Raw genomic sequence first — 57671 nt, forward strand, 5'->3', positions numbered from 1 at the left:
GGGCTAACAAAAGCGATGAAGTTAACCCTCCAAACCTCAAATATTTGCGTTATGTGGTACTCCTGAATGATGACTTTGCCTTTATTAGCCAAAAAACCGGCTTGCCCGAACAAGTACTGAAGGCTGGGCTGGAGGGACCATTGCAGCCCGGAGTGTCTATCAGAATAAACCCCAACCAAGGCAATATGATTCTCAATTTTGAGAAATGGGCAGCGCAAGCCAAGCATTCCGGGGCGCTCTTGTCACAAATGTCTTTAACCCAAGGGCACTCAAACAATTTTATCCACATCATTTGGATGGAGACCTATAGTTTTTTTGCCAGGGTATACAACAACGACAGCTTTGAGACGGTTACCCACCAGTTCATTACCAATGCCATCCAAGCACATAATAAAGACAAATGGATACCCCCCAGCAACGGCAACAATCCGATAGGTGATAATATAGATGAAAAAGGCTTTGCCGATGTGGTAGTGGCGTGGTTAGATGGAACCGGCTCTAAACACATGTATGTGTATACTTATTCTTCTCAACTCAACCGCGTAGAGTATAAATGTACTTATGAAGACTATGTGCAGGCGAAGTATGACAGGGATGATGAGAAGAAGCGGAAGGAAGAGGAGGCAGTTAAAAAAGATAAAGAAGCTTTGGCGAAAAACTTCAAGAAAAATGGCACAACCACCAATTTGCCTGGCTTTTATCAAGGGCTGGGAGAAACCATTAATAAAATGGTGCCTAATGATGGCAGCAAAGCTAAACTTGAAGTGGAGCTAACTATTCCGCTAGGCATAGTATGGGGCGGGTTTCATGGCATGTTTGAAATTGAAAACGATGGGGGCAACATCAAAGTCCATTGCCGCCTGGGGCTGATGGCAAAGCGAGAGCTTGGCGGCTTTATAGAAGTAGCGCTAAGGGCAGGAGGCTATATAGAGGCGCAAGGCAAAACCGGGCAACACGCCATGGAGTTGTTTTTATTTAACTTTTACCATTGGTTGAGAATGAAGGCGAGTGGTTTAGTACATAGTAGTTTGCTTAATGAACTTATAGAAACAGCTGTATTGGGAGTAGCTTTTAGAAGCTCTCTTAGTCCATCAAAAAAAGCAGGAGCAGCCTTGCATCTGTTTTTGAATGGTGCGTTTAGTAGACTTGATGAACCCAAGAAGGCCGCTAAAGATTTTAAAGGGGCTGAGCGATGGGCAAACATTGTAAAAAGCCAAATAAAAAATGGAGAATACTATACCGAAAGTGGTTTTTACTTTAAGTTCACGGCAGCCCTTGATTTGGCGGCAAAGTGGCAAAAAGCCAGTAAGTTTGGGGCGGAAGTCGAAGTAGACTTGTTGTTTGGGAACCGGATAGACAAAGATTCGATAAAAAATGCAGAAGCCCAAAGAGAAGATGACAACAAACCTTTGGCACCCAGCCCCAGCGACTACTACCCACTGGGCGAAGATATGACCACGCAGGTTTATAAGATCAAAGGGGCACTTACGGTACCTGACCCAAGCGACCCCGCTAAAATTTTGGATGCTCGAGACAAAGGCTCGCTAGAGATAGCATTGAAAATAGTCAACGGAGAACAAGGTTTGAAAGAAGTAGAAGTAGAGATAGTGCCCAGCATAGACAGCAATTGGGCATTGGGCAAACTGAAAGGCATGGACTCGCTAAAAGCCTGGCACAAATGGATGGGGGCAGGTTTCTTGTCTACTGCTTTGGCTGGAGTAGGTTTACTTTCGCGAGACAAAAAGGCGCCAGTTATGGGCGATGCCATCAATGTAATGACTACTGCTTTGAGCCGTATTCCGATTGATAAAATCGCCCCCAGCATAGGCAGCTCTAAGCTGGGTATAAAAAATTATTTTCAGTTGTCTATCAAATATAAATACGTGCCCCCTCAAAAAGGTAAAAAGAAAGGGGAAAAATCTATAGAGTTTATCATGTACGATACCCAAAAATTTTATTTAGATTTGAAAGCAATAAAAATAGAGTTTGAGAAGTCAAACCCATTGTCGCCTAAACTCCCAATAAAATTTTAAATTAATTAAACTGTATGTATAGAGTAAAATACGGCTGGCTGTTAGTATGTGTATTATATACCTTGACCAGTTGCGCCCAAAACAAGCAAGAAACCGTGAAACTATTGAGTATGGAAGCGTTGGAAAAAATGAAGGGCACCGACCCTGAAGAAACCATTGAAAAACCTGAAGAAGTAATAAAGTTGGATTTGACGGGGGGAGTAGGTACCAAACATATCAAGAATTTGTCACAGTTTAAAAACTTGCAGTATTTGTCGTTAGCAAGCAACAGTTTGAATCAGTTTTCGCCAGCCATTACTGAAATGAAGAACCTACAGTGGTTAGATATTTCGGGTAATATGCTCAATCAGTTGCCAGAAGATATAGGCAAGCTTATTACGTTACGTAGACTACACATAGGAGGAAACCCTATAAAAGAACTTCCTGCAACAATAGGTAAATTGACAAATTTGGAGTATTTGCACCTAGCTGATGTAAAGCTTACATCTTACCCTAAAGAATTGAGTCAACTAAAAAAGCTTCAGGAGGTAGTGTTGCAGAACAATAATTTAAAGTCTCTACCTGACTTCTTCGGTGAGCTAGAATCTCTACAAGCTATTTATTTAGATTATAACTCTGAGCTCAACATTGAACAAACTATAAAAGTATTGTCTAAATTAAATCATCTAGAGGAAATAGTCTTGGTCGGTAGCAATGTTAAAAGGTTACCAGAAGCAATGGGTAAGATAAAATCTTTGAAAAACTGTCTTTTGATGCTAAGCTTATGGATATGTCTCAAGCTGCATCAGTTTTAAAACAATTACCAAATCTTACATCTTTATATATCTATAAATTAAAATTTGTCCCACAAGAATAAAACAATTAACGGCACTTAAGAGTGTCACATTTTTATAGAAAGTACTACTAAAGATGAACGTGAAGACTTATTTACCAATTTGAGCAAGGTTTCATTAGAAGAGTTACAAATTCGTGGTGATAACTTTACGACATTGCCAAAGCAGGTTGGCTTATTTAACAATCTTATGAGATTCAATTTGCAAGGAAACGATTTAACAAAACTTCCAGAAGAAATAAAAAAACTGAGGAATTTGAAATTACTTAATTTAAAATTTAACAACTTCTCCGACGAAGAAAAAGCCCGCATCAAAAAACTATTACCCAATACTGAGATTAAGTTTTAAACAAAAAGTTTTAGTATATTGGCAAGCCTTGTTCCTGTGTGGGGCAGGGCTTTTTTGTTGGACAAAAACCTGAATACTATGAAAAAATATATTGGGCTATGCAGTTTCCTGTTTTTGCTGACAATGACCAGCTGCGCCCAAAACAAGCAAAACGCCGTGAAACTATTGAGTATGGAAGCATTAGAAAAAATGGAGGCAGTAGCTCTTGAAAAAGCGTTGGAAAAGCCAGAGGAGGTGATAAAGCTAGATTTAACAGGAAATGGTAAGAAGCATATTCAGACTTTGGGGCAGTTTAAGAACCTACAATATTTATCTCTTGAAGGATCTGAGTTGGGCGAAATACCAAAGGTAGTATTTGACTTGCCCCATTTACAGTGGTTAAATATAGTAGATAATAAGTTAGATAAATTGCCCAAAGGCATAGGTAAATTAGCTCAAATACGTAGGTTAGATGTAGGAAGCAACCCTTTTACTGAGTTACCAGCCGAAATCGGTAAATTAACTACACTTGAGGAGTTAGGTTTGGCAAGTACCCAAATTAAAACTTACCCACAGGAGTTTGCTAATTTAAAAAAATTACATTCAATCAATTTCCTAATGGCTAATGTGAAAGAGTTACCTGAGGTATTGGGTAAGCTATCTTCACTTAAAAACATCTATTTGCACTTTAACCCTGAAATTGATTCTAAACAAGTGTTTGGTGTATTGACCAAACTGCCAAATCTGGAGGTGTTAATTTATGACAACTGTAATGTAACTACTTTGCCACAAGAAGTAACTCAGCTGAAAAGCCTAAAAAAGTTTGAGTTTGGTGATAAGGATATAAATACAAGTCAGGTATTAAAGTTATTAGGAGAGTTACCGAAACTTGAGTACTCAACCATGAGCGTATTAAAAACTTTACCGAAAGACGTTAGACAATTAAAAAAACTAAAAACCTTACAGTTAATGTTAACAAAAAATACTCAAGAAGAACAAGACCAAGTATTTATAAGCTTACAAGGAATGTCCTCACTAAAGTATTTACATGTGTATGGTGATGATTTTAAACCTTTGACCAAAGAAATAGGTAAACTTGCCCAATTGACAACCTTAAAGCTCATTGGTAATAGTTTGAAAACGCTTCCCGAAGAAATTAAAAATCTTACAAAATTACAGTTGTTAGACCTTACACGAAACGATTTCTCCGACCAAGAAAAAGCCCGCATCAAAAAATTATTACCGAATACCGAGATTAAGTTTTAAACAAAAAGTTTTGGTATATTGGCAAGCCTTGTTCCTGTGTGGGGCAGGGCTTTTTTTATGGACGAAAACCTGAATGATATGAAAACATATATTGGGCTATGCAGTTTCCTGTTTTTGCTGACAATGACCAGCTGCGCCCAAAACAAGCAAAACGCCGTGAAACTATTGAGTATGGAAGCGTTAGAGAAAATGGAAACTATAGACCCTGAAGAAGCTATTAAAAAGCCTGAAGATGTGGTTAAATTAAATTTTGCGGATTTAGGGAAACAGTATATTCAGGAGCTAGGTAAATTTACTAACTTACAATATTTAAAGTTAGAAGCTAATAAGTTAGATGAGGTTCCTGTGGAGCTTTTTAAGCTTAAAAATTTACAATACCTCAATATTTCATCTAACCAAATAAGCAAATTATCGGCTGACTTTGGGAAGTTAAAATCTTTACAGGTTTTATATTTAGGTAATAACCCATTAGAAAGCTTACCTAAAGAGTTTGTGAATTTAAGTAATTTGAAGTTTTTAAGCTTGATTAATACCAAGATTAAGTCTTATCCAACGGAGTTAGACAAGCTAAAAAATTTAGAGCAATTAGTGTTACAAAATGCTAATATAACTACATTACCTGAGCAGTTTGGTAAGCTCAGTTCTTTGAAAGAAGTTTACTTAAACTACAATCCTGAAATTGACCTTAAACAAGTGTCAAAGGTTTTATCTAAGTTGCCAAATTTGGATGAAATAGTACTAACCAATAGTAACATAAAGGCTTTGCCATCAGAATTGACAGGCTTAAACCATCTCAAAAAGTTCTCTATTGATGCTAAAGTACTAGATATTCAACAAGCCCTCACAATACTCAAAAAATTACCTAAACTAGAGTTTATATATATATACAAACTTTCAGCTCTTCCAGTAGAAGTAAAAGAGCTAAGACAGCTTAAGAAAGCAATGTTTTGGTTACAAAGACCAACCCAATCAGATTGGGAATCTCTATTTAATAACTTAGCAATGTTAGGATCTTTAGAAGATTTACAGGTTTATGGAGGAGGAGGTAAGGCTATACCTAAACAAATAGAGCAATTTCAGAAATTGAAATCCTTGCGTTTAGCTGGGAATGGTTTAACAACGCTTCCCGAAGAAATAAAAAACCTTACAAACCTTAAGCTTCTAAACTTGGAAATGAATAAGTTCCCCCCCGAAGAAAAAGCCCGCATCAAAAAACTATTACCCAATACTGAGATTAAGTTTTAAACAAAAAGTTTTAGTATATTGGCAAGCCTTGTTCCTGTGTGGGGCAGGGCTTTTTTTATGGACGAAAATCTGAATAATATGAAAAGATATATTGGGCTATGTGGCTTCCTGCTTTTGCTGACAATGACCAGTTGTGCCCAAAACAAGCAAAACGCCGTGAAACTATTGAGTATGGAAGCGTTAGAGAAACTAGAGCGAATACACCCCGAAAAAGCATTGGAGAAGCCAGAGGAGGTAATGAAATTAGAGCTAACAGGAGGATCATTTAATGATGTGATACCAAAGCTTAAGTCATTTAAAAACCTTCAATATCTTTCTTTAGAAAGTTGTAATTTGGGTAAAATACCTGGGGTTGTATTTGATTTGAAACAGTTACAAGTATTGAATGTAGTAGGAAATAAGCTGAGTATTTTGCCTAAGCAAATAGGCTCGCTTGTAAACTTGCAAAAGTTAGAAGTTGCATTTAACCCTTTTACACAACTGCCAGCAGAAATAGGAAAGTTAGAAAAGTTAGAGCATCTGAACTTGTCAGGTGTTCAATTATCGTCTTATCCTTCTGAGTTTACCAAATTAAATAATCTAAAGGAGGTTATTTTACAACAAAGTAACATTACATCTTTACCAGAGCAGTATAAAGGCTTATCATCTTTAAGTTCTATATGGTTAAACCAGAATCCAAATCTTAACCTGTCAGAAACATTTAAGGTGCTGTCTACATTGCCAAAGTTGGCTGAAGTAATACTTACAGATTCTGATATAAAAGTGTTATCAACCGATCTACCTGTATTACCTTCTTTAAAGAAGCTACTGGTAGATGCTAAAAATCTAGATGTAAAGCAATCTATTCCGTTTTTGAAAAAACTAAGTGGATTAAAGCATTTGTATTTAGAGAATGTAAGTAAGGTACCAGAAAACCTTGAGCAACTAACTCAAGTAAAAGAATTAGTTTTACGTTTGAGAATGGAGAATAAAGAGGATATACAGCAATTATTTGCAAATATTGAAGCGATGTCTTCGCTTAATCTATTACAGGTTTATGGTGTGAAATCATTGCCTACAAATATAGGAGAACTAACAAACTTAACTACATTAAATTTAAGGGGAAATTTTTTAAAAACACTTCCAGAAGAAATTAAGAGCCTTAGCAATCTTAAGTTGCTAGATTTACAAATCAATAGCTTCCCTCCCGAAGAAAAAGCCCGCATCAAAAAACTATTACCCAATACCGAGATTAAGTTTTAAACAAAAAGTTTTGGTATATTTACAGTCTCCCAATACATTGGCAGGCTTTTTTGAACATAGCCCGAAAAACAAATTGTTGGTACTCTTTCTATAGTCTTAAAAATTCTCTTAACAGTCAAACTTAAAAAATGATGAATCACTTCAAATCCACAATAACCTTGTTTTTAATTTTAACGGCGTGAGGGTACCCGAAAGCCCAAAACAGTAAAAGAAACGCTTAAAAACCCTAAGGTTGCCAGAAGTGGCACTACTGAGAAGAAGGGAAAGTATAAGTCACTGGAGGAAGCACTCAAAACTCCTGAGGATGTAACTGATCTAGATTTGGATTTGAAACAGCTCACCGCTATGCCTGGAGAAATCGGGGAACTGACAAATTTGAAGCATTTGTCTTTGAGCAAAAATGAACTTAACACCTTGCCTGCGACTATAGGAGAGATGAAAAACCTGGAGTCGTTACTTTTTTGCCTGGTGAAATTGGAAACCTGAACAATTTAGAGAATTTACGTTTGAATAAGAACAAACTTACCACTTTGCCCCCAACTATAGGGCAATTACAAAATTTGGAGGAGTTGCACTTGGATGATAACAAACTCACTACTTTACCTTCGGATATTGGGCAGCTAAAAAAACTAAAGGAGTTGTATGTTTGGAAGAATCAACTCACGATTTTACCTTCATCTATTGGGAATCTGACAAAATTGAAAGGATTGTATTTATCTAGAAATCAATTGAGTTCTTTGCCAGACAACATTGCTGCACTTAAAAGTTTAGAAGTGTTGAATTTGGATAATAACAAATTAACTAACTTGCCTTTGGCTATACTTAAGTTGAAGAGTTTAAAGATGTTGGATTTGCATAGTAACCAGCTCACTAGTGTAACAGGAATGAAATAAATGTAATATTAATTATTATCTTTGGGTTGTAGCAAAATTTAGCAACCATGAACAGAGGCAAAGCATTACCCAAGTTAGAACTTAGCACTCGCCAGCATCAGCTTTTGAGTGCCTATCTCAATAAGCGAACAGTTCCAAAGCATTATGAACAACGCATTCATATTATCCTTCGGGCTTTTGATGGCTGGAGCAATCGTAAAATACACCTTGAATACACCCTGCATGTGATGACTGTGTCTAAGTGGCGTAATCGCTGGTTGGCTCACTACAAAGATTTGTGTGCCTATGAACTAGAGGAAAAGACTACGGGTGCACTTTTGCTTTCGAAGATGCTTTCGTTGCTTTCAGATCAGGCTCGTCCAGGCACCCCCTCACGCATTAGCTTGTCGGAAAAGGAGAGCTTGGTGGCATTGGCTTGCAAAAAGCCCGAAGATTTTGGAATACCTCTGAGTCATTGGAATCGGGAGGAGTTAGCTAAGTTCGCTATGAAAATGGGTATTGTTCAACAAATTTCTCCACGTTATGTGAGTAAGATTTTAAAAAAAGCGGGCGATTCGTCCTCACAAAAATAGCTATTGGTTGTTTCCCAAAATAGATAATTGGGAAAGTTTTAAGGCTCAGGTGGAAATGATTTGCGACCTGATTCTGGAAGCCACTCACCCTCACCAACCACTTTTAAACAAACATCTAATAAGTGTAGATGAGAAGAGCGGAATCCAAGCCTTGGAGCGAATCATTACTTCAAATAATGGAAGCCAACGCTTGGAATATGAGTACAAACGTCATGGAACTACCTGCCTGATGGATGTAGAAAATGGAGAAATCTCTTAATGATACACGTAATGAACAGGATTTCCTATCTTTTATCAAGGTGTTGATAGAAAAATACCCTGTAAATGATGATATAACTATCATTGCCGACAATTTAAATACTCACATGTTTGCTTCTCTTGTAAAATGGGTAGCAAAACAAATAGATTTTCAGGGGGATTTGGGTGAAAAAAGAGGAGGAGGCATTTTAAAGTCTATGGTAAGTAGGAAAGCGTTTTTAGAGGACAAAAGTCATCGGATTAGGTTTGTTTTTACACCAAGGCATTGTTCCTGGTTAAACCCTATTGAAAACTGGTTCTCCAAAATTCAAAGGCAACTCATCAGCCGGACAAGCTTTACATCTAAAAGCATGCTTTGTGAAACAATAGAAAGATATATCAATTGTTACAATCAGCATTGGCTAAAGCCTTTGAAATGGAAGTTCAAAGGCTTTATAAAGGAAAAGGAAATTAATATCATATTAACTTAGTTCCTAGTGCACTAGGAGCTAAATTCCTACTACATTAGCTTCGCAGAGCTCGCCACAGCAGAGCTGCCCCGATGAAATGAATCGGGATTTAGAAATAGGCTCAGTTCTTCGGAGTCTTTAGCCTGCTGACTTTACTTAAAAAAGTTTGCGTAGCTACGGTTCCGATAGCCATCGGAATTCAGAAAGTGAACTCTGCGCGCTTTTTGAAGTGCGTCAGCAAACAAAATACTCTCGAATAAATAGCGTATTTATTAAATCCCCAGCGCACTAGTGGTCAGGTTTTCCTATTTTCAAAAAAAATTTAATATTTTTGTAATAGCTTTGTTTTCAGGCAATTACAATCTTATAGTTCATTCAGGAACTGTTCTTTTCAGGTATTCCATTCAAGCAATTTCAATGTTTATAAATAACAGGTTACCCTCAAGTGATATTGACTTCAAGTTGAAACAGAAAAAACAAACTTTACTCAGGGTAAATTGCTACAGCTTCTATCTCTACCAAAATATCGGGACGAGCCAGTCGGTACACTCCTAAAGTAGTGCGGGCAACCTTCGTAGGGTTTTGCGCATTGTTAAAAAACTTATTATATGCTTTGAACCAAGCGTCAAAATCAGGCTCCTGGCTGTTTTGGGCATCAGGTGCAATGTATACTCTTAAATATACCACATCTTTCATTTCCAAGCCCGCCTCCTGCAATATTTTTTCAATGCGTTGGAGCGTATGAATGCTTTGGGTGTATGTATCTCCCCGGCGCTTGTGTGCATTGGTTTTGGCTGCAGTAGAGTCTAGCAATGGAGCTACTAGTCCACTGGTCAAAAAAGTTTTTTTTCCTTTGGGTATGGCTACTCCCCGTAGTATAGACGATGTCGGATTGTCGTAGCGCTTAATTTGGAGATTTTCTGGCTCTTTAGGTTTTCTTTCTGTGGTTTTATTTTTGGTCTCACCATTAGTTGGGGCACTTTGTTTACTTTGACAAGCTGTTATCAGGCTTAGCCAAACCATACACTGGAGTAATTTTGCTGTCATATTGCTTACAAATTTAGGTGTTGAATAAATTCAGTCATTTTTTTAAGCGTAGCTTTTGGGTATTCTTTATGAAGAGCGTGTCCACAATTGGGCAACCTAACTATTGTTCAATGCCCAAAAGAATAAAAAAAACTCGAAATAGGGCAGACTTAGGTCAACTATCTTGTTGAAAATTTTAAGTAGATTTAGTTTACAGGTTTGTTAAAGTGGGCAAGTGTTTGATGAATTCAAAAAAACGATGGTTTTATAGTAGTACTTGGCATACAGGCAATCAAAAAGGCTACTCTACCCTACTATTTTTTCGCCTCGGTTTGTGTCTCCGCAAATCGCTGGGGGTTTCGATCATCTCGTGAAGACACCATAGCCGTCAGGCTACTATTTTTTTACCCCTGAAACATCTTTTAGTATTCAAATTTTGGCGATTCGATCAGCGCGTGGGGACACTCGCTGAGGCGGTGACAATATTTTTAAGTGATTTTTTTACTATGCTTCTCTTAGCCTGACGGCTATGGTGAAGACACGAGCTGAGGCGATGACGGTACTTTTGAAAAACCTACAGTTTTACTGTGCTGAGCTCAACGAAGTTAAAAGCTGGGTAGAGTACAAAAAGGCAAATGAAGTACTTCTTTTTATTTTTTCTTCTGGTTTGTTGCCAAAAAATGGTATTTTTACACCTGTTTTTCTTTATCTAACCCCCTTATTTTGTAAATGATGATGAGAGTAGGCGATCGTTATGAGTATGACCCTGAACATGATACTTTAGATAAAAAAGGCTTAGGAACAGTTTACCGTGCAGTAGATACCCAAGAAAATAGGGTAGTAGCGCTGAAGTGTATTTCACCTGACTTGTTGCCTGCCCACTACGATCTGGCTGATGAGATAGAACGGGTAAAATACCACTCAGACGAAAACCTGGTGCGGTATTACGATGTGTTCGAGCAAGAGCTGCCTGTAGATGTTTCTGCGATTCCTGACAATGTATTGTCGAACACCAATATTGAGATAACTTCTGATGCTGAGGATGAAAACACGCTTAAAGAAGAAACTTTGCTGTTTCATATCGTAGTAATGGAGTATGTAGAGGGCAAAACCTTGAATAATTTCCCTATTTACAACCTCACAGAAGAATCCCTGCAGCATTTACTGCGCGACATATTGTCAGGCTTGCAATACTTGCACGACCACCGCATTATTCATCGAGATTTGAGGCAAGCCAAAGTGATTATCAAAGAAGAGAATGGAGGACTTACGCCAAAGATTTTATACTTTGGACTAAGTGCACAATTGAGCCAGTATATGTCCAACTATGGTTATTTGCCTCCCGAACGCTTGGGTAAATATGACGAGAGGATTACTGAAATGTCGGATATATGGATGTTTGGGGTGTTGGTGTATGAACTATTGACCAATCAATTGCCTTTTGGCTCTACCCAAAACGGCACTACCAATGATGTAATCATGGCAAATATTCTGAGTGATCAAATGCAAGGCGATTTAAATAATTTGATTCCCCCCTATGATGCCATCGTACAAAAATGCTTAGCAAATGACCCAGAAGAGCGTTATGAGCAAGTAGCCGACTTGATCAAAATGTTTCCCAAAAAGACTGATGAAACAAAATATTCGGCTTTTGAAACCACTAAAGGTTTTGGTGATACAGCGGCCTCGCTTGGGACTACTCAAGAAGAATATGACAAAGAAATATATGGTACCACAAATGTCGACCAGGTAACGATTGGTGATGCTACTTTTAAACCTGCGGATGGTTCAGACGAGCAGCCTGCTTCAGTGATTAAACCAAAGTCAATGTTCGATACTTTAGATGAAGTAACCGATTTTGAGGAAGCAAAAGAAAAACGTACCAATAAGTTTCTCATCGTTGCCTTGATACTTTCGGTGATTTTGTCATTGTTTGTGATTTATTTTTTAACCCAATATGGCAAAAAGAAATTGGATTATCATCCTATGCCTAACCCTGCCAAACAAGTAGTGGCAGAAGCATTGCATCAAGGCATGACTACTCTTTCTTAAGAAAAATTAAACCTGGGGCGCAAAAGTCGTTCAAGAAGGTGATTTAGTGCCCCAGGGTCTAAAGCAAATACTTACTCAAGTAGCAACAACTCAATGCGACGGTTTTCTTTGGCTTGCCAATCATGTTTTTCATTTTTCCAAATTGGTTTGGCTTTTCCATAGCCCTTGGCAGTAATGCGCTTGGCAGCAACGCCGTGTCTGACAAAATACTGCTTAATGGCATTGGCGCGGCGTTGTGAAAGCAACAAACAAGCTGCTGCAGTGCCCACTTGGTCGGTATGCCCATAAATGGCAAGCTCCGCATTTTTGTTTTTTTGCAAATACTTGATAAATGGCTCTAGGTTTTTTATAAACTTATCTTTGAGTTCGTACTTGTTGTACTCAAAAAATGCCACCGATTGAGGTGGAGCTACAGGGCGCTTTTTGAGGTTGGTTTGGTATTTATATGCCCCTTCATAGTCGTACTTATCTATCTCGTAATTTTCGCCAATATGGGTACTAGACCCTACTGTTTGGCTTTTGCCCAATCCATTGTTATACGTGAGCTCTATGTCGTGTTGCCCCTGTACATTTACCGGGCGGTAGGTAATTTCATAAAAATTGCGGAAAATGCGTGGCAACTCTTCATACACTTGCTTTATCTCATCGGGGTTTTCTATAAAGTAAGTCTTGCCATCGGTGAGCATCGAGAGTGCATTCAGGGTTTTGTTGTTTACTCCAGTACCATAGGCAATAGTAAACACCCTGATGCCTTTTTCACGGGCTTTTTTTACTACTTCGCTGGCGCGAAAAGCCCGCTTACCAAAATATTGCAAAGAAGAATTTTCCTCCCCATCGGTAAACAATAACATCACCTTGTTATTTTGGGCATTTTTTAGGCTTTCGAGCCCCTCATCGGCCCCTGCATACAAGGCAGTACTGCCACCATAGCGAGTAAGGCCATCAAACTTTACACAATCGGTTTTGCTGCCTTGTGCCGTCAGTCTTAGCTCAGTCTCTAATCGTTCGTCAAACTTTACCACCGATATTTTATCGTTGGGGTGCTTGGTCAAAATAAACTTACGGGTAGCTTCTTCCAGTTTTTTAATATTGCCCGCCATTGAGCCACTGTAGTCCATCACCAACGAAATATCATAAGGTTTAGAGATCATTTCGTGTATTTCGCGTACTTTGAAGTTGTTAATGGCATACCGTCGCCCTTTTACACTCTCCACTATTTTGCGGAAAAATTTGCGTGATTCGCGGTAGCTTACATACGGTGGGGCAAGGTGGCTTATAAAGTTGCCACTGGTATCTGTCACTAGTACATACAGCTTTACCTCTTTGGGAAACTTAGAGCGGTCAGTGGCAAAAATATCAAAATCAAGTTTTTGCCCTTTTTTTAAGGTAGTTTTCTTCGCCACATTTTTTATAAATTTTCGTCTAATTACCCTCACCCTAAAGCTTTTTACAAAAGATTTTTCTCCGTCATCTATCAAAAACTTATAAGTGGTATTACGCAAAGGGGCTACCTCCATGCTGCCCACCAAAGGCAAACTGTCACCTCGGTAAATTACACTTTTCATCCCTTTGGCATTCCATCTAATCAGGGTTTTACTGCCCAGTAAAATATCTTTTTTACCCTTAAAAGTAACCGGAACAACCTTGATTGGTAGCTTTACAAAGTTTACCTTGCGGTTGTTGCGTATCACCATCATTGAGTAGTTTTTTGACCTTTTGGGCTGCAACAGAGTCGTTCCTTCGGTGGGCAAAGTATCGTTCTGAAAAACCACAAAACGCGCTTGCTTAAACCGCCACTTTACCCTTACTTTCTCACCTACACTTATGCTACGGGGACCTTTAAAGTATTCGTCAAACTTTACCTTCACCGTGTGGGTGTCTCTTACTACCTCGCCGTAGCGGTCTTTAGCTTCTAATATATATTGAGTAGTACTGTCAGGCTTGATCGTGAGGCTTTCGTTGGCTTTCAAGGTTTTGTCAAGCCCGGCAATACGAATGGTTTTGGCATCGCGCACGCTCCAGTACAAATTTGCCTCTTCGCCTTCGGCAATTTCATCGTCTCCATCAAACTTATCAATCACTGCTGAGCGCTTCACTACTTTTACTTTGTATTCTTTAGTAACTGTATGTTTTTTGTTGCGGGCAATCAGCTTGTAAGTAGTGGTTTGGCCAGGTTTGATTTTAATTTTTCCCTTGGCGGGTAAATTGTTTTGAACCCCCTCTATTTCTACTGAAGTGGCCTTGGGCACATTCCACGACAGGGTAACTTCATCGCCATAATTTACAAAGCGCCTGCCGCGAAAACGTTCTACGGTAGGAGGAGGGGTACAGGCTTGAGCCATCAAAACAAAAATGCATAGCCATAAGAACAGGTAGTAGTGTTTAAAATTAAGCATCTTTCGAATAGTGTTTATAGTAGTATATACGGTTGTAGGTGCTACAGTTTTTATTGAATACCAATGTATATTTTGGCAATGAGTGATTAGGAACATGTTCAAAATAAGTGTCGAGATTGAGATCATAAACTCAAGGCTGACTGAGGCACTTTTTGCGGGCGTAGCAGCGCTACGGACAATAAAAGTAACGAAAGTCAGGAAAGAGGATATGTTCTAAACCGGACAGTTATTGCGATCACGTTCCTTAGCTCTATAAATAAGCCCCGCTCATTATAGATAGGCTAACTACACTTACTTGTTAGCTGTATCTACGTTCCAGTACTCAAAAACGTGCAGGTTTTCTTATTTTTATCCGTTCCTATCTGTATACTTTGTCGAAGTGAAACACTGGAGATTTTTTTTCTTTTTGCTGGTGAGGATATAGCTATGCTCAATTTGTCCCAAGGGTAAAGCAAAGCAAGGATTGCATCAGGAGCAAAAGTAGACCTTGACCAAATGCCACAAAAAAAGCGAGACATGAATGCCTCGCTTTTTTTGTGTTGGTTTTAAGCTTTTTAGTTAAACAACGAAGATAGTTGCATTGCAACATTCATGTCACCGTCTAACTGCATTTTTCCACCCATGAAAGCCTCCATTGGGTTTAAGTCGCCAGCCATCATAGCATCAAAATCGCTCAACTCCATGTTGATGGTACAAGCAGCTTCTTTGTCTTCGTTGCTTACGTCATTGCCATCAAGATGAATAACACCACCTTCGTTGAATACAAATTTGATTGAAGAGTCAAAACCAGTGCCTCCAGCAACTAATTCTTGCACTTTTTGAGTAGTAGCTTCTACGCTCATAATAATATAAGTTGTTTAAATTTTATAGTTTCATTGTTTTTTCAAGCGCCTGCCCAATTTTTTGTCTTTGAATGTAAAAATTGCCCATTTCACTGCCCACAAAACACTGGAAAGAGTAGCAAGGTAAAACCTATCACCTCCCAAATATTTGTACCAGTAATCACAGGTACATTTTTAACCCAAAAAAAAATAGTTATTGGCAAACGCTGATTTAAAATCGGGGGTGAAGTTAGCTATTTTTTACAAAATCCAAAAGCACTGTTTTCAAGAAAAATGACTGGCAGTCTTGTCGTCATACAACGATTGTTCTGTATTCGTGGGGTAGTTAATGGTATTATCAAAATAAAAAGTAAGCATGTGTAGTAAAATGGATATTTAATTTTAGAAAATAACTTTAAATGGGTGTTTTCCATATTTGTTATAAGTTTTGTTTTTTTCAGGGGGTAACCATTGTATATGCCAAATAATATTTCAAACGGTATAAGTTTTATAAAAAAGCCTTAGTTTTGCTTCGAAGGATTACTATATATTAATAAGCTTATTTCCTAACAAAGTTTTGTGTATGTGGAGGTAGGCAAAATAAATAATTATTTTAAACGCCATTTTATATGAAAAGAAAATTACTTGTATTACTCACTTTATGCCTTATTACTTCCTTTGCCTGGGCGCAAACCCGCAACATTACGGGTAAGGTAGTAGACAAAGATGGACAAGCTTTGCCCGGTGCTACCGTGATGGTAAAAGGCACCACCAACGGAGCCTCTACCGATGTCGATGGCAAGTTTACCTTGAGTGTGCCCAACAACGCCACCCTTATTGTCAGTTTTATAGGAATGACCACCAAAGAAGTGTTGGTGGGGTCACAAACCCAAATTAATGTGACCCTCACTGACGAAAACTCTATTCTGGATGAGATTGTAGTTACTGGATTGGCTTCTAACGTAAAAAGAGCCAACCTTGCCAACTCGGTATCTACTATCTCGTCGCAAGAGCTGGTAGGGGTTACTTCTCCTCCCACTGTAGATGGAGCCTTGTACGGAAAACTTACAGGTGCCAACATTGTAAAAAACTCAGGCGCGCCTGGGGGAGGTATTTCTATCCGTTTGCGTGGGGTGTCGTCTATTATTGGGCAAAACCAACCCTTAATTATTGTAGATGGGGTGTATCTCGACAACAGTGAGATTCCCAGTGGAACTCGTTTTGTGTCTGGTGCCAATGACGGAAATGAAGAACAATCTTCTAACCGTTTGGCTGATTTATCTTCCAACGATATAGAAAGAATAGAGGTGTTGAAGGGAGCATCTGCAGCGGCTATTTATGGTACACGTGCCAACGCCGGAGTAATGATTATTACGACCAAAAAAGGAAATGCAGGTAAAACCCGCTTCCACTTTGAGCAATTGGTAGGTACTGCCCGTGCCATCAAACTTTTAGGACAAAGGAATTATGACACCGAAGCCAAAGTAAGAAGTTACTTTAGTGACCCCAACAGTGCCGATGCCAACAGTGCTGTAGCTCAGTGGAACGCTGTCAAAGCTGCCAATGGTGGTGAGCTGTTTGACTACGAAAAAGAAGTGTATGGTAACATTGGCGGCATTTTTCAAACCAACTTTAGCGCAAGCGGCGGCAATGACCGTACTACCTTTTATGCCAGTACGTCTATCCGTAACGAAGAGGGGATCATCCGAGGTACTGGTTATCGCAGAAGAAACTTCCGCCTGAATGTCACCCATAAATTGTCTCAGTATGCCAAACTAACTGCTGGCTCTTATTTTGTGAGTTCCAGTGCTGACCGTAGCTTTACCGGAAACGAAAATGAAGGTGGATTGAGTTACGGTTATAACCTGACTTCTACCCGCCCCTGGAGCAATCTTTTTCCTAACGAATTAGGCGAGTATCCCGACAACCCTGGGGTTTCGGGTAACCCATTATTTGTACGTGATGGCATGTACAACCGCGAGGAAGTTTTCCGTACAATCCAAAGCCTTGGCGTAGACTTTACTTTACTGCAGCGTGACAATATGCTATTGAAGTTTAACCTGGGGGGGGGAGTTGATATTTATAAATTTGGCACCTTTACTTTTGTATCTCCGCTGCATACTGCTCAAAGAGGCGTGTCTAACGGTTACCTGGCAGAAGGCGCCAATACGGTCATCAATGGCAACTACCAAGGCGCTTTGATGTTTAATGTAAACCTGGGTAGCATTGATCTTACGTCTCAAGCAGGGGTAACTGGTCTTTACAAAAACAGAAACTTTTTATTAGCCAGAGGTATCGACCTGAACAGCAAACAAAATTTACAACAAGTTGGCGCACCATCCACCAACCAATTATTAGCTACTGAGCAAGATTTTGGCTATTTCTTCCAACAAGAAGCTAATTTTGCCGACAAGGTAATCTTAAGTGCCGGAGTGCGTTTAGATAAGTCTACGCTCAACGGTGACCCCAATAAAATGTATGCTTTCCCTAAGGCGTCAGTAGCTGTAAATGTAGCCAACTTTGATTTCTGGACATTGAAGAACGTGGTGAACCAGGTAAAACTAAGAGCTGCTTTTGGGCAAACAGGTAGTAGCCCTGGCTTTGGTGCCTTATTTACTGGTTTTGACCGGGCAAGTATGGGTGGTTTAAGTGGATCAACCATCAAGGGGATAAGAGGAAACCCTGGTTTGGAGCCTGAAATAGCTACTGAGATAGAAGCAGGGCTTGATTTGGGTTTCTTGGCTAACCGTATCTTTTTTGAAGCTACCTACTATCGCCGTGGGGTAAAAAACCTATTGATCGAAAATGCTTTGCCTTCATCAAGTGGGTTCTCGTCTGAAATAACCGATGCTGCTGACATGGTAAACACTGGGGTAGAGTTAACCTTGGGTGGTGATCCTTTTGTAAGTAAAAACTTTAGCTGGTCTACCCAGTTTCGTTTTTGGTTCAACCGTTCGGTAGTGACCCGTTTAGATGTACCTGCTTTTGCCCCCCCTGGTGCTTCTTTTAGTATAGGCTTAGGGTCTTTTTATATAGAAGAAGGGCAGTCTATTACCCAGTTTAAAGGAAGAGATGCAAATGGCAACCTGATCACTATTGGAGACGCCATGCCCGACTTTCAGTTATCGTGGAACAACACCATGAAGATTGCCAAAAACTTTGAGCTTTCGTTTTTGTGGCATTACAAAAAGGGAGGCGATAACCTTAATTTAAGTTTGTTTCTGGCAGATTTGGGACAAACCAGCTTTGACTATGACACCCCTGAAGGCGAAGCCAGAAGAAACGGAACAGGTTCGGCGCGTTTCTTAGAAGATGCCACCTACCTTAGACTAAGAGAAGTTGCTTTGTTTTACAATATACCCAAGAGCTTGACCAAAAAGTGGTTTGGCAACAAAGTAGAAAATATCAGATTAGGCGTTTCGGCTCAAAACTGGCTGACCTTCTCAAACTACAAATGGTACGACCCTGAGGTATCTACCAAAGGGGGATCTGGCTTATCTTCAGGAATAGATGTGGCCCCTTTCCCAAGTTCTAAGCGAGTATTCTTTCACCTGGCGGCTACTTTTTAGCACACCCACCAGCAAGCGCTGTCTCCAGTCACATTACCTGATTTGTAAGTGCTTTGAGCAAGTTGGGGATTGACTGTTGATAAATTAACAAATCAAATTTGAAATAGAAATATGAAATCTATATATAAACATTTATTTATGCTTGTATGGTTTACTGTAGCAGTAACCTCTTGTAATTTTAAAGAACAAGTAGACCCCAACCGACCAGGGGTAGACGAATTGGTTACCAAGGGTCAGGTGAACGCATTGACCATTGGCTTATTGGCTGATATTAGAAACGGTCTTCAGATATACCGTACTGCGTCAGGTTCTATTGCTCGTGAACTGTATTTATTCGACGCTGACCCTCGAAATACCCAAGACTTGTTGGGTAAAAATGGTGGGCAGCTCGACAACAATTCTTTTTATTTGACCGATTGGTATGAGCCTTATTACAGGGTGGTAAAAGACTGTAATCTGTTGATAGCTGCTGTGGCTAAAGACATTCCAGGCGTAAGCACTACTGAAGTAAAAGGATATACAGGTTTTGCCAAAACAATGAAAGCCCATGTTTTTATCCAGGTATTAAACTTATTGGGTAGCAATGGGGTGCGTATAGAGGTGGCTGACCCTGCCAACCTGGGACCATTTTTGAAAGATGCCGCCGCTTATACAGCCATCAGAAGCTTGCTTGATGAGGCTGCTACAGACTTAGATGCCGCTGGTGCTATTTTTGGTTTTGGTTTGCACGAAGGGTTCAAAGATTTTAATACACCTGCCAATTTTAAGAAATTTAACCGTGCTTTGGCGGCTAAAGTAGCTTTGTATCAAAAAAGCTGGGCAGATGTATTGACCCAGTTGGGAACGTCTTTTTATAGCGAAACAGGCGATTTGAATGCCGGTCCTCAATATAACTTTTCGAGCAGTGCCAACGACCTACTCAACCCATTGTTTTATGGTACAGGGTCTGACAATATTTATGCGCACCCATCCTTTAACCAAGACGCTGAAGTGGGTGACCAACGGGTGGCCACCAAAACCTTGGCACAAATAAGTACCAAAGATAACCTTACTGCTACTCACCGTCAGAACATCTATAAAAGTAGTGCAGACCCTGTGTCTATTATTCGCAATGAAGAACTGATTTTGATGGCGGCTGAAGCCAATATTCAACAAAACAACGCGGCTGAAGCGGTAAGGTTGATCAATATTGTGAGAACTGCGGCTGGTCTTGCCAATTATGCCGGGGCTACCGATCAGGCAACCTTGATCACGCAATTGTTAAAAGAGCGTCTTTACTCATTATGGTTAGAAGGGGTACGTATGGCAGACCTCAGAAGGTATAACCGCTTAAATGCAGCCAATTTACCCATCGATCGTGCAGGCGATATAGTACATACTGAGTTTCCTATTCCTTTGAGCGACTCTAACTAAAAGAAGACCAGAATGATGAACTTGTTTAAGGTTTTGGCATTGAGAGCAAAATGAGTGATTTTTCACATAGACGAGGCGTGGAAGGCGGAGTTTAGCCTAGCTAAATGAGCATTTTCACAACGAAGTATATGGGTAAAAGAACCATTTTGAATTATTTGAAAAAACCTTAAACAAGTTCGATAAATGAAGCAAGGCAACCAATGAGTTGTCTTGCTTTTTTTTGTTTGAGAGGCAAAATTTACCATCTTCCACTTTCGTTGAATAATTTACACTGTTTTGTGCCATACTGAAGTACTATTTAATTTTAAAATAAAAGAATGAAAAAACACATTTACTCCACTACTTTTCTTTTGTTGATGCTGGGGGCAAGTTGGCTTATTTACGCCTGTCGCACCCCCGAAAGCCGTACCCAAACAAATACAGCCAAGCTCGATTCGCTGGATTATAAAATAGGGCAAATGCTGATGGTAGGCTTTAGAGGTACTAGTATCAAGGGCAAAAGCCACATCAAACGCGACATTCGTAAGCATCATTTGGGGGGAGTTATTTTGTATAGCCGAGACCTGCTCATGGGGGCAAAACCTCGCAACATAGTGTCTAAATCACAGTTAAAAACGTTGATTACCGACCTCAAAAAACTTTCTGACGTACCCTTGTTGGTGGCCGTAGACGAAGAAGGAGGGAAGGTAAGCCGATTGAATGCAAAGTTTGGCTTTGCTACTACCCAAACTCCCCAGGAAATAGGAGAGATCAACGACTTGGTTGCCACCGAAAAATGGGCAACTCACATTGCCCAAAAAGTAAAAGCCATGGGCTTTAACGTAAACTTTGCGCCGGTAACCGACCTCAATGTAAACCCCAAAGCACCCATTATTGGCAAGCTGGGGCGTAGCTTTTCGGGCGACGTAAATACTTTGGTACAGCACGCCCTCAAGTTTACCGAAGTACACCAAAAGCACGGTATTGTGTGCGCAATCAAGCATTTTCCGGGGCACGGAAGTGCTATTATGGACTCTCACCTGGGCTTTACCGATGTAACTACTACCTGGAAACCCATAGAACTCAAGCCTTTTAAACAAATGATTGAACAGGGGTTTGATGGGATGGTGATGACCGCCCATGTATTTAATAAAAAACTGGACGCGAAGTATCCGGCTACTTTGTCCAAAAAAATTATGAACGACTACCTCCGGAAAAAATGGGGCTGGCAGGGCATTATTATTTCTGACGATATGCAAATGAATGCCATTGCCAAAAATTTTGGGATTGAAGAAGCATTAGAAAAGTCTATCAATGCCGGAGTCGATATTGTACTTTTCTCAAACAATGGCAGAATCTTTTATAACAAAAACATAGTGCCTGAGGCGATCAACATTATTAAAAAACTCATCAAGCAAGGTAAAATCTCGCGCAAGCGCATTGATGAATCTTACCAAAGAATTAAAAAAATGAAGCAGGGACTAAAGTAAGCCCTTTGCTTCTTTTTTTTTGCTTAAAAAGTTTTTATTCTGTAAGGAACTACACAGTCAACTGTGAGTTCCCCTCAGGGTAAATTTTGAAGATCATCCATTAGGTCAAACTCAGGCCTGCCACTGTGATGTTTGGTGGTTCTGTAAAATGATTTTAAACCCCTTTTTGATATAAGTTTATAAAATAACTAAAGCTCCGGCTAAACCAACTTCTTTTTTCTGTAGACAACCCAAACGGGCATTTGTCAATGGTTTCATTGGCAGACTCCGACACATTCTGAAAATGACTCAGGTGGGCATCATTCTTTGACTTAAGGTTCAATAATTTCTCTTTTACTGACGGCTTCATTTCTTCGGCGTAGTTGGTGAGCAAATCTGCAATTTGTTGGTTACTCTGTTTGGCTCGGTATTGAAAACTGTCTACTTGTGCCCGTAAAACCATCCCGTCTACTTTGGTAAGTTGAGTTTGGTACGCTTTGAGCAAAAGAGCGGCTTTGTCATAGTTTTGAGCTTTGATTAGGGTTTCTATTTGTTGCGCGAGTTTTTTTGGAGGAACGTCATGTTGCTGGGCAATTCCGTAAAAAAACGTGCTGATGAGTAGCATATAGCTAATAATATATTTGGTCATGGTTTAGGTTGTTTTGAGTGGTTGTGAGTGATTTACTTTGCACAAAAGTCACCCGAATCCATCACAAAGTCAAGGCAGTACCACTTGCCAAGTTGCCCAAAATACTACACCATCTTGACCAACTCCTGAACAACTTTTACCAAACTTGCCCAAAGTGATAAATAGCTGCAAAACCCATTGATTTACTGTTAGTTATAAAAACTTTCTTCATACATTGGTTTCCCTTCTTTGTTCAGCAAGCGCACCCATTTTATTGCCCAGGATCCTTTGCCACTAAAGGTGATATTGGTAAGTTCCCCAATGTTTTTGACAATGGTTTGGGACAAGATTTTTTCATTGTTCCAATACACCTCAATGAGGCTCCCCCTGACGACCCACTTAAAGGTGTTCCATTGGCGGTAAGTATCTATATCGTGGGTAAATTTGCTGGCAATGTTTACAGGGTATTTTTTTCTGTTCAGCCAATACTCGCAGCCGTCCAGCTCTAGCTCATAGCTTAATCGTTTGGCAATTGCCTGCATAGATTTTTCGCTGCCTGTTACAGTCATGCTTAAATGATTGCAAGTAGCATTAGAGGGCTTATTTATCAGTTTTATTTTTGTTTCAAAAGTATGGTAGTTGCCATCTACCCCGTAGTGGCGGGTGTTTCTTAAAGTACTAAAGTAGTAAGAGCGGTATTGTGGGGGTACCAACGTTATCGGAAACACCAATGTACAATCCTGCACTAGCTTATGGGTGGGCTGGTAGGCACCGATAAATTTTTTACCCGCATGCACCCAACCTATCCAGTGAGTAGATGCTTGGTAAACCCTGAGTTTTTTTAGTAGGGTACGCCTGTGTCGCAAGTACAATGTACCATCGGGTTTGTTGACAATAAAACTAATGGTGTCTTGTTTTTTGGTGGATGTATATAAACGAGGCGTAATGTCTGTGTGGTAACTACTACCAATACTGATGGTATCTATTGGAAGCTGGCGCACGTCATACGTTACAAATACAGTACTTTTATTTTTGCCCTTGATATGCTTTACTATAGAAAAAGTGATCCGCTGCTTGATTTGCTCAGGGGTAAGTTGAGCAAGGGTGGTTTTTTGGGGTAAACTTGCCAGGTCTTTTTTACTCCAAAACCACCATGTTGCAGCCAGCCCCAATACCAGGGACAGCATTCCGGCAGTAGCCCAAAGCATCTTTTTTTGTTGACTGGTACGCCAAGGCACCTGTGCCGCATTTGTGTTTTGCATGACTTCATGCACCAACTGTAGTTGAACAGTGGGCGAGTATACAGGCAAAGGTGGGGTAGTAGGGGAATTTTTTTCTTCTGTTGGCAAAGGTACCCCTAGCTGTTGTTGGTGAAAAGCATTTTTTTGCCAATAGTCCCAAAAGCGGCTATAGTCGAGGTATACCCGGTAAAAATCGTCCCAGTGTTCAAAATGAAAAACATTGTTTTGATAACCCACATAAATGGCCAACCCTTGTTTCTTTTTGTCATTGCGTGAGGTACCGTCTTTGTTTTTACCTAACAAACGTTTAAGCGAAGAACCCGAAATGGTGTACAGCGAAAGCTCTTGTTTTGATACGTTTAGTTTTTGCTGAATTACTTGATTAATATCTATTGCCAGGCTTTCGAAAAAGCCATTGGGAAGTTTGGCAATAGACATAGGCAAGTGATGGGGGTGCTTGTTTCTAAATATTTTGTACCAACGCTTTTCTTGCCAAAGTTCCTCTACTTTGGCATCCCATTCTTTATAAATTTTGTGGATCAAACACCTTCTTAATAACTCATCTGCTGTGATCATAGACTACACACTGGCTATAAAATCGTATAAATCGTCTTTGGCTCCCAAGGCAAGCTTTTTCTTAAGGCGATAGCGTGCCACTTGCATACTTTTAGGGGCTACATTCAGCATTCGGGCTATTTCTTTGCCCGAAAGTTTAATGCGAAGATAAGCACAATGTTTTAATTCGTTTTGGGTAAGGTTAGAAAACTGCTGACTGAGGTCTTCGAAAAAGCGTGGGTGTACTTTTTCAAAGTGCAGCTTGAACCTATCCCAGTCATCAGTGAGTGTGATGTTATTATTGATCAGCGTTGTGATTTTTTTTAGCGACTTTCTTTTATCTGTCGGTGTAAACTCTATAAGCCCAGTTACCATGTCATTGATATTACCCAAAATCTCGTTTTTTTGGTATACAAACATGGCAGTAGTACTTAGTTCGCGTTGGCTGTGTTCGAGCGCATTCTGAAGCTTATCCGTCTTAAGTTGGTTGAGTTCTGCTTGAGTTTTTAGTTCTTCCTGGATATGCCTGTGTTCTTTGTCTTTGAGTATAGCCTGTGTTTCAAGATGTTCTTTTTCCAAACGGGTTTTTTCAGTGTTTACCTCAAACGTCCGTTCTTTTTGTTCAAACAAAGCTCTGCGCATTCTGGTACGGTTCCAAAGTGCCACCACTACGATCAGTAATACTCCAGCTCCGGCAAAAGCTACGTTGCGTTGCAAACTCCTGATGTTGGCCTCCTGGGCTTTTAACGCATTGTCCTTTTTCAACAGGGCAATTTCTTTTTGGTTTTTCTCAAATTCGTGCTTTGCCTCTATGTTGGCTATAGCCTTCCCTTTTTCCAGGTTTAGTAGGCTGTCCTTATGCACCAAGTACCGCTGTAGATATTCATTGGCTTTTTTGTGGGCACCTTGTGCTGTATAAAACCGGGCAATAGTTTGTTCGGCACGGCATACTATTTCCAGGTACCCTGTTTTTTGCGCTATTTCGTACGCCTGTTGAACCGCCGCCTGTGCTTTGTCAGGTTTGCCCAGTGCTTCGTATGCCTCAGCTATGTTTTGATAAGTACGGCTCACCTCTTTAGTAAACTGGTTTTGTTCCTGTATTTTTTTTGCTTTTAGCCATACCTGAAGCGCTTGGCGGTATTCTTTCCGAAAAAAATGTAATACCCCAATATTGACCAATATGGTAGCTATACGTGCCTGAATATGGTGACTTTCGGCAACTTTAAGTGCCTTTTGGTAATAAATCAATGCTGAATCGGACTTTTGGGTACGGCGGTATACCACCCCCATGTTGATCAAATTATTGATTTTTGCCGAAGGCGATACTTTAGGTGTTTGTTGGCTCAATTGTTCAGAGGTTTTAAAATACCTCATGGCCTTTTTATAATCTTTGGTAAAGAGATATACCAACCCAATATTGGTATGAGACGACACCAACCCCACAGAGTCTTTGATTTTTTCGCGCAAGCGCAAGGCTTCGTGGTGCAACTCCAATGATTTTTTATATTGCCCCTTGGGGCGATAAATTGCTGCCAGGTTGTTGAGGCAAGCTACATATTGTTTGGTGTTGTTCAATTGCTGAAACATAGACATTGCCTGTTTAGTACTATCTATGGCAGTGTTCAAGTTACCCTTGAGCCAATAAACTACTCCTAACTTGTGCAGTGCCAAAGCCTTGCCCCTTGAGTAGCTGAGCTGGTGGGCAAGGGCATAAGCTTGTTGGGCATACCTGAGGGCGGTATCGGCTGAGCTATACTTAAATTCCCAGGCAAGCTGATCAAGCGTGAGTACCCGTGTGGTGTCGGTTTGGATGGGGAGCACATTTTTCAGACTATCTATTGCGTGGGTGTTTTGGGCATGGACAGACACGCCCCATAGCGTGAGCAGACTTACCAGGCTGGATAAGGTAAATAATAAACGGTGTTTCATTCGTGGTTTTTATGGTTGCTTGGTGCAGTATTTAAGATGAAGCATTACACAGGTAAACGGCTTAAAAATAAAAGAGCTAAAAAGAAAGCATATAACTTTTTGGTATTTGGTATAGCCATAGATATTGACTAAATATAGCCCGATTACCATAAGTGCTTACCTACAATCAAGTGATTGAGTTTAAGCAAAACTGTGTACGTAGTGCCTTTGCAGTAGGTGCTTTGACTCAAATAGCCCTTTTATTACTTGTTTTGGTTGATCAAAGCCAGCAATATAAAAAAGCAATTTTGAAATACGAACAAAAATAGCACTATACAATAATATTTCTGAGAGATTACATAGAAGTTGTTTCGATTTCTACTAACTTAAATTACGCCTGGGTAAAGCTTTTTTTTACCAATTAAGGCTTGAACATTAAAAAAACAAATGCATAGGCCATCTATGATAGGCGAAAAAAAAATATTTATACTCAAAAACTCAACGATATGCATACCAACATGGACACCCTCTGGCTCGACCTCAATGAAGAACTGTATAAGTTTATTGTAGGAAAGGTAAAAGAGGAACAAACGGCAAAAGATATTCACCAAGAGGTTTTTTTAAAGGTTCAAACCAATATCCACCAGCTAAAACATACTTCTAAGCTTACCTCTTGGGTGTATCAAATTACCAGAAACACCATTGTTGACTATTTTCGAAAAGCAACCCACCACAGTATACCCATCGATCAGGTAGATATTCCTGAAGCAGCCACCGACAACTTCGACTATGCACACCTCACCAACTGCATCAACCAAAAAATAGCGCATCTTTCGGCACAACATCAAGAAGCAATTGTGTTAACCTCCTTTAAAAACTATTCGCAAAAAGAACTCGCAAAGCATTTAAAAATCTCCTATTCTGGAGCAAAGTCAAGGGTACAAAAAGCACGGGAAATTTTAAAAAACAATATTTTAGATTGCCCAAATGTTGCGGCTGATCGTTCGGGCAAACCAATAGATTTTGAAAATAATTAGAAATAGCTCCGTCTTTTTTGCTCCCTTGCCGTCCACCTTAGAGCTTGTTTAAAATTTCGGTTATAGGATATTTTATGATGAATTTTGGGATTAGATGCGTCACATTTTGAGGTAATAGCAGCGCTATTGCTGATAACCGAACCTGTAGCTTTGCTACGGTGAGCTCTGCTTTAGCTAAATTAACTTCGTTGAGCTCACCACAGCGCAGCTGTAGGTTCGGTTTGACAAAATATAATTAGAAAAGTCGCGTAAAAGCTCACAGTCCCGAACTTGATTCGGGGACCTAATCAATGAAGTTTAAACAAGCTCTTACACAACACAAAAAAATATACACATGGAGAATTCAAAAAAAACAGTGACGGTACAAATTCTGAATGCTTTTGCCGAAAATGGAAAAGGTGGCAACCCGGCAGGAGTGGTTTTAAATGCAGATACACTATCAGATAAAAATAAACTCGAAATTGCCAAAAAGGTAGGGCTATCAGAAACTGCTTTTGTGTCTAGGTCTCAAACTGCTGACTTTAAGCTAGACTTCTTTACCCCTAACAAACAAATAGCCCATTGCGGACACGCCACAGTAGCTGCTTTTTCTTATTTGAAACAACAAGAGGTGCTCAAAAGCGAAAGTTCCTCTAAAGAAACGATAGATGGCAAACGAAATATAGAGATGCAAGGAGACTTGGCTTTTATGGAGCAGCTGGCGCCAACTTACGTAGCTGTACATCCGCAAGAAGATAACATTTTGGCATCTTTGGGTTTGAGTAAAACCGACCTGATACCCAATGCCCCCATTCGGTTGGCAAATACAGGTAATTCATTTGTAATTGTTCCAGTCAAAGGCCAGGAAGTCTTGAAAAAGATCGTGCCTGATGCCGATTTGATAAGCAAAGTAAGCGAAACCCTTGACCTGATTGGTTATTATGTGTTTGCTGTGGACACTACCAACTATGATGTTACTACTAGAATGTTTGCGCCACGTTATGGCATACCAGAGGAGGCGGGCACTGGAATGGCAGCCGGACCATTGGCTTGTTACCTGTTTGATTGCTTGCACCTGAAAAAAGAAAGTTTTCGGATTCAACAGGGCAAATACATGGCTACACCTTCTCCTAGTTTGATTATGGTGAACCTGAAGGTTGAAAGTGGCAAAATAAAAAGCTTGATGGCAGGAGGAAAAGGGTTGTTAGACCGACAGTTGGAGATTGAGCTGGATGGTTAGCCAAAACGGACGCCCCCTTGACCAATTTTATTGCCAAGGGGTTTGTTGTTTTACAAAAAATCGTTTACCTTAAAACTACCGACTTCTATCTGTTGATTTTATAAGTTTTTAATAATCAGTACATTATAAAACCGACAATAGATTTGAAGCACCGATATGCATCGGCATCTAAAGACTTGTCGCTAAAAGCTTAAGGCTGTAGAAGCTTCTATCTATTAAAGGCTGAAATAGCTTGGAATAATCGCCCAAAAATACTTGATTAGCAAAGCTATAAACAATTTTATTACATATAAATCCAAACGACTATGATAGATATCCCTTACTTTGCCGACCTTCACTGTCATCCTACTATGAAGCCTTTTCGTCAAGTGCCACAAGCAAATATTTTTGATAATATAGATACGCAAGGAGCTTGTCAGGAACTAAACTGGCTCACCCGACCCGCCGCCAAAAACATTGTAAAAGTATCGCAAACTAATATAATGAAGTGCCAACAGGGGAAACTCAGGCTAATGTTTGCCTCTATTCATGCGCCTGAGCGTAAATTTTTTGATCTGAAAGACTGGGTAGAGTTTATGCTTGAATTTAGCGCCAACGATCAAACAGTAAAACTTGGGGTGTGCATGACAGGCTTTGATCGTTCTGTAGTAGAAGGGTATATAGACGCTCATCGTAAGAATAAAGACCAAGCCATTCATTATTTTGATGAAACCCAACGCGAATATGAATACCTGGTGATGCAAGCAAAACAAAATGAGTGTATAGGCATTGCGGGCGATTATGAAGAACTGCAGCGCATCTTAAGTACACCTGATTCAGTGGCAATTATCCCAACTATAGAGGGCATGCATAGTTTGGCTATTTTCACCAATTTTGAGCAACAAAACCTGAGTTTCGATCAGGTAAACGATACTTCTGACCCTTACTATCAACACTTTGCTACCCAGTACCAAATTAACATTGGTAGAATAAAAAGCTGGGGAGGAGGGAACCATGCGCCTTTTTTTATCACTTTTACGCACTATTTCTGGAACTTGCTCTGTGGGCACGCCAAATCGGTAGAAAGCTTTGCCATGAGCCAATCATTTAATCTGGATAAAGGTTTTTCAGCATTGGGCAAGGTGGCTGTTCAGGCTTTATTGAGCCGAGAAAATGGGCGGCGTATATTGGTAGATACCAAACACATGAGTGTAGCATCGCGCCGCGATTTTTATGATATTTGGGACCATTACAAGAGTCAAGGCGATAGTTTTCCTATTATTTGCAGCCACGCAGCCCTCACCGGAAAGGCTACCTTGAGCGACCTGGAGGCAAGCTATGACAAAGGGCATGTGCTCGAAAATGAATATTTCAACACCTGGTCTATCAACTTATGCGACGAAGATGTACGATACATTCATCAATCGGGTGGTTTGCTTGGGTTAATGTTTCACGATGAGCGCATGCCAGGTGGTTTAGCCAAACAAGCCATTGAAAAGGCCAAGGCATTGCCCGATGCCCAGGAAAGATATGACCAAATGCGCAATGAGTATTTACGCCTTTGGATGGTCAATGCTCTTCAGGCAGTAAGGGCAATCAACGATGTAAGTGCCTGGGATATACTCTGCATTGGCTCTGACTATGATGGTATTTTAAACGGCTTTGATATTTATGAAGATGTAGCCTGTTACCCCGATTTGCAATTGCATTTATTTCAATACTTGCATAACCCTTTGCCTTGTCCCTTTGTAGAAGGTTTGCAAACTAAAGAAGACATCAAAAAACTCTACTTTGGATTGACACCTGAGCAAATTATGGAAAAAGTGTTGTACAAAAATGTAGACAATTTTATGATGCGTTACTACAACAATTATTATTTGAAACAAGGCAAAGCGGTAAATTTAATGGCATAAGGGACTGATAATAAAAAGCTTCACTGTGTTTTGACCCAACAGTTTTGTTTACAACAAGCGTTCATTATTTGTTGAATGCTTGTTGTAATTTTTTGCCTTACCTGAGCATTCCAAACTGCCTTCTTATCCAGTAAAACTTACGCCTACGATGTACCTCTCCACCACCACCGTGCCGCCCATAAGGGTATACATAATAAGATTTAGGGGCTTTGATGTGGTTATAAGTTGCAAAACAAGTAATAGGGGGGCAGGTAAGGTCTTGTAGCCCCACACTCATAAGTACAGGAACCTTGATGTAAGGGGCAAAGTTTTTGGTATCGAAATAAGAAAAGTTTTTGCGTGATTTTTTCCAGGTCATGCCTGGGGTAGCCTTGATGTACCTTTTTACCTCGTCTCTAAAGTTAGACACGATTTTTAGCAGACGCGGAATATCAGACAAAAAAGGCACATCGGGCGCGCATAGCTTTACACGTTTGTCAAGAGCGGCAGTCATTAAACTCAAAGCTCCCCCTTGGCTGGCACCCTCTACTGCTACCCGGCTGTGGTCGAGCTCAGGGCGGGTAGCCAAAAAGTCGAGCGCCCTTATACAGTCCATCACGGCTCCCCGATACACATATTTGTAGGGGTCTTTCAGGAGGTGAGTAAAAAACTTGAAATAGTTGCCTTGAGGGTTTATTTCATCCTTACTATTGCCGTGTCCCCTAATATTGAGCGATAAAACAGCAAAGTCGAGAGGAATGCCATGCAAAGGACGCTTTTTGAGGGATTGAACATTAAAAAATGAGCCTCCCAGCGAAGGCAGCTGTAGAATGACGGGGTGCTTGGTACCTTTAGTAGGTACCCGGTACCAACCCCTGACGGTGACATGCCCCATGCTTTTCATTTCTACCAAATATACATTGTACTGAGGAGTACACAATTGTTTGCGTTTGGTTACTTTGAAATGAGGATGTACCTGACGCAAGCGCCAAAGTGAAGTTTTCCAGAATTTTTTAAAATCGACTTGTTTATTTAACGGAGAGCGTTGCTTGTTGATGGCGTAGCCCAACACCATATAGGCGTGCGACAACCACCCCGTGTAGTTTTTAAGCGAGCAACTTGCCAGGTAAAAGTTGGGCGATGAAGCAAAGTATTGAAAGTTTACTTCTATGGTTTTGCGGGCGGGCACCAGCACGTGCCTGGTCTTGGTTTTTAGGTGGTGGCGTGGTTGCAAAACGGCAATGTTACAGTATACCACAGCACGCACCGGAGCATAAGTATTGTTTTTGATCTGACAGCTAAATTTGAGGGGTTTACCCAGCTTAAAGGTTCCATTACCCTTGAGCACGATCACTTTGGCAGTCAATGATTTTTTTTTCTTCTTTTTCTTCTTTTTTTGGCAGTAGCCAGGTTGGGTTGCCCCAAAAATTGCCATACTCACCCACCATACAATCAATAAATGCTTCATATACTTTTTACTTTCTCAAAACTTACCCAATACAAAAACAATAGTCCGCAGCCCCCCGAAAAGGTTCTAGTACTCCAGACACTAAATATGTAAAGCACTATTTCGCTTCTTTTGCCCTTTGACTTCTCTTGAAAAATATCGCGTAGCTACGGCTATGCTCAATTTTTCAAGATCGCCAAAGAACAAAACCGAGCTTTTCGCGAGCTCAACGTAGTTAATCTAACCAAATTTCCACTTTACCTACTTAGAAGCTAGAGTACTAGGGACTAGTTGCAAGGTTCTAGGTACACCCTGTTCTACAGGCAACTAACAAGTTCATAGTATGTTTATTTTCAGCGGTTTATGAATTTGTTAGTTAATAGCAAACTCGAATAAATACTCTCATACCTAATCATCAAAGAGTGAAAGTAGTTTTGTTTACTAAATTCTTTTAAAGTGTTTGCACCACAAACTACTCTACCTACTATTTTTTCGCCTCGGTTTGTGTCTTCACAACCGAGTTTACGAGTCCTTAGATACCGATGAATGTCGGTGCTCAGCAAAGCTAAATCGCCTTGTCTTAATGCTTGTAAATAGTGTTTTTCAGGGTTCCGATCAGCTCGTGGAGACACGAGCTGAGGCGATGACGGTACTTTTGGAAAACCGAAGCTACATTACTGTGCTGGACTCAACGAAGTTAAAAGCTGGGTAGAGTAACCACAAACGCTCCTATAAATAGAGTTTAAATATTTAAATGGCTGATATTTTTACTTGAAATCACTGCGGAGCATTGAAAAAGTAACAAGCTACTTATTTCAAATGTTTTTTTTGATCAGGCATCAACATCTTGGAACACTCTTTAACTAATTTAAAAAGTATTTGTAAAAGTACATTCTTTGGCTTTGAGCAGAAAATCAATGGTAAAGAAAAAGGAGAAAGTTTTGTCAGGTTTATACTTCCACTTCTACCTGAAGCGAAATGGGTAAATGGCTGAAGCTTGCCTGAAGTTGTTCGCCGTATTCGGCTACTTCTTCCTGATCGGTGATCCACTCAATGTGTAGGGGTATTTTTACCTTTTGGCGATAATCCGCCAATATACTTATGAGTTGTTTGATGCCTTTAAAAGCGCTCAGGTTTATTTGGTCTAGTTGAATGTGAAACTCAATAGGGCAAGTGTTTTCGCTGAGATAGTGGGTCATCCAATCAATAATGGGGGCAAAAAAGGTGTGGTCGTCATCGTCAAACGCATTGCCAGTGATCTGAAACAAATTAATGGCCACATCAAAGCAAACTTTTGGCGAACTACTGCTTGCATTGATCAATAAACTTTGCATAGGTCCGGAGGGCTTGTTTACTCCAGTAGTATTATTAGAAAACAGGCGCTTTCTCAATAAACTACATCTTTGTTTGATGATTTGATACAAAGTTGCCAATGTCTTTTCAATTTAAATATTTACACTAAAACTATCACTTAAATAAGGTGAGTAGTTGAGTAGCTTGGTGGTGGTAGCTATACAAATATAACAAAGTCTCTGCACATCAGGGCGTACAGAGACCATTTTTTTGAAAATTGTGGTAAAAAGGTACACGAAATTGCAGTGGTATCTGGCTACAAACCTTGATACCATTGCAGTGCCTGACTTACTTCGTTGAGCGTAATGGGTTGGTTAAAGTTGGCTTTGCCTACCTGCTCTAGCAAGGTACATTGTATTTTACCACCCTCATTTTTTTTGTCTTGCCTGGTCAATTGGGCTATAGCAGCTACTTCTTCGTCTTTGATTGTCAACGTAGGGTACAGTTTATCAATGTATTGGGTAATACGGTTGAGGTCACTTTCACCAATAAAGCCTTTTTGTTGTGCCAGGTATGCTTCGCACATCATACCAATAGCAATGGCTTCGCCGTGTAGCAAGGCCCTTTGGTCATCGGTCAAGTAGTAGCTTTCTATAGCATGCCCTATAGTATGCCCAAAGTTAAGTATTTTGCGCAAGCCACGTTCGTAAGGGTCAGTATCTACCACTTGTGCTTTTACTGCTACCGAGTGCTGTACAATGTCTTGCCAGTCGAGGGTATGGTAATTACTCTGCTGCAGGGTTTGCCACTTGTCAGCATCGGCAATGAGGCAATGTTTGATAACCTCGGCGTAGCCCGATAGCAGTTGACGGGCGGACAATGTTTGCAAAAAAGGAATATAAATGTATACCAGGTTGGGTATCTTAAATGTTCCAATGTGGTTTTTAAACTGCTGAAAATCAATGCCTAACTTGCCCCCTACGCTCGCATCTACCTGCGATAACAAGGTAGTAGGCATTTGAATAAAGTCTATGCCACGCTTATAAGTAGTGGCACAAAAACCACCCATGTCGCCAATCACTCCACCTCCCAGGTTAATCACCATTCCCTTGCGATCCATCGCGTAGTCAGTCATTTGTTGCCAGATGTGGCTACAGGTAGTCAGGGTTTTATTTTGCTCACCGCTTTGAATCTCTATGAGCAAGTGTTCGGTGGGCAAAAAAGGTTTAAGCAAGGGGTAGCAATGTTCGTGGGTGTTTTCGTCTACTATGACCGCTATTTTGGTAGGGTTACGTTGAGTTACAAAACGTTCAAATTCGTTTAAATCAAGGGCAATACGCACATTTTGACTTTCCATCAAAGCATTCATTCTTTTCTATTATTTTTTTAATTCAACACTAAGTTTGAACAATAGTAAGTAAAATACTTGAAATCTCCGTACCTGTTTGGGCTATAGGTCAAGTTTGACCACAGGTTGGCTATGCTGCGCCCACTGTTTTACCCTACCTTGTGCGTAGCCGCTCTGCTACTTTTAGGTCAGTATTGAGCTGTTCAAAATCATAGTACATGCCTTTTTCGTCCGAACGACTTTCTGCGTCGAGTTCTATGGCTTTTTTGTCAAGCAACTTGCCCAGGTTAGAGTGTACGGGTTGTTTGCCAACAGGCACCAAGGCGGTTTGTAATTGTTTGACTTCTTTATCACGGTAAATCTTCTGGTCTACCTGATTAAAAATTACCCTTAGTAGCTGATTCTCTTCATTTTGAGCGTCTATTCGACGGTTTTCTGACTTCATTGCCTGACGACGCATAAAGGGAATTAACCAAAATAAAAAAGAAAAGGCAAAGGGGATCATAGTTGTCCAAACATAAAATACATCAGGCAATGTATCTATATTTTCTCCATCAGACACCAGAAATAAAATCAAAAAAGGCGCTACCAAGGACATAATCCAATTAAAAGCATTGACATACATGATGTTATTGTTGGTTTCCTTGTCGTTGTCGTTCATGGGACGGTGAGGAATCGGGCGTTTCCAAATTGGAAGCACAGCCTGATGTGGGGTGGAGGCTATCAACGGGTTCTTAACTTCCTGCTCATCGTTTGTACCAAGCACTGTAGGGTCAAAATCGGCAAAGGTATACACAATTACCCCTTCCTCGGTTACGGTAGCATCGCCGTGGTAGTTGGCCAATAGTTGAGCTGCCTCTTCTTGTGCCTGGCGCACGCTCCATCCAGTCAGTTTTACAATTTCAGCTACTACTATTTTGCCTTGGTTTTGGCTAATGAAACGCAATAATTGTTTTTCCAGCTTTAGGTCATCCGTTTTTTGTCGGGTGGCCCCAAACACATAAGAAAACACTTGGTGAATGTAGCCATCATCGGACAATATATCTCCTTCTCTGCCTTTCATCAACATACTGAACACATCACGCAGGGCTTTCAATATTTTTCCAAGTACTTCGCCCAATATATCGCCGTTGCGGGTAATAATAGCCACAGCAAAAGCCAGCACTAATACATAAAACAGCAAATAGGTAAACAACATGAGTACAATCCATACCTTGAAGAAAAAGGTAAAGCCTTTCCACGCCAGTTTAAACGCCTTTTGGAGCATCATTTTTGGGGTCAATTGCTCCTCGCGTGACTCAAAATCGAATACGTACACCAACTCGTGTTTTTCGTTGGTTTCGAGGTGTGCCGGGTAGTCGTCGAGCAAACTACGCACTGCCAGGTCTACCCAATCTTTAGACAAGCCTGTGCCCACTACCATGTCTAGTTGAGTGGCTCCTTGAGGTTTGGTTTTCAGGAAGTTGACCAGCAGTTTTTTAAACTCCGCTTCGTTATAGTCTTTTCGGTCTATAGTGTTATCCATTTCTTATTGTTTTAATTACCTCTAAGTCGGTTTGCACTTCTTCAAATATATAATAAGCCCCTTGTGTGTCTGCCATACTTTCTGCCTCAAGCTCATGAGCCTTTTGGTCAAGCAATTGGGGCAATTCTTTGTTTCTAAGTTTTTTGCCCTCAGGTACTATTTTTTGTTGAAGCCCATCCAATACCTCATGTTTGTATAGCTTGCCTGGTATTTGGTCAAATATCACTCCCAGCAATCTGTATTTCTCGTTGATGGCATCTATGCGGCGGTTGACTGCATTTACTCCAAAGCGACGTAAATTCGGGATAAGCCAAAACAAAAAAGAGTAACAAAAGGGAATAACAAATAGGATAATCAAATATGTTTTATTCAAAAAAAAGCTTAAGCTTATATCCGAATCATCTTTAAAAGCCCCTACGATCAACATAAAAGTTACCACAAGCATAATAGGTGATAAAAAAGACATCATCCAATTAAATTGATTGCCACTGACAATGCTGCGGTTGATCTCTTTATCATTGTCGTTCATTCTGCGAGCAGGTAACAAACGTTCCCAAATAGGGGCAGTTCCTAATTTTACAGCTTCTTCTATTTCCTCAGCATGTGTCTCCCTTAGTTCGGCTTTGGTAGGCAATTGTGGGGCGGGTATTTTTTCTTGTATGTTCTCTCCACTCTCATTTTCTGCTTTTGTAACTAATAACTGTGTATGTTCTTCCAACAACTTTTTATGCTCCCTTTTCTTAATTTCAGTCAATTTTTTAGCCCTTAATTTCTGATTATAGGTTTCTACAAGCTTGTTTATTTCTTGGCTATCTTCTAAATCAGGAAAAGAATACACAATCACTCCCTCATCGGTTACTTCAGCATCGCCATGATAGCTTGCCATGAGTTGAGCAGTTTCTTCTTGTGCCTTGCGAATGCTCCAACCAGTAAGTTGTACAATTTCGGCAGCAACGATTTTACCCTTATTTTGGACAATAAAATTCAATAATAACTTCTCTATCGCCAAATCGTCTGGTTTAGGGGTAGTTTCGCCAAATATGTAAGAAAACATCTGGTGTACAGCACCCTCATCATCTTCTTGCTCTTCACTAGGGCGTCGGTTCAACAATGCAAAAGCATCTTGTACTATACGTTCTCCTTGTCCCATCACTCTTTCTATAAAGCCACCTGAACCAAAACCACCTTCATAACCAGCAAACAGTGCAAAGATGCTAATTACAATGAAGAATAAGATTAAAATAATGGCATTGACCAAAAAGTAGGTGCAATACATGAGCAGTGTCCATACTTTGAAAAAAACAATGAAGCCTTTCCAAATGCCACGCAACACCTTATTTGCTACCTGTAAGAAGGTAAGGCTTTCTTCTTTGGCGTCAAAGTCAAACACATAGATGAGTTCATGTTTTTCGTTGGTTTCGAGGTGGGCAGGGTAGTCGTCTAGCAAAGCACGTACGGCAAGCTCGACCCAGTCTTTAGACAAGCCAGTACCTACTACCATTTCTAGCTGGGTGGCTCCTTGGGATTTGGTTTTCAAGAAGTTGACCAACAATTTTTTAAATGCTTTTTCGTCGTAGTCTTTTCTATCTATAGTATTATCCATAGGTGTTGCTTATTGGTATAAATCAAAGTCGTTTTTTTAGACATCCTAATCACCTTTAAAAGTTATAAATAATTGAATAAAAAACAGTATGATTGTAAAAAAAATAGCAATTTGAAGGCTGAAAATCTAAAACAATGATTGTACGCTTTATCATAAACTATTTATCCAAAAACAAAACATCATTATGGGGGTACAAGAAGTTAAAATAGCTGCCAACCAAAAAGAACTGAACAGGTTTACCCGTTTTTTGCTCAAAGACATTCAGGCAATGGAATACATGCTTGAAAACGATTGGTTTGAGCAAGCACCTATCAGAATTGGTGCCGAACAAGAAGTATGTCTGGTTGACGAGCACGGCAAGCCTGCCCCAAAGTCTATGGAAATACTGGCGGCATTGAATCATCCAAGTTTTACTACCGAACTTTCCAGGTTTAATATAGAAGCCAACCTTAGCCCGGTAGAGTTTACAGGCGATTGTTTTAGCAGGGTGCAGAAAGAATTGGATGACTTGATGGACCTCATTCATAAAACCGCCCACGACCTGGAAGCCAGGGTGATTCTCACCGGAATTTTGCCTACCATTCGCAAGTTTGACCTTGACATAGAAAACCTGACACCTATCGACCGTTACTATGCTTTATTGCAAGCTATAGAGCGCTTGCGCGGCAAAGCAGCTTATGAACTCAAGATAGAAGGGCTGGACGAATTGAACCTTAAACACGACTCGGCATTGATTGAGGCGTGTAACACCAGTTTTCAAGTGCATTTGCAAGTCACCCCTCAAGATTTTGTAAGTAAATATAATATAGCGCAAGCCATTTCTGCCCCCGTGTTGGGGGTGAGCAGCAACTCACCTATGTTGTTTGGCAAACGTTTATGGAACGAAACCCGCATTGCGCTTTTTCAGCAATCGGTAGATACCCGTATTACCAATGAGCACCTGCGTTACACCAGCCCCAGGGTGACCTTTGGCAATGGCTGGGTCAAAAACTCCATCTTGGATTTATACAAAGAAGACATTGTGCGTTTTAAGGTATTGCTCACCACCGATGTAAAAGAAGATGTGCTGGATTCGGTCAAAAACAATAAAACGCCCCAGCTACAGGCATTGAGTATTCACAACTCTACGGTGTACCGTTGGAACCGCCCTTGCTACGGCATCAGCCCTAACGGAAAACCCCATTTGCGCATAGAAAACCGTATTTTACCTTCAGGACCTACTACCTTGGACGAAGTGGCCAATTCAGCGTTTTGGGTGGGGCTAATGAATGGCTTTGAAGAAGCTTACCCAGATGTAACCAAGGTGTTGGAGTTTGACGATGTAAAGGCTAATTTTATAAAAACTGCTCGCACTGGACTGGGAAGCAAACACCATTGGGTACACGGCAAAACAGTAAACGACATAGAGTTGATCCAAAAAGAACTTTTGCCCATTGCCCGCATTGGTTTAGAAAAAGCTAAGGTAGACGAGAAAGACATTAACAAATACCTCGAAATCATAGAAGATCGCACCGAAACTGGGATGAATGGCTCAAGATGGATACTGAAGTCTTACTCAAAATTGCTCAAAGAATCGACTAAAGAGGAAGCCACTACAGCTATTGTGGCTGGAATGGCATATAATCAAAAAACAAAAAAACCAGTCCACGAATGGAAACTTGCGAGTATACAGGATATTGCCGATTGGCACCCTACTTCGTTACTTGTCGAGGAATTTATGACTACCGATATATTTACTGTAAGTAAAGATGAAATTCCTGAGTTTAGCGCCGATATGATGGACTGGCGACGTATCAGGTATTTGCCCATCGAAAACGAGCAGGGGGAACTCATTGGTTTGATTACTTCGAGGCAGTTGTTGAGGCATTTTTCTACCATGTATAAAAACGAAAAACTGGACTACAGTACCATCAAAGACCTGATGATCAAAGATCCACTGACGATTGCGCCTGAGGCTACTATTATAGAAGCTATAGACGTAATGAATACCCAAAAAATTGGCTGTCTTCCAGTGGTGAATAACAAAAAGCTGGTGGGAATTATTACCGAAAGCAATTTTTTAAGTATTACCTCAAGTTTGCTTAAGCGACTGGCCGCCAAAAAGAAAAAAGCCATTAGAAAAGAAGAGGAAGCCAAACAAGAGAATAACACCGAGCCTGAGAAGGATAGTTGAGGAATGGGATCCTCATTAGGTACTGGTTTTTACTCCCTACTCTATAAGCTTTTACAGTTTTATAGCACATTGGCTCATTTTTAAACATACTCTAACTCAAGTTACGCGGTTTTCTGAAGGTCACATATTTCTATTGTTGCGCAATGCGTAGCCCAACCATTGAGCAATAAAGCCATATAATTATTAAAATAAGTAGATTTGTGTAGCTTCAGTACTCTAAGGAATGGTGAGAAATTAAATTACCATTCTTGAGGTAGAGGTTTTGTTTTGAGACGAGGCTATTTTTTGCGCCCATAGCAGCGCTACGGGCAAAAAAATAACGAAGTATCAAGGCAATAAATCACCTCTCAGAGTGTAAATTTATTTTTGAACAATTCCTAATTACCAAGTAAAGAAACAAACTCAAAAAAATAAAATGAAAAAGGTTTTGGAAGAAGGGCGAGACTTTACGCCACAATTTGAAAAGAGGGGGGGCTTGTTACCTGTAGTTGTACAGGAGCAAGCTTCTGGCAAGGTGTTGATGTTGGGGTATGCCAATGAAGCAGCTTTGCAAGAAACCTTAGATACTGGATATGCCACTTTTTGGAGCACCTCACGTAATGAGCTCTGGACAAAAGGCAAAACTTCGGGCGACTACCTAAAAATAACCCATATATTGACTGATTGTGACCAGGATGCCTTGGTTTATCAGGTAACAATGATGGGTGCAGGGGCTTGTCATACTAAAGATGAAAACAACCAGGCGCGTGTTTCTTGTTTTTACCGAAAGATGGCTTCTGGCAAAACTTTGGAGTTTATAGATAAATAAAAGCACTAAAATGATTATATTGTTACCAAAAATGCCCAAAAAATAAGGTTAGTGATCTTTCATAAATAATTTGAGCCATTAAAGTGTATCTATTGCCCTCATTCTTCTCAAAAAAAAAGCTTCATAGCTTTGGCTATGCACCGTTTTTTTTGAATCGTCTGAGAACAATATATTTTCTTGAATTGGCACATCTTATTTTTTCCAGATCACTTATAGTATAGGGAGCGACAAATTTGCCAGTGTAACAATGGAGCCATGGCAACTCTTTTGAGGGTTTGCTGTGACCTTTTGTGGCATTTTGCGACTACCCTATTAGCTTGTTTAAAATGTGTTATTTTCAATGTCAAAAGTAGAGACTGATTTATACATAAAACCTTTTGCTCACATTGAACAAGTCTTAAAATGAAGCCTGTAAAATATTATGGATAAAACTATTGGAGAAAACACTGCCCACGGTCACCAGGCCAATGACCACACTCATGTACACGAGCCACATCACACACATGACCATCATAGTTGCCAACATGACCACGCCAGTGGGCACTCTCATGTACACCCGGTAACCTCAAACTTAAAGGTAGCTTTCTTTCTCAATTTTTGCTTTACTATTATTGAGCTGATAGGTGGTGTACTTACCAACTCAATGGCCATTATGTCTGATGCCATTCACGACTTGGGCGATACTATAGCCATTGGCTCTGCCTGGTTTATGGAGCGTTACTCAGAAAAAGGTTGCGATGATCGCTACAACTATGGTTACAAACGTTTTTCGCCTTTATCGGCGTTTATTACTTCGGTGATATTGATTGTGGGGTCAGTTTTTATTTTTATCGAAACCATCCCCCGGCTCATTCACCCTGAGGCAGTCAATGCCAAAGGCATGTTGTTGTTGGCCATTTTGGGGGTCACCATGAACGGCTTGGCAGTGTTGCGGCTAAAGTCAGGCAACAACGACTCTATCAATCAAAAAGCAGTGATGTTGCACCTCATGGAAGATGCCTTGGGTTGGGTGGCAGTATTGGTAGGTAGCATAGTAATGTTGTTTGCCGATGTGCCCATTATCGACCCTATCTTATCGTTGTTGATTGCAGTATATATATTATATAATGCCTTTAAAAACCTGCGGGCTATTCTGAATGTGTTTCTACAGGCAGTGCCTCCTAAATTTGACCTGGAGACCACCAAAGAAAAGATTTTGAAAATACCCCATGTAATCGACCTGCACGACGTAAGGGTGTGGTCTATGGATGGCAGCGAGATGATTATGAGCCTACACCTGGTGGTAGAAGAAAACCTCAGCAGTGCCCAGTGTAAGGCGCTTAAGCACGAAGTAAAACACACTTGCCAGCACCTTCACATAGGACATGTTACTTTAGAGCTCGAAACCCTCTCGGAAGGGTGTAAGCTAGTAAAGTAGCCGGGCAAGCTCAGGAAAAACATCTTTGACTGGTTTTTCGTGGTATTTTTTAATACTGGTATATGCCAGCCCTGCCTCAAGATTGAGCAGTACATCTTTTTTGTTTTGGGGGTTAAGTTTTTTAATAGCTTTGACAAAAGTCTTTTCCCCTATTTTGTGTACCAGGGCTACTATTATAGTGCCGTGCCCTAGTACCTTATCCTCTAAGTAAATGCACTATTTATTTAGGATGAGATTTGTTCTCTGACGAACTTCAAAAATTGAGCATAGCCATAGCTACGCGATATTTTTTAAGTAAAGTCAGGGGGCAAACATCGCCGAAATAATGTATCAGGTATTTAGAGGTTGAGGTACTAGCCCAGCCGAAGCATCAAAGGTTTTGAAAGCAAGCCGTTTGATAGATTTTTGATCTTTGTTTACCGCCTGTTGCAACAATTTGCAGTAGGGAAAGTTTTCATCTTTGGCAAAAACCATTGTTTCTTTCCAGATTGCAATACCCGCCACTTGGCTACAGTCACTTTTGACAGCAGCTTGGTTAAATAAGCATACAGATAATACAGTAGCAAAAAAGTGTTGTATCATTTTCAATTAATTTTAGGTGTTGCCTATACCTACGTACTGTAGCAAGAAACGGTAAAGGTGAGGTACTGTTTCATAAGCATTTCAGGGTTTGTCATACACCCAAAAACAACAACCCACTGATGAGCAACATCAACATCCACTGCCCCAACTTGAGGTAATTTTGAGCAAAAGAGCGGGAAATGGCCACCGTTACCAACCAAAACAAAGCATAGCCCAACGTATATATTGCCAGCAACTGTACCACAAAAGCTGGGTGAGGAATCCAATTTGTAAAATTAATCAAGGAAAGTAAAACCGTAAGCATCAGCAAATCAAACGAAATCCAGTGCCACCCACAGCGGGTCATTGTCCAGGTTTCTTGTTTTTTTAGCCAGTGGCTATCATTGCTTGCCGGGGTGATCAGGTGCAGCTCGCGGTCGCCCATAAATGTATGTACTCCAAAGGCGAGCCCACCCAAAATGTTTACGATGATTAAGTAAGTATTCATTTGGTCATTCTTTTATAAGTAGCAGATAGAAAAACTTTGAGCCAACGCCCATCTTTGTAAGTACCCACCTTGTAGGCGTAAGCATTGGGAGAAATTTTTTGCCAACTGTCCCGAAAGCTTTGCCCTTGGTAAGTATAGTCATAATAAAGAAAGTTGCCTTCTACAGTGCAAGTTCCTTGAGTAATGCCACCAAAGACATCAAACTCCCAGAAAACCACCTGTTTTTTGGTGGCATCCCACGCCCTGATTCCCTCATTGCGCAAGCCAAAAGCACCTGTTTTTGGATCAGTAGTGCCAAAGGTTTGCACCTTGACAATGCGCTTATTTAACCCCCAACTATATACTTGTATTTGTCTAAATTTTTTGCCGTTGCCCCAGTCGCCGTTCATTTCCCATTTGTCCTGGGTGAGGTGTTCGAAAAATGCCAGCTGTGGGGTAGCTTGGCTGTAGGCACCAGTTGCCCAGCTCCACAGCACTAAATAAACCATGAGGTGTTTCATATCACTTTTGAGAATAAGTACTTGGCAAAAGTGATGAAAAGGAAAGGAGGAAAATTGTAAAAAATTTACCTCAAGGGTAAATAATGAATATAATCGCCCTTTTCGCGGATAAACTTTTTAGGGCTAAACCCTGCAAACTTCTTAAATTCCTTGATAAAATGCGCCTGGTCATAATAGCCGCAATCATATCCCAAAGCAGTCAATTGCACACCCTGCCCTTGAGCTATGTGCGCTAAAGCAAGATTGAAACGGGTGATTTGCTGGTATTGTTTTGGGCGAAAACCCACGTATTTTTTGAATAGGGCGATCAAGTGTTTTTGCGAATAACCCAATTGTTGGTGGAAATTTTTGAAGGTATGTGTATCGTTGTTTTGGTGAATTTGCCCTAAAGTATAATTGATTGCCTGGGGAGGCAAAAACTCAGCCTTGAAACGTGCCTGCAGCCACCTATAGACCAACTCAAACCGGGTTTCGCTGCTAGGGTTGGCAAGCAGTTGCTCCCTGAGCCGGGCAATGTGTTGCCCAAAGACTAAGTCAGCCTCGATGACCAAATCATTGAGCTCGGTTACCGGAAAGTGTAAAAAAGGATAGGCGCCCTGAGGCAGAAAACGAATAATGAGCATAGAAGTCCCTATGCCCGAATCGATAGAAATATAGCCAGAGTGCATGCCCGACAACCAAGCGTGTTTGTGGGTGCTAATGGGGGTAAGTAAACGATTGTCGTATATGTGTTGGGCAACGCCATGAAGCTCTACAATAAGGTTGAGCGAGCCATCGGGCAAAAGCCGTTCTACTTGGTGGGTGGGGGAGTACTGGTCGTAGAAAAGCACCGATTCTACCAGTTGATTGAGTGGGTAGGGAGGCGTACGTAGATCGAACTGCATGAGGCAATAGTAAAAGAGGCTGTCTCAGTTTTAATACTTGGTAGGTTTCAAAAGTTTGCCAGGTATCAAGTATTTCAAATAGCATATAATGAGACAGCCCCTTAGTATAACTTAATTACTTATTAAACAACTTCTTAAACAAGCCTTTCTTGGCAGGCTTGGCCTCATAACCCGCCTTATAAATTAAATTCGACACCTCCTCAGTGGTCATATTATCCCCCGTTTGTACCGTCAAAGGGCGGTCAGCGTGTTGCAAGTCTACCTGAAACGAATCTATGCGTGCTTCCTGAGCAAATGCTCCCTGAATTTTTTCTTCGCAAGCAGCGCACTTAATATTGGTATGCTCAAATGTATGTGTTTTCATATTTGTCGATGGTTTTCATTGTATAAAACAACAGGGTTTTCTTATAAGTAAAGCGGAAAAAATAAGATGTGCCGTTTTATGGCTCAGGTTATTTTTGTAGGTTTACTAAAAGGCTCTTTAGGAGAATATACCCTAAAAAAAACATATTCCCGCCTCGGGTAGTGTCTCCACGCCCGATCGAAACCTCGTACTTTGCAAGCTTCAGAGAGGTTTCTCATTTTTTATAAGAAAGCCCTGTATAAAACAATACAAATTTATAAATAAAAGCGTTCATTTGATAATCTTTTTGCCTGACAAGGCTTGCACATGTTTTACACCGAGATCGAAGTCGTCTGTTCTAGTTTGCCCTTGAGGTGCACCAAACAGTTGTCTAGTAGGTTGTATATTCGGTAAATACTGATATAAGGAGCCAATTGACTTTTTAACTCTGCTGCTTGTTCCCACTGACTATTAATGATCATGTACACTTCCGTCTGGTGAGCCTCATAGTGTTTCAGTGCTTGACGCATTTGTTTTATATCCACTAGCTCAGGGTGTAGTATTTCTATAATTAATACCTGACCAGGGGTAGACTTTTGGGTAGTAAGTACTACATACCGTTGTTTTTGCACACAACTTACCTGTAGTTGTACATGGTCAGGAAACTGGGCTTCAGCCATTAACCGTGAGATAGAGTTGAGCGCGTATTTTTTAGATATATTGTAGTTGATTTGACGCTTAAAAATAATACTAAGCACCAGCACACTGAGGAACCCAGCCAGGGTAAGGTGACCATATATGCCCACCAATAGTGCAGAAAGGACTAAAATAAATATCACTGCTATTTGTCTTGAGCATAGGGGAGGATTGTCAAGGCATTGGTCTTTAGCCAACGACATCTCATTGAAATCTTTCATAATAAACAAAAATTAGCCTAAAGAACATGGTAAAAAATACAGCTGATGCAGGCATTGCTACCATTGGTTTAGTAGTTTTGCTACAACAGAGCGAAACATAACAACAATTTGTTCGCTATATAGTTTTAACCGATGCTTGTAGGAATTTTGAGTTTATGAAAAAACACATACAAATGATGGAAACGTTTGGCCTTGAGGGTAAGAGAAGCGTGGTGTAGCCATTCGTAATAAGATACTTGAAATTTGTGGGTTTGGTGTGAAACGAGTGCTTTCTGGAGGTGACCAAGCAACCGACGGAGTTTAAGGTTTTCTATTTCACCTTCTTTCTCCTTTTCTTTTTTGTTTTCTTCTTCTTTTTCTGAGGTACTGGACTGTACCAATACTTGCAGAAATTTTTGCCAAAAATTAAGCTCTTTGGTGGGCGAGATGTGACATTCCGTAGAGTTACTGTTCGATGCTGCGTATACCCCCAATGGAAGCGAGCTACGCAAGATCAACAATGTCAGCGTAATGGATAGTATTTTATAAAACGGTTGTTTCATCTGTTCGCCAATGAATTTTAAACAAGCTTTGAATCTATATTACTTCATCAAATACTTGAGTAGACTTTTACAAGTGTACTTTTTTTAATGCCTAATTGCAAATATTATTCTGTAATTTAATCTAAGAAATGCTTTATTAAAATAAAATATTTGTATTTGCCGAGAAAACACAATGTTACATTTGCAAACGCAAGTGTAAGGTCTTAGGTTGACCTAACCAGAGAAAGGCGAAAAAAGGAGAATAAAAAAAGGCTGCACTTCAAACGAAAGAAATATAATCAATGATCATTCAGGATGGGATATAGAATGATTGTCAAAAATAATTGAAGTACAAGCCTTGGAGTTGTTAGTCAGTAGCTTCTACAGCCTCAAGCTTTTAGCAACAAGTCCTTAGATGCCGATGCATATCGGTGCTTCAAGTTTGAGGCTGTTCTGCAAGCATACTACCTACTTCATCATGTATTAATTTTTAAATATTTATAAAATCAGTAGGTAGAAGTGATTGATAAAATTTTAAATTGCCTGGGTAGTAAGGGCTTAAGCTACCAAACTGCGTTCTTTCAAAACAATTTCGAATGGCATATCAAAATCTTCTTTAAAATCTTCGCCAGACTCTATCATGTCCATGTCATCGGGCGAAGCAAACCAGTTGACCATCACATAGCCTTTGGCTGCTTTGTGGTAGCCATCCAATATTTTGAGTATTTCATAAAATCGGCGCGAAGAGCTGGTATTGAAATAAGAAACCTTGAAGTTAAATAGAATGGTTTGGGAGTATTGTTGGGTGTATGCTTCAAGCCAACTGAGGATTGGCTCATAAAAATCCATAGAGTATTCACTGAAAGACTCTCCTGTAATTTCGAACAAACTGTTTTCTATATTAAAAGATACTTGAGGGGTGTAGTATTTTTCGGCAACAAATAAACTTTTCATAACACGATGATTAAATGACTACTGACTATTTTATTTAGTGATTTGTAAGGTTTACAGGTAGTACATTTTACTATCGATATATCTCCCCCCTCAAGTAACTTTTTTCCAAAAAAAATATTTTTTGCTCATACTTAAGCAAAATAGTATCAGTTTCATACAGGACACAACTGCCTTTATACGGGTAAATGATGTTTGCCAACGGTACACTATTAACTACTTTTTGGTGTGTTAAAAGTTTGAAAATCAGGTGATTGAATGGATTATTTTTTAATTAACTTTATTACCTGCCTACCCGCAGAACCTTGCACCACGCATAAATATATGCCATTTGGCAGGTGAGCCATTTCCAGCCTTATTCTATGAATTCCTTGGGGCAATGTGCCCAATTGACGAGATTTGATGGTTTTGCCCGAAAGGTTAGTAATTTGTATTGTCAAACGAGTAGCACCAGTCAGGCTTACTTTTAAAAATAAGTGCTCTTTTATTGGGTTGGGGTAGGCATTGAGCGAGCCAAGTATAGAAGCGGACTGGTGGAGCCCATAGTAAGCGCTCAATTGTTGAATGCTTCCATACAAATTTAGTCTTCCTCCCGATACAGTAAAAGCCTGCAAACCAGCCACTGGATCAACTCCTGCCAAAATACATTGTTTAAGGCGTAAGGCAGTTTGTGCCGGGGCTGCTTTTACCGAGTCCATCAGGCGATTGGCAGGCATGGCATACAACAAAGCAATGGCGCCTGATACATAAGGCGCAGCTGCCGAAGTGCCACCAAAGACCCCGTATGTACCTGTGTTTAAGGTGGTAAAACTATTAAAGCCAGGAGCCGCCAGGTCAATCGATTGTTTTCCATAACCAGCTCCTGTTATTTTTTCGTCAAAATTATTGGTATTGGTTACTGTCACCAAATAGTTACTGGTGCAAGTGGTGGGCATGTCGCCTTCTGTATCTACATTGGTGTTATTATTGGTGGTAGCCGCTACACTAAGCACCCCCACCTTGCCCAGTTCGTCATAAATGGCGCACCACAAAGGAGCATCTGCCGCTTTTAATGAGTCAACCCCCCAGGAAGCATGCGCTACCACCACAAAAGCCCCTTGCTTGCCCCCACTTTCGTTGTATTTTTTGCGCATAGTCAATATATAGTCATACGCCGCAATAATGGACGCCTCATCTTGCCCTTTTACCAACGACATGAGTTTTATTCGCCAGTTTACACCGCTTATTCCTATGCCATTGTTGCCTTCTGCCCCAATGATACCTGCTACTGGAGTACCGTGCCAATGACCAATGCCATCATTATTGACATTATTGGTGTTGGTTTTAAAGTTCCAGCCGAGCACATCATCTATCCAGCCATTTTGGTCGTCATCTATTCCATTATCAGGAATTTCGTGCGTATTTCGCCAAATGTTATGGGTCAAATCTGGGTGACTGTCCAGTACGCCCTCGTCAATTACGGCTACTACAATGGTATCTTGGTGGGTGGTATAGCCTCCCGTATTTATTTGCCAGGCTTCTTCAGCATCAATGTCAATGTCCAATGTGTTTTGATTTATATTGTCATTGACCAGTTGCCACTGTTGGGTATACAATGGATCACTGATGAGGCGACCCCTGGGTTTTGTTAAAAGATGGTTTGTTTGTATGTCTGTAACAGCAGGGAAAGCATGTAGAGCGGTCAAAAATTGAGGCAGGGTTGCCCGGTTTGTATAACGTACACACCATACAGACAGGGTAGGTGCAATGCATCGTACCATTTCAATGGATGGGGCAATCAACGGATGAGTAGTTTTAATTTTTTCAATCAGCTGTTTAAAATCAACCTGAGATATTGTGCGAATCAAAAACTCTTGAGAAGTACTTTCAAGTGTTTGTGCGATCGATTGTTTGGGTTGTACACACCATATAAACAGCCATAACCAGAAAAGAAATTTGTACATCATTGACTTCTTTAGGGAGCAAACAAGAAATAGTATACGCATTTTTAGATGCTATTTTCCGTGAATATCTCGTTACCCCGGCAGTTCCGCCGGGACTAGGAGTTTTTTTCAGCAATAGCTATGGCTATTCCTTCAAAAAATGCCTTATTTCACTCAAAATTTCAACCTAAATTCTGCGTACTTTATTTCTTAATCCCTCCCTTGGTGATTAAAAAAAAGAGGTTGTTTGAAAAAGCAAGCCTTCTCAAAACAACCTCTTTTGATAAAATAATTTTACGCAGTTTTGACTAAGTAAAACTACTACTCAAAATAAGCAGTATAAGCACTTTGTTTTTTAGTCTTTACGTGGAACCTAAACTGGTAGCAAGGGTTTCTGTCTACGCTGTATGATTGGTTGTTAGACAGTTTGTACCATGTAGAAACAATAGTAGACCAAGAACTACCAGAGTTTGGTCTATATTTCAAACCAAAAAACACCCGTCTCCAGACGTTATGACGCTCAATAAAAGCACTTTTGTCAACATTGGCTTGGCTGTAGTGCCAGTAATACTTCCAAGAAGCTCTTGATTGATCGTCAGGGTGGTTAAAAGTAATGGCAATTTTAGAAAATTCTGGAGCTAAAGATCTTTGCATTACTTCAAAAGAAACGTGCTGAGCATTGGCAGCGTTATCTTCTGTTTCGCCGTTTTCTTCGGTACCAGTAGTTTGTGGGCGAGCAATAGTCTCTCCCTTTTTCAAAGCAGTGAAAACAAAGTTTGCTGCAGTATACTGCTCAATCAATGATTTGTCATCGGCAGATACACGCATTACAATTGAGTTTTGACCGCTTTTGTCAAAAACTGTAATGTTTTTAGAAAACTTTTGAGAATCGTTAGCAGCAGGAACGCTTACTTCTTTTTCCGAATTTTTACATGCGTTGAGCATTACAATAAGTGCCAAAGCAAATATTGCTGAAAAGTGAATTCTTTTCATAATGGATGTTAGTTTAGGTTGTAAAAGTATAGGTACTCAATAAAAAGTACCAGAGTTAGTTAAGATTATGCAATAAAGGAAGGTGTTTTTTTTGTGGGTAGCAAGCGTTTTATCATATATTTAATGTTAATTTTTTGTTAAACAACTATTTTTTTGAAACATTTGAATTAAACAAAAATGTGAAATATGATGTAATAAAAAACTTATAATTGCAAATAAGTAATATTGTCAAAATAAAATTTGGAAGTTACTCTAACAATATCACTAAACTACGGTCACATAATCATTACTTGTGCTATAACCTTGGCTTCTTATGCTTAAATCGCCATAGAAAAAATGCGGGTTTCAGGTTTGTTTCTCCACAGGCGAGCATCAAACGCCATACAGATGTTGCGGATAAAAGGCCTGCCTTCAGCTTTTATTTTTATCCCTTCATTGCTTACACTAATCAACCCGTCTTTTTCAAACTCCTCAAGGTGGGGCATCAACCCGTCAAAACCTCCCAGCTTTGCTTCTTCGTTTGTCCATGAGGTTTCCAGCTGACACATGAGGTTTAGTATGTGCTGTCTAATGATGAGGTCTTCAGTATTGAGGTGGTGCCCTCTGAACACGGGCAATTCACCAGAATTGACAAGGTGCTGATACTCTTCTACTTTTTTTACATTTTGGGCAAAAGCATACCAGGAGTCGCTAATGGACGAAACCCCGAGCCCAATCATTAATTGGGTTTTAGAGGAGGTATAACCCATAAAATTGCGATGAAGTCGTTTTTCTTCCAATGCCTGGTACAAATCATCATTAGACAAAGAGAAGTGGTCTAAGCCAATTTCCCGGTACCCTCCACTTTCAAGCAGTTGGCGCCCTTCTTCGTATAATTGACGCTTGGCGGCAGACTTGGGCAAGTCGGTTTCTGAGTAGCCCCTTTGTCCGCTACCTTTGACCCAGGGTACGTGGGCATAGCTATAAAAAGCAATTCTATCGGGTGCCAGTGCTTCTGTTTTGCGAATGGTATCTAACACACTTTCCAGGGTTTGTAGAGGCAAGCCATACACCAAATCGTGATTGATGGAAGTGTACCCTACTGCTTTGCTTTGTTCGTGGGTCAGTTGCACCTGCTCGTAGGGTTGTATTCGTCGAATGGCTTTTTGTACGTTCAAGTCATAGTCTTGAATGCCATAGCTAACCCTTCTGAACCCCAGGTTATACAATACCTGCAAGTGCTCTTTGGTAGTATTGTTGGGGTTGCCCTCAAAGCTAAATAAAGGTGTGTCATCCAGTTCAGTATCGGCTAAGATGCCTTCTATCAGCCAACCTAGGTTTTGGGCGCTAAAAAAAGTAGGGCTGCCACCACCCAAGTGCATTTCTTTGATGCGGGGAGGAGTGTCAAATAAGTCTTTATACATTTGCCACTCTTTGAGTACCGTCTCTAGGTAAGGACGTTCTACCTGATGATTTTTAGTGATGCGTTTGTTACAACCACAAAATGTACAAAGGCTTTCGCAAAAGGGAAGATGTATATACAGGCTGATGCCTTCTTGAGGGTTACTTTCGCGAAATGAGCGGGCAACTGATTGTTTCCATTGGTGGGCAGAAAATCGTTCGTTTTCCCAAAAAGGTACTGTAGGATAACTGGTGTAACGGGGTGCTGGAATGTTGTACTTATCTATCAAATGTTTGTTCATACTTTATGCGTCTTTTATGCCTGTTTTCTGTTACAGACTGCATAATTACACACAAGTACATTACTTTGCTATGACTTTTGTCAGGTATAGAATGTGGTAACCCAAAACCTACAAAAACTGAGTGTTAGCTAAGTAACGTGTTCAAAATAAGTTTCTGTTTTTTAGGGCAAATACGTACAACTGACTGAGGCATTTAGCCTTTGGCAGAGCTCGGCAAAGCGAAGCTTTAGCCATCGGTTTTTGCGCTCAAGGCAACATCCGGGGGATGTTGAGCCAGACCGTGGGACGGTACTACGGGCAATAAAAATAACGAAAGGCAGTAAAGCGAACCGCAGAACGAAGTTCAAGCTCTGCGAAGCTAATTTATTCTAAATCGGACAGCTTCAAAGTCCCGATTTCTTATCGGGGTTATTGTTGAGGGCTACGCCCGAAATCCCGTTTACGGGGCGAACACGTTACTAATTAAACAATTCGTATTGTAATTGACTGATACTTTCCCTCACAAGGCTTGTGAAATGGCTCTATTGTGTTCTGCGATGCATTGCGAAACAATAGAGCAATATAACCATTTAAATAGAGGTGCTTAGAAGGGTTTGCGTGACTCCAGTAATGAACTTAGGGATAAGAAAGTAATTAATTACCCAACTTAAAAAAATGGCATACACACTTGTACTTTGAAACAGTATACTCATTTGCGTCGTGTCTGACCAACAGCGCCTTTCTTTCCGCCGGCGTATGCACTCCTTCGCTAGGGCGACCACAAGGGTAGCCCCTACAATAAACCTCTTGATTTATGCATAAATGTTTGTATATCAATAATTTTAAAAACTTCGCACAACCCTAATTCCGTATGCCAAAAATAGAAGTCAAGGAAGTTATTTTTTTCGCTTCCCTTAAAAGCTCTCGCCAATAGAAATTCCCGCCCAGGGGATAAAGCCAAAGCCCCGTTTGTTGTTGGTTTGTTCGTTGATGGCAATGTCCATAAGAATAGGGGTAAAGCCCACGCGCAAAAACATACCATTGGCTTTTTGCAGGCGGTAACCAATGCGGGCAAAACCCAAGAGTATAAACTTAGGCGTATCTTGACCTATGCTTCTGTATACAACCATATTGCTTACTCCCAATCCGGTTTCTATAAAATGATTTTTTTTACCAAACAAAAGGTTACCTTCCAGTGGAATGATAGGGTAAAGGTAGTTTGCCTCAGAGTTGGTTGCCGGAAACAACCCCACGCCAATTCTAATGCTGGCAGCAAATTTACGGAAGTTAAAAGCCCGGTCATAGTTAACCGAGCCGTATACAGCATTGCCCCCGCCTTCAAGAAAAAAACTGTTTACTTTTTTGATTTTTTTGGGAGAGTAACGATTATACTTTCGTTGTGCCTGAATGCTACCTATGGTCATTACTGACAAGGCAAAGGCAAGGGCTAAGTTTTTCATGTTGTTTATACTATTTTAACTTATTCTACGGTCACCGTTTTGAAACGTTCACAAGCACCATTGCCAAAATCTACAGTAGCTACTTTGCTTACGCTGGCGCTTTCAAAACTAATATTGATAATGCCCTTGGTGGGGTAGTATACCTGGTTGTTCCAGCAAAACATGTCAAATATCAAAGGGTCTTTGCCTATTTCCGGGTCAACTATCGTGTATTTGTTGGTGTTACTTGCCTGCTCAACAATGGTCAAGTGGGTAGTATCCGACCAGTACATGTCATCGCCAATACTGCGGCTTTGCAATCCTTTTATGAGTCCCCTTTCCTGATAGCCACTGCCAAGCATACCATTGGCGTTTAGCTGAAAATTAGTATAGGTTAGTTGTTGTTTGACAGTATCTTCTAGAGTAAAATCACTTGACTTAGACGTGTTTTTGACCGCTATAGTGCCCGACAATGCCTGGCTGTTTAGTTGGAAATTATCAAAGGTGACCGACATTTGGTGCCCCGACGAATAATAGGTAGTAGTGCCTGTCTGTTGCACTATTATTTTGCCACCTCGGGTCTTGTTGGTAATGGCATCCGGGCAATTAGCTTCGCCATAATCAATGCTTATTTGTACCAGGTCATTGCTGGTTTTTACAATGCTTATTTGCGCCTCACAATCGTCAAAGGTGAGGTTTTGTGCCGTAGTAGAGGCAGCCTGTATCTCTTTTTGTGTTCTGAGTAGTACATCGCCCACTATGTTGAGTGCATCATAAGCACTGCTTTGCAAAGCCACGTATTCGTTAATAAAACCTTCGGCTTCTACCAAACTTGGGTTAATGGTTTCCGGGGCTTCTTTTTCGCAGCTATAGAGCGTGAGGCTTGCCAGCACAAACAGGTAAAATATATAATTGAATATTTTCATTGTTATAGGATTAATGCATGCGGTCGCTACGCATCTCAAGGTTCAATATAATGTCGGCTTCTATCTCAAAAAACTCATCCAAACGTTTTTTTACTACTTCTTCGGGTAGGTATTCTTTGGCAAGGTTCACAAAATTTACGTAGTGATTTGCCTCAGAGATCATCAACTCATAGTAAAATTTTTTGAGGTCTTCATCGGCAATTTCTTCTGAGAGCAAACGAAAACGTTCACAACTACGGGCTTCTATAAGCGCACACACGAGTAGTTTGTCTAAAAACTGATCGTTGGGGTGCCCACCTTTGCGAATATGTTTAAGCAAATTAATCACGTACTCATCTTTGCGTTGGCGCCCCAGTTTAAACCCTCGTTTGTTGAGCTCGGCAAGCACCCGCTCAAAGTGCCCCCACTCTTCGGCTACTACTTCTGTCATCATTGCTACCAGCTTCTCTTTTTCGGGGTATTGTACAATGAGCGAAATACACGATGAGGCTGCTTTTTGTTCACAATAAGCGTGGTCTACTAATATGTCTTCGATGTTTTTTTCGGCAATATTGACCCAGCGAGGGTCAGTGGGTAATTTTAATCCTAACATAATCTATTGTGTTAATACTGATAAGTCATCACAAGCCCTTAAATTTGCCTGTTTTTTAGTGATATACAGCAAAGAAGTTGAAACTAAAAATGAACAGGTTGTTCTGAACATTTAATTAAAAAACATCCAGTTAAAGCCCACATTAAAAGCAGAGCGCATACCCACAAAAGTAGGGGTAGTAATATACCCTTGGTTGCTGTTGAATATATGGTTGAGGTGCGACATCTTAAGAAAAACCCTCACCCGTCCAATTTGTACATTAAAAAAGAAATCTACCAAAGCATAAGCCGGAGAGAGGACGTTGTCTTGCAAATAAAACTGCTTGGATACGGGCATATAGGCATCTGCTTTGTATGCTGACTTGTAGTGAACCTCAAAGCCTATTTGCGTATGCATCAATTTGGTAAGCAGGCAGTCTTCGCAATAAATACGCGAATTGACCAGTATTTCAGGCACCCTAAGGTACTCAGTACTGCCCAAAGATTTAGACAACACCGCCTTGGTGCGCATATTTAAACTCCGCCAACGTACGTGAAAATCAACCCCACCACTTGCTATCTGCACCAACTCAGGAGCTTGGGTAGGCAATGCCTGTTCATTAAAATAAATGTAATCGTTGATAAGGGTATAACTACCAAAAGGCCTGGCGGTAAACCAAGAGGTGTGAATGTCATAACTAATAGACGCCTCGTTTGCCAGCATATTGTTGAGGTTGGTACGGTCCCATATAAAGTGATTGCTGGCAAAGCGTTGCTGAGCCAAAGTAGGTGTAGTAAACGAACTTTGCAGTTTTGCTATCAAGCCTCTTGACTCAAAGGCCACCGAAATTCGGTAATCGCTGCGCGCCGTAAGAGCATACTCGGCACTGGCATACAAGCGACTAAATTGGTTGAAGTTGATGCCGAAAGCCCCCCCTAAAAAGAGTTCGGTGTTGTTGGTGTTGATACGGGTAGGAATAGAGTCTAAAGTAAACTGAGGAATTGTCACCCCATTGATAATTAAATCGTCAGTAGCCCTAACTGTCACTCCTTCCACCTGTCCTTCCCTCGAGTGGGTAAGTTTGTATTGGCGTGCCCTGGCGTAGCCTTGGTAATAAATAGGGCCAATACTGCCTTTTACTCCTGCCATATTGTCAAACAAACGATACTTAAAACCTTCGCTGGTGCCGTTGCTGTTGTACACATACATATCGGGGTCGGTAGCAAAAGGTCGGTAAAAATCCTGGTTGGTACTGGTAGTGATGCCCGTATCTTCGTAGTCGTCGCGTTGTCGGCTTAGGTTGAGTATATGAAAAAGCTGCAATTGTTTGAACAACGCATACTCATGGTACAAATGGTGGGTATTTTGGGTTTGCCAACTACGTGCTGTCAGCCCCAGTTGAGAGGCTTCCAGTTCATACCCAAACAAACTATCTACCCTTACTTCTCCATTGGCCAGGGTGTCAGACTCACCCAATACAATACCGCCTTGTTCCTGCACCATCTGGTTGAGGTGAGCAAAATTGTAGAGTAGTCTATAGCGCTTGTTTTTGCTTTGGTAGGCAGCGTGTATTGCCAGGCTATGGTGGTCAGCAGCAAGATCGCGGGTGGTTTCGCCTCCAAACTGTTTGTGGGTGTTTTCGCGTCGGTAAAGCAACCCAATGTTAAATCGTTCATTGATATTACGCGTATAGCGAAAATGAATTTTTTGGTTTCCTCTGGTGTTTTGCCCATATAATGCCTGGGTAAACGGCGAGCGGGTATTAAAATACTTTACCTTGTCAGGGTGAAGCACATAAGGTTGGTAGGCGTCCATTCCCAGCTGGGTGCCTATTTGTTCGGGCATTTGAAAATAAATCGGACGGATAGCCGTACCTATCAGCCCCAGGTCCTGGTACATATTGTCAAGGCGTTGTACCATGTCATACTGATGTGTAGCGTTGAGGCTGGTGTCTACCATACGTAAGGTATCCCGGTTTTGTAATAAGTCTTTTTCCAGAAAAAAGCGGGTAGTTTTAGGACCGTATACATTTTTGGTTGTATCATCCAAAATGGTAGACTGGCTCCAGCTGCTGCATTGAACCCCCACTATAAGCCCCAAAACGAGCCATAACCTACTTATTCTCATATCTCCCAAATACTCCATTAAATATTACTAACTTAAGTAGCTCGTTGAGCCACAAAAAAATATGCTTGTTTATTTAACAATACTCCGCAGTGATTTTAGTCAAAGTTGTTTGCTGATTAACTTTGTTGAGCTCATCAGAGGCTCGGTTATCAGTTATTTCGGCATAAAACCGAAACACTTTTGAAAATAAAGTGAGTACACAATCTTAATTAATATTAAACACTGATTAACTTCGTTGAGCTCACAAGTTCGGTTTACAGTATTTAATAAGGTGAACATCTGCTCGAATCAGCTATGGACTATCGACTAAATACTATGGACCATTGTTTAAACAATGACTTCTTTGATCAATTGATCAAAAACTGATTGTTGATTTAAAAAATAAATTTCAATAGGTATATAATAAAAAGGCAAATCGCCCAATATATGCTCGAAAGCTTTTGCCCCCAATTTTACAAAATCTTTTTCGGTAGTCAATAAAATAGTGTCATGGCTACTTACGGACTCAAATGCTTTTTTGACTCGCTCGGCATCGGCTTTAGTATAATTTTGATGGTCACGAAACCGAATATGACTGGCAAGGTTAAAGTGCTGGCTTACATACTGCTCCAGCAAGTCGCCCTGAGCAATGCCACTTACCAATACGGCATTTTTGGGTAGGCTGTCGCCTAAAGGTGGACTGGCAAATATGGGTTGGGGTGTTTGATAACGAATGCCTGTAAAAAACACCGCAACATTGGGTGTTGTGTATTTTTTTATATTTGCCCTGATCTCTACTTGTTTGGCTGCTGCCAAACTGTCGGGGCATTTGCTCACAATGACTACATCGGCTCTTTTGGCGCCTCTGCGTCGTTCGCGCAGCCTGCCCGCCGGAAAGGGATGGTCCATATAAAATAAGCGCTGGTAATCGGTCAGCAAAATATTGAACGAA

At 40.5% G+C, this 57671-nt stretch carries 48 protein-coding genes (2 of these 48 running past the window's edge); 21 read left to right on the top strand and 27 right to left on the bottom strand.

Features of this window, described 5'->3' with window-relative positions:
- The 11 genes from M23134_RS01995 to M23134_RS02035 all read left to right on the top strand — a co-directional run.
- On the top strand, positions 1 to 2033 hold the 3' portion of the coding sequence (locus M23134_RS01995; RefSeq protein ID WP_002693372.1) for a hypothetical protein. It extends 514 nt beyond the left edge of the window; only the last 2033 of its 2547 coding nucleotides appear in the window; its start codon lies off the left edge, out of view; its stop codon occupies positions 2031 to 2033.
- Positions 2034 to 2047: 14 nt separating this feature from the next.
- Complete coding sequence (locus M23134_RS37400; protein ID WP_002693374.1) at positions 2048 to 2827, top strand: leucine-rich repeat domain-containing protein; 780 nt, start codon at positions 2048 to 2050, stop codon at positions 2825 to 2827.
- A gap of 141 nt (positions 2828 to 2968) precedes the next feature.
- On the top strand, positions 2969 to 3214 hold the full coding sequence (locus M23134_RS02005) for a hypothetical protein (protein WP_053337223.1): 246 nt from the start codon (positions 2969 to 2971) through the stop codon (positions 3212 to 3214).
- Positions 3215 to 3292: 78 nt separating this feature from the next.
- Positions 3293 to 4459 carry a leucine-rich repeat domain-containing protein gene (locus M23134_RS02010; RefSeq protein ID WP_198144964.1) on the top strand — a complete coding sequence of 389 codons (1167 nt, stop codon included), beginning with the start codon at positions 3293 to 3295 and terminating at the stop codon, positions 4457 to 4459.
- Between the two features lie 78 nt (positions 4460 to 4537).
- Positions 4538 to 5704 carry a leucine-rich repeat domain-containing protein gene (locus M23134_RS02015; RefSeq protein ID WP_198144965.1) on the top strand — a complete coding sequence of 389 codons (1167 nt, stop codon included), beginning with the start codon at positions 4538 to 4540 and terminating at the stop codon, positions 5702 to 5704.
- Positions 5705 to 5782: 78 nt separating this feature from the next.
- Positions 5783 to 6946: a leucine-rich repeat domain-containing protein gene (locus M23134_RS02020; protein ID WP_157558294.1), complete on the top strand. Its 1164-nt coding sequence runs from the start codon at positions 5783 to 5785 to the stop codon at positions 6944 to 6946.
- 276 nt (positions 6947 to 7222) lie between these two features.
- On the top strand, positions 7223 to 7432 hold the full coding sequence (locus M23134_RS40880; RefSeq protein ID WP_262492889.1) for a hypothetical protein: 210 nt from the start codon (positions 7223 to 7225) through the stop codon (positions 7430 to 7432).
- Positions 7408 to 7839, top strand: a complete 432-nt coding sequence (locus M23134_RS02025; RefSeq protein WP_053337224.1) for a leucine-rich repeat domain-containing protein — start codon at positions 7408 to 7410, stop codon at positions 7837 to 7839. The genes M23134_RS40880 and M23134_RS02025 overlap by 25 nt, the downstream gene beginning before the upstream one ends.
- Before the next feature lie 47 nt (positions 7840 to 7886).
- On the top strand, positions 7887 to 8411 hold the full coding sequence (locus tag M23134_RS02030; protein WP_002693387.1) for a helix-turn-helix domain-containing protein: 525 nt from the start codon (positions 7887 to 7889) through the stop codon (positions 8409 to 8411).
- A gap of 7 nt (positions 8412 to 8418) precedes the next feature.
- Positions 8419 to 8670, top strand: coding sequence for a hypothetical protein (locus tag M23134_RS40405; RefSeq protein ID WP_002693038.1), 252 nt, complete (start codon positions 8419 to 8421; stop codon positions 8668 to 8670).
- Positions 8654 to 9139 (top strand): transposase, encoded by a 486-nt coding sequence (locus M23134_RS02035; RefSeq protein ID WP_002693389.1) that lies wholly within the window; start codon positions 8654 to 8656, stop codon positions 9137 to 9139. The genes M23134_RS40405 and M23134_RS02035 overlap by 17 nt, the downstream gene beginning before the upstream one ends.
- A 462-nt stretch (positions 9140 to 9601) precedes the next feature.
- Here M23134_RS02035 and M23134_RS02040 read toward each other — a convergent pair whose 3' ends face one another.
- A complete protein-coding gene (locus tag M23134_RS02040) occupies positions 9602 to 10165 on the bottom strand; it encodes a RidA family protein (protein WP_232296762.1) in 564 nt (187 codons plus the stop codon).
- A 708-nt stretch (positions 10166 to 10873) separates the two neighbouring features.
- On the opposite strand from M23134_RS02040, the gene M23134_RS02050 reads away from it, so the two are divergent.
- Positions 10874 to 12196 (top strand): serine/threonine protein kinase, encoded by a 1323-nt coding sequence (locus M23134_RS02050; protein WP_002693395.1) that lies wholly within the window; start codon positions 10874 to 10876, stop codon positions 12194 to 12196.
- A 71-nt stretch (positions 12197 to 12267) separates the two neighbouring features.
- Here M23134_RS02050 and M23134_RS37410 read toward each other — a convergent pair whose 3' ends face one another.
- Both M23134_RS37410 and M23134_RS02060 read right to left on the bottom strand, forming a co-directional pair.
- A complete protein-coding gene (locus M23134_RS37410; protein WP_053337225.1) occupies positions 12268 to 14592 on the bottom strand; it encodes an OmpA family protein in 2325 nt (774 codons plus the stop codon).
- Between the two features lie 554 nt (positions 14593 to 15146).
- Complete coding sequence (locus M23134_RS02060) at positions 15147 to 15434, bottom strand: SCP2 sterol-binding domain-containing protein (RefSeq protein WP_002693399.1); 288 nt, start codon at positions 15432 to 15434, stop codon at positions 15147 to 15149.
- A gap of 608 nt (positions 15435 to 16042) precedes the next feature.
- On the opposite strand from M23134_RS02060, the gene M23134_RS02065 reads away from it, so the two are divergent.
- The 3 genes from M23134_RS02065 to M23134_RS02075 all read left to right on the top strand — a co-directional run bounded on the left by M23134_RS02065 (position 16043) and on the right by M23134_RS02075 (position 21864).
- Complete coding sequence (locus M23134_RS02065; RefSeq protein ID WP_002693403.1) at positions 16043 to 18982, top strand: SusC/RagA family TonB-linked outer membrane protein; 2940 nt, start codon at positions 16043 to 16045, stop codon at positions 18980 to 18982.
- A 111-nt stretch (positions 18983 to 19093) separates the two neighbouring features.
- Positions 19094 to 20395 carry a RagB/SusD family nutrient uptake outer membrane protein gene (locus tag M23134_RS02070; protein ID WP_045112833.1) on the top strand — a complete coding sequence of 434 codons (1302 nt, stop codon included), beginning with the start codon at positions 19094 to 19096 and terminating at the stop codon, positions 20393 to 20395.
- Between the two features lie 317 nt (positions 20396 to 20712).
- Positions 20713 to 21864 (top strand): glycoside hydrolase family 3 protein, encoded by a 1152-nt coding sequence (locus tag M23134_RS02075; RefSeq protein WP_002693410.1) that lies wholly within the window; start codon positions 20713 to 20715, stop codon positions 21862 to 21864.
- A gap of 154 nt (positions 21865 to 22018) precedes the next feature.
- Here M23134_RS02075 and M23134_RS02080 read toward each other — a convergent pair whose 3' ends face one another.
- The 3 genes from M23134_RS02080 to M23134_RS02090 all read right to left on the bottom strand — a co-directional run bounded on the left by M23134_RS02080 (position 22019) and on the right by M23134_RS02090 (position 26196).
- Entirely contained in the window at positions 22019 to 22492 is a 474-nt protein-coding gene (locus M23134_RS02080) for a hypothetical protein (protein WP_002693412.1), read from the bottom strand.
- A gap of 188 nt (positions 22493 to 22680) precedes the next feature.
- Entirely contained in the window at positions 22681 to 24288 is a 1608-nt protein-coding gene (locus tag M23134_RS02085) for a hypothetical protein (protein WP_002693416.1), read from the bottom strand.
- Between the two features lie 3 nt (positions 24289 to 24291).
- The gene (locus M23134_RS02090; protein ID WP_002693419.1) at positions 24292 to 26196 is read right to left on the bottom strand and encodes a tetratricopeptide repeat protein; all 1905 of its coding nucleotides are present in this window, start codon (positions 26194 to 26196) and stop codon (positions 24292 to 24294) included.
- Positions 26197 to 26681: 485 nt separating this feature from the next.
- Between M23134_RS02090 and M23134_RS02095 the strand changes: the two genes are divergently transcribed.
- From M23134_RS02095 to M23134_RS02105, 3 genes are all read left to right on the top strand, one after another.
- Positions 26682 to 27212: a sigma-70 family RNA polymerase sigma factor gene (locus tag M23134_RS02095; RefSeq protein ID WP_002693423.1), complete on the top strand. Its 531-nt coding sequence runs from the start codon at positions 26682 to 26684 to the stop codon at positions 27210 to 27212.
- Between the two features lie 334 nt (positions 27213 to 27546).
- Positions 27547 to 28431: a PhzF family phenazine biosynthesis protein gene (locus M23134_RS02100; RefSeq protein WP_002693426.1), complete on the top strand. Its 885-nt coding sequence runs from the start codon at positions 27547 to 27549 to the stop codon at positions 28429 to 28431.
- 305 nt (positions 28432 to 28736) lie between these two features.
- A complete protein-coding gene (locus tag M23134_RS02105; RefSeq protein ID WP_002693428.1) occupies positions 28737 to 30323 on the top strand; it encodes an amidohydrolase family protein in 1587 nt (528 codons plus the stop codon).
- A gap of 97 nt (positions 30324 to 30420) precedes the next feature.
- Here the strand turns inward: M23134_RS02105 and M23134_RS02110 are convergent, their stop codons facing one another.
- From M23134_RS02110 to M23134_RS02130, 5 genes are all read right to left on the bottom strand, one after another.
- Entirely contained in the window at positions 30421 to 31770 is a 1350-nt protein-coding gene (locus M23134_RS02110; protein ID WP_002693429.1) for an acetylxylan esterase, read from the bottom strand.
- A 929-nt stretch (positions 31771 to 32699) separates the two neighbouring features.
- Positions 32700 to 33182, bottom strand: coding sequence for a DUF1987 domain-containing protein (locus tag M23134_RS02115; protein WP_002693431.1), 483 nt, complete (start codon positions 33180 to 33182; stop codon positions 32700 to 32702).
- 176 nt (positions 33183 to 33358) lie between these two features.
- Positions 33359 to 34411, bottom strand: coding sequence for a 3-dehydroquinate synthase (aroB, locus tag M23134_RS02120; protein WP_002693433.1), 1053 nt, complete (start codon positions 34409 to 34411; stop codon positions 33359 to 33361).
- A gap of 133 nt (positions 34412 to 34544) precedes the next feature.
- Positions 34545 to 35915, bottom strand: a complete 1371-nt coding sequence (locus M23134_RS02125) for a hypothetical protein (RefSeq protein WP_002693435.1) — start codon at positions 35913 to 35915, stop codon at positions 34545 to 34547.
- Positions 35908 to 37518 (bottom strand): hypothetical protein, encoded by a 1611-nt coding sequence (locus M23134_RS02130; protein WP_002693437.1) that lies wholly within the window; start codon positions 37516 to 37518, stop codon positions 35908 to 35910. Before M23134_RS02130 ends, M23134_RS02125 begins: the two co-directional genes overlap by 8 nt.
- Positions 37519 to 37702: 184 nt before the next feature.
- Here M23134_RS02130 and M23134_RS02135 point away from each other — a divergent pair, with 184 nt between their 5' ends.
- The 3 genes from M23134_RS02135 to M23134_RS02145 all read left to right on the top strand — a co-directional run bounded on the left by M23134_RS02135 (position 37703) and on the right by M23134_RS02145 (position 41916).
- The gene (locus M23134_RS02135) at positions 37703 to 39691 is read left to right on the top strand and encodes a CBS domain-containing protein (protein WP_002693438.1); all 1989 of its coding nucleotides are present in this window, start codon (positions 37703 to 37705) and stop codon (positions 39689 to 39691) included.
- Between the two features lie 415 nt (positions 39692 to 40106).
- Positions 40107 to 40499 (top strand): phosphoribosyl-AMP cyclohydrolase, encoded by a 393-nt coding sequence (locus M23134_RS02140; RefSeq protein WP_002693440.1) that lies wholly within the window; start codon positions 40107 to 40109, stop codon positions 40497 to 40499.
- A 421-nt stretch (positions 40500 to 40920) separates the two neighbouring features.
- Entirely contained in the window at positions 40921 to 41916 is a 996-nt protein-coding gene (locus M23134_RS02145; RefSeq protein ID WP_002693442.1) for a cation diffusion facilitator family transporter, read from the top strand.
- A gap of 330 nt (positions 41917 to 42246) precedes the next feature.
- Here the strand turns inward: M23134_RS02145 and M23134_RS02150 are convergent, their stop codons facing one another.
- The 16 genes from M23134_RS02150 to lpxK form a co-directional block, all read right to left on the bottom strand.
- Positions 42247 to 42498: a hypothetical protein gene (locus M23134_RS02150; RefSeq protein WP_002693447.1), complete on the bottom strand. Its 252-nt coding sequence runs from the start codon at positions 42496 to 42498 to the stop codon at positions 42247 to 42249.
- A 91-nt stretch (positions 42499 to 42589) separates the two neighbouring features.
- Entirely contained in the window at positions 42590 to 42985 is a 396-nt protein-coding gene (locus M23134_RS02155; protein WP_002693454.1) for a hypothetical protein, read from the bottom strand.
- A complete protein-coding gene (locus M23134_RS02160) occupies positions 42982 to 43485 on the bottom strand; it encodes a hypothetical protein (RefSeq protein ID WP_002693462.1) in 504 nt (167 codons plus the stop codon). The genes M23134_RS02155 and M23134_RS02160 overlap by 4 nt, the downstream gene beginning before the upstream one ends.
- 65 nt (positions 43486 to 43550) lie before the next feature.
- Positions 43551 to 44369, bottom strand: coding sequence for a helix-turn-helix domain-containing protein (locus M23134_RS02165; RefSeq protein ID WP_002693464.1), 819 nt, complete (start codon positions 44367 to 44369; stop codon positions 43551 to 43553).
- A gap of 115 nt (positions 44370 to 44484) precedes the next feature.
- The gene (locus tag M23134_RS02170) at positions 44485 to 44733 is read right to left on the bottom strand and encodes a heavy-metal-associated domain-containing protein (RefSeq protein WP_002693466.1); all 249 of its coding nucleotides are present in this window, start codon (positions 44731 to 44733) and stop codon (positions 44485 to 44487) included.
- A 311-nt stretch (positions 44734 to 45044) separates the two neighbouring features.
- Positions 45045 to 45629 (bottom strand): hypothetical protein, encoded by a 585-nt coding sequence (locus tag M23134_RS02175; RefSeq protein WP_002693468.1) that lies wholly within the window; start codon positions 45627 to 45629, stop codon positions 45045 to 45047.
- 125 nt (positions 45630 to 45754) lie between these two features.
- Positions 45755 to 46171 carry a hypothetical protein gene (locus tag M23134_RS02180; RefSeq protein ID WP_002693470.1) on the bottom strand — a complete coding sequence of 139 codons (417 nt, stop codon included), beginning with the start codon at positions 46169 to 46171 and terminating at the stop codon, positions 45755 to 45757.
- A 537-nt stretch (positions 46172 to 46708) separates the two neighbouring features.
- Positions 46709 to 47104, bottom strand: coding sequence for a DUF1987 domain-containing protein (locus tag M23134_RS02185; RefSeq protein WP_002693472.1), 396 nt, complete (start codon positions 47102 to 47104; stop codon positions 46709 to 46711).
- Between the two features lie 260 nt (positions 47105 to 47364).
- Positions 47365 to 49047, bottom strand: coding sequence for a S8 family serine peptidase (locus M23134_RS02190; protein ID WP_198144966.1), 1683 nt, complete (start codon positions 49045 to 49047; stop codon positions 47365 to 47367).
- Positions 49048 to 49344: 297 nt separating this feature from the next.
- Complete coding sequence (locus M23134_RS02195) at positions 49345 to 50016, bottom strand: hypothetical protein (RefSeq protein ID WP_002693477.1); 672 nt, start codon at positions 50014 to 50016, stop codon at positions 49345 to 49347.
- Positions 50017 to 50333: 317 nt separating this feature from the next.
- On the bottom strand, positions 50334 to 51698 hold the full coding sequence (gene hemN / locus M23134_RS02200) for an oxygen-independent coproporphyrinogen III oxidase (protein WP_002693484.1): 1365 nt from the start codon (positions 51696 to 51698) through the stop codon (positions 50334 to 50336).
- A gap of 893 nt (positions 51699 to 52591) precedes the next feature.
- Positions 52592 to 53137 carry a hypothetical protein gene (locus M23134_RS02205; protein WP_002693485.1) on the bottom strand — a complete coding sequence of 182 codons (546 nt, stop codon included), beginning with the start codon at positions 53135 to 53137 and terminating at the stop codon, positions 52592 to 52594.
- Positions 53138 to 53157: 20 nt separating this feature from the next.
- Positions 53158 to 54042 (bottom strand): hypothetical protein, encoded by an 885-nt coding sequence (locus M23134_RS02210; RefSeq protein WP_002693487.1) that lies wholly within the window; start codon positions 54040 to 54042, stop codon positions 53158 to 53160.
- Positions 54043 to 54052: 10 nt separating this feature from the next.
- On the bottom strand, positions 54053 to 54634 hold the full coding sequence (gene miaE, locus M23134_RS02215; RefSeq protein ID WP_002693489.1) for a tRNA-(ms[2]io[6]A)-hydroxylase: 582 nt from the start codon (positions 54632 to 54634) through the stop codon (positions 54053 to 54055).
- 111 nt (positions 54635 to 54745) lie between these two features.
- Positions 54746 to 56758 (bottom strand): putative porin, encoded by a 2013-nt coding sequence (locus tag M23134_RS02220; RefSeq protein WP_002693491.1) that lies wholly within the window; start codon positions 56756 to 56758, stop codon positions 54746 to 54748.
- A 309-nt stretch (positions 56759 to 57067) separates the two neighbouring features.
- A protein-coding gene (gene lpxK, locus M23134_RS02225) for a tetraacyldisaccharide 4'-kinase (protein WP_002693493.1) crosses the window boundary here: on the bottom strand, positions 57068 to 57671 show its 3' portion. The gene runs 446 nt beyond the window's last position; the window shows 604 of its 1050 coding nt (coding positions 447-1050); its start codon lies off the right edge, out of view; its stop codon occupies positions 57068 to 57070.

It is taken from the genome of Microscilla marina ATCC 23134, assembly GCF_000169175.1.
Classification (GTDB): Bacteria; Bacteroidota; Bacteroidia; order Cytophagales; family Microscillaceae; genus Microscilla; species Microscilla marina.

Bases quoted from the DNA above. Each gene is read 5' to 3' on its own strand.
- M23134_RS37400 (WP_002693374.1), top strand. From the start codon at position 2,048: ATGTATAGAGTAAAATACGGCTGGCTGTTAGTATGTGTATTATATACC.
- M23134_RS02010 (WP_198144964.1), top strand. From the start codon at position 3,293: ATGAAAAAATATATTGGGCTATGCAGTTTCCTGTTTTTGCTGACAATG.
- M23134_RS02015 (WP_198144965.1), top strand. From the start codon at position 4,538: ATGAAAACATATATTGGGCTATGCAGTTTCCTGTTTTTGCTGACAATG.
- M23134_RS02020 (WP_157558294.1), top strand. From the start codon at position 5,783: ATGAAAAGATATATTGGGCTATGTGGCTTCCTGCTTTTGCTGACAATG.
- M23134_RS02030 (WP_002693387.1), top strand. From the start codon at position 7,887: ATGAACAGAGGCAAAGCATTACCCAAGTTAGAACTTAGCACTCGCCAG.
- M23134_RS02035 (WP_002693389.1), top strand. From the start codon at position 8,654: ATGGAGAAATCTCTTAATGATACACGTAATGAACAGGATTTCCTATCT.
- M23134_RS02040 (WP_232296762.1), bottom strand. From the start codon at position 10,165: ATGACAGCAAAATTACTCCAGTGTATGGTTTGGCTAAGCCTGATAACA.
- M23134_RS02050 (WP_002693395.1), top strand. From the start codon at position 10,874: ATGATGATGAGAGTAGGCGATCGTTATGAGTATGACCCTGAACATGAT.
- M23134_RS37410 (WP_053337225.1), bottom strand. From the start codon at position 14,592: ATGCTTAATTTTAAACACTACTACCTGTTCTTATGGCTATGCATTTTT.
- M23134_RS02060 (WP_002693399.1), bottom strand. From the start codon at position 15,434: ATGAGCGTAGAAGCTACTACTCAAAAAGTGCAAGAATTAGTTGCTGGA.
- M23134_RS02065 (WP_002693403.1), top strand. From the start codon at position 16,043: ATGAAAAGAAAATTACTTGTATTACTCACTTTATGCCTTATTACTTCC.
- M23134_RS02070 (WP_045112833.1), top strand. From the start codon at position 19,094: ATGAAATCTATATATAAACATTTATTTATGCTTGTATGGTTTACTGTA.
- M23134_RS02075 (WP_002693410.1), top strand. From the start codon at position 20,713: ATGAAAAAACACATTTACTCCACTACTTTTCTTTTGTTGATGCTGGGG.
- M23134_RS02080 (WP_002693412.1), bottom strand. From the start codon at position 22,492: ATGACCAAATATATTATTAGCTATATGCTACTCATCAGCACGTTTTTT.
- M23134_RS02085 (WP_002693416.1), bottom strand. From the start codon at position 24,288: ATGATCACAGCAGATGAGTTATTAAGAAGGTGTTTGATCCACAAAATT.
- M23134_RS02090 (WP_002693419.1), bottom strand. From the start codon at position 26,196: ATGAAACACCGTTTATTATTTACCTTATCCAGCCTGGTAAGTCTGCTC.
- M23134_RS02095 (WP_002693423.1), top strand. From the start codon at position 26,682: ATGCATACCAACATGGACACCCTCTGGCTCGACCTCAATGAAGAACTG.
- M23134_RS02100 (WP_002693426.1), top strand. From the start codon at position 27,547: ATGGAGAATTCAAAAAAAACAGTGACGGTACAAATTCTGAATGCTTTT.
- M23134_RS02105 (WP_002693428.1), top strand. From the start codon at position 28,737: ATGATAGATATCCCTTACTTTGCCGACCTTCACTGTCATCCTACTATG.
- M23134_RS02110 (WP_002693429.1), bottom strand. From the start codon at position 31,770: ATGAAGCATTTATTGATTGTATGGTGGGTGAGTATGGCAATTTTTGGG.
- aroB (WP_002693433.1), bottom strand. From the start codon at position 34,411: ATGAATGCTTTGATGGAAAGTCAAAATGTGCGTATTGCCCTTGATTTA.
- M23134_RS02125 (WP_002693435.1), bottom strand. From the start codon at position 35,915: ATGGATAACACTATAGACCGAAAAGACTATAACGAAGCGGAGTTTAAA.
- M23134_RS02130 (WP_002693437.1), bottom strand. From the start codon at position 37,518: ATGGATAATACTATAGATAGAAAAGACTACGACGAAAAAGCATTTAAA.
- M23134_RS02135 (WP_002693438.1), top strand. From the start codon at position 37,703: ATGGGGGTACAAGAAGTTAAAATAGCTGCCAACCAAAAAGAACTGAAC.
- M23134_RS02140 (WP_002693440.1), top strand. From the start codon at position 40,107: ATGAAAAAGGTTTTGGAAGAAGGGCGAGACTTTACGCCACAATTTGAA.
- M23134_RS02145 (WP_002693442.1), top strand. From the start codon at position 40,921: ATGGATAAAACTATTGGAGAAAACACTGCCCACGGTCACCAGGCCAAT.
- M23134_RS02150 (WP_002693447.1), bottom strand. From the start codon at position 42,498: ATGATACAACACTTTTTTGCTACTGTATTATCTGTATGCTTATTTAAC.
- M23134_RS02155 (WP_002693454.1), bottom strand. From the start codon at position 42,985: ATGAATACTTACTTAATCATCGTAAACATTTTGGGTGGGCTCGCCTTT.
- M23134_RS02160 (WP_002693462.1), bottom strand. From the start codon at position 43,485: ATGAAACACCTCATGGTTTATTTAGTGCTGTGGAGCTGGGCAACTGGT.
- M23134_RS02165 (WP_002693464.1), bottom strand. From the start codon at position 44,369: ATGCAGTTCGATCTACGTACGCCTCCCTACCCACTCAATCAACTGGTA.
- M23134_RS02170 (WP_002693466.1), bottom strand. From the start codon at position 44,733: ATGAAAACACATACATTTGAGCATACCAATATTAAGTGCGCTGCTTGC.
- M23134_RS02175 (WP_002693468.1), bottom strand. From the start codon at position 45,629: ATGAAAGATTTCAATGAGATGTCGTTGGCTAAAGACCAATGCCTTGAC.
- M23134_RS02180 (WP_002693470.1), bottom strand. From the start codon at position 46,171: ATGAAACAACCGTTTTATAAAATACTATCCATTACGCTGACATTGTTG.
- M23134_RS02185 (WP_002693472.1), bottom strand. From the start codon at position 47,104: ATGAAAAGTTTATTTGTTGCCGAAAAATACTACACCCCTCAAGTATCT.
- M23134_RS02190 (WP_198144966.1), bottom strand. From the start codon at position 49,047: ATGATGTACAAATTTCTTTTCTGGTTATGGCTGTTTATATGGTGTGTA.
- M23134_RS02195 (WP_002693477.1), bottom strand. From the start codon at position 50,016: ATGAAAAGAATTCACTTTTCAGCAATATTTGCTTTGGCACTTATTGTA.
- hemN (WP_002693484.1), bottom strand. From the start codon at position 51,698: ATGAACAAACATTTGATAGATAAGTACAACATTCCAGCACCCCGTTAC.
- M23134_RS02205 (WP_002693485.1), bottom strand. From the start codon at position 53,137: ATGAAAAACTTAGCCCTTGCCTTTGCCTTGTCAGTAATGACCATAGGT.
- M23134_RS02210 (WP_002693487.1), bottom strand. From the start codon at position 54,042: ATGAAAATATTCAATTATATATTTTACCTGTTTGTGCTGGCAAGCCTC.
- miaE (WP_002693489.1), bottom strand. From the start codon at position 54,634: ATGTTAGGATTAAAATTACCCACTGACCCTCGCTGGGTCAATATTGCC.
- M23134_RS02220 (WP_002693491.1), bottom strand. From the start codon at position 56,758: ATGGAGTATTTGGGAGATATGAGAATAAGTAGGTTATGGCTCGTTTTG.